Source organism: Picosynechococcus sp. PCC 7003, from assembly GCF_001693255.1.
In the GTDB taxonomy this organism is placed as follows: domain Bacteria; phylum Cyanobacteriota; class Cyanobacteriia; order Cyanobacteriales; family MRBY01; genus MRBY01.
This window is the reverse complement of sequence record NZ_CP016476.1, coordinates 115344-173014: the sequence shown is the minus strand read 5'-3', so window position 1 is coordinate 173014 and position 57671 is coordinate 115344. Positions and strand designations below refer to the sequence as shown.

The window sequence follows — 57671 nt, the reverse complement described above, 5'->3', positions numbered from 1 at the left end:
TTCTCTCGTACCCGTCCCGTAGATGCCCTTTTGCCACGGCGGATTATTGGCATCAGGGTAATCTCGGAAAGGATCATCCGGTGTTCCACTACCATAGATACCTGGGGTTTGCGGTGGATTATTCACATCAGGGTAATCCCGCAATGGATCTTCTCTTGTACCCGTGCCGTAGATACCCTTTTGCCACGGTGGATTATTGGCATCGGGATAATCTCGGAAAGGATCATCCGGTGTTCCACTGCCATAGATGATTGTAGGAATTGCAGGCAAAGTTCCTAAAATCCAGCCTGTCCAGAAACCGCCTGCAGCGGGAAAACCAAGGCTGGTCGTTGTGATGACGCAAGGGCCACTGGCCAACCAACGGTCTAGGCTACCACCTGCTTCTTGCCAACCACAGTCATCGGCGAGCACGGGAATACCATGGGCTAGGTAAAATCCAACTAAGCTGAGCGAGAGAAGTAATAAAGTTTGGGCTGATGGCGGTTGATTGCCCCTAAAAATAAGGACTAGGGCAATGGCGATCGCCCCGAGGAAAAGTAACTGAGGAACACCACCAAAAAACCAAAAGGAAATGGCCGCGATCAAACAGCCCAGAGTCAGCCCAGAGAGTAAAACCGTTAGATCCTGGGGCGCGAGGGATTGGGGGGACTGCCCACGGCGAAATAAGCGTTGCACATCATGCCAACCCAATTGGCCAGCCAATCGGAGGATGTGTTGAGGTTCACAAACGGCGGCCAGGGCAAACAGGGCGATTTGGATACTAACCAGAAGATTCCCCAAAAAGGTACTAAAGGCGATCGCCACCGCCAAACCCACCCAAGGGAAAGGACTTTGAAATTGACTAGCCCGTTGGGTAACATCAACGCAGATTTGAGGCAGTTGACCGATCCCCTTGAGATATTTTCCGAGGGTGCCCCGAAATAAGTGACCCGCCAAAACGCCACTGAAGAGCCAAAATAATGTGCCCGGTACAAGCTGATTAGAGATCACCAAGACGGAACCGAGCCACGGATTTGTCGTCGGATTAAACCCTTCATTGACACGGACTAGCAAGAAAGTATGCACTAGCCACATCACACCGCAGATAATTGTCCCTGTTACGATTTGGCGGGGTAATGTTTGCAAAAAAGCTTTCAAAAGCCAGCCCAGCAATTGCGCCAGGCTTTGGGGTGCCTGTTGGGTCTGTCCATTAGGAGAAGCTGCCATGGTTATTGTTCCCCTAAATTGCGTAGATATTGGGCATCGAATCGCGTAATGCCGTTACGGGTTCCGAGCCAGAGATTACCAAACTGATCCTGTACCATTGCCTTTACCTCCTGATCCGCCAGGCCATCGGCTTCCGTGAGAATGAGCCATCGTCCCTGGGGATCTAAACGCGCTAAACCGTCATATTCAGAGCCAAACCACAGCGCCCCAGTTTGATCTTGGTAGATGGAGCGGACTTTTTCCCCCGCCAGGCCATCTGCTTTTGTGAACACTTGGGCGATCGCCCAGCCAGTTGTCCTTTGTTCTAGGCGAGCGAGGCCACCATGATCAAAAAGACCCATGCCCACCCAGAGATGCCCCGTATCGTCGTTAAATAGGCTTGTAATGTTATTATGAGCCAGCCCATTGGCCGTCGAAAAAAGTTGGCAGGATTTCTTAATACAGTGGCTTAATCCACCCTTGGGAGCCACCGCCGAGCCGAACCACATTCCCCCATGGGCATCTTGATGGATAACGTTCACCATCTGATCCGGCAGCCCATCAGCTGGGGTTAAAAAACGCCAATTGTTTTTTTCTTTGACCGCTGCCCCCTCCCAAGTGCCGACCCAGAGTTGTCCCGCCCGATCCACGTAGAGCGCATTCACCTGATCCTGAAAAAAAGCCTCGTCGGATTGATAGGTGTGGCACCCTTGGGCATCAACATAATTTAAACCGTTCCCATGACCAATCCAGAGGATTCCTTTCCCATCCACCACCAGGGCCCGCACAAACTGCAAAGGGCGATCGCATTGGAGGGGTTCAACGGTGTGGGGAGTAGTAAGAGAAATTTGAAAGACCCCTTCCTGACCTCCAGCCCAAAGATAATCACCTTGGATGATGAGGGCGGAAACTTCCTGGGGGGGACGAATAATTTCCCAGCCCGGTTGTTTGGGCTGTCCCTGCCAGCTTTGGAATAGCGACAAAACCTCCCAGACAAATAGGCCCAAGGTGCTCACAATTGCGCCGAAAAGGAGGAATTTCCACAGTTTTAAGCCGTAGGGTTCAGGATATTGCATCGGGTTGTAGCTTTCCTCCCTTTAGCCAAAAAATTTGTCCGCTGAGATATTGGGCTTCGGTCAGATCATGGGTGACATAAATGGCACAGGCGGCGGTCAAGTCGAGGTAGTCGCGGATGTAATGGAGCAGAGTCTGTTTGAGACTGAGATCTAGATTTGTCAGGGGTTCGTCAAAGAGTAAATAGGGGGGATGGGGGGCTAAAACCCGCGCTAGGGAAGCCCGTTTCGCCTCCCCCCCGGAAAGTTGGTAGGGATAACGGTGGGCTAAGGGGGCGATCGCCAATCGTTCGAGGAGCTGTTGAATGCGTTGTTTTTTTACTGGGGCCGTGAGGTGGCCCAGGCCAAAGGCAATATTTTGGGAGATGGTCATGTGGGGCCAGAGGATCGGCGTTTGAAAGACAAAGCCAATGTGCCGTTGGTGGGGGGCAAGGGTTTGGGTTGGAGAACTGACCACCTGACCCGCGAGGGCAATGGTGCCCCCATCAGGTTGATCGAGGCCAGCGATTAAGCGTAACAGAGTCGTTTTACCGCTCCCGGATGGCCCTAAAATCGCCACGGTTTGCCCTGGTTGTACCGTTAGAGCCAAATTATCCAGGATATTATTTCCTTGATAGGTTTTACTGAGATTTTCGACTTGGATCATGGTCTATCTCCCCCTCGGTAAATGGTGCCCCAACCCTGCAACCCCCAAGCCATCAGTCCACCAACTCCAAAGGCGATCGCCACCAACACCAGACATAACACCGCCACCGATGCCGAGGCCCCGTAATGCAGATAGTTATAAATCCGGAGGGTGAGGGTGGAATAACCGGGGGGAATCACGATTAAAGTGGCACCCAATTCACCAACGCTGAGGGCAAAGGCCAGACCCGCCGCCGCCAACAACCCTGGTAGGAGCAGTGGTAAACGCAACCAGAGCCAAATCCGCCACCGGGGGCCAGGTTCCAAACGGGTAGCCTCCCAGAGGGGTTGGTTTAACTGTTGCAATTGGGCCAGGAGCACCAAACTTGCAAAGGGCGTAAAGCGGGCGAGATGGGCAAATAGCGGCATCAGCGGTGTGCCGTAAATTTCTAAAGGAAGCGGGCGATTCCACAGATCGATCAGACCAATGCCCACTAGGGGTGAGGGTAAAGCCAAGGCCCAAATCACCAGCCCCCAAGTCACTCTCCCCCAACGGTCAGGGCGCTTAAGCAATGGGGCGATCGCCAAGGCTAGGGGTAAAACGGCGATCGCCACCATCAGACCCAAGCCAAAGGTAAAGGTCATTTCTCCGACCGCAGCTTGGATCGGATTCAACCACTGGGGTTCCTGGGCCGCCACAACCATCAAATTGACGAGGGGCACGAAAATTTGCAGCACGAAAAAACCTAAAGCAAGGTGCTGGAGCCAAACAAACCACCAAGGCCAACGGGGGGGAATTTCCCAGAGATTCGTTTGGGGTGAAAGTTGCATGGTTTGCTGGAGGGGCAGTTGCAGGATGAAGATTACCCCCCAGGCGATCGCCAAGAGAGGCACCGCCAACAGAAACGCCCGGGCCGGTTCATTGCTGGTACTGTATTCCGCGAAAATTTCCAGGGCGTAGGTGCCAATCCCAAACAACGACGGGAGGCTGTAGTCCATTAAACTCAACAGAAAAATCAAGCCAAAACTCGCCACAAAACTCGGTAATGCTAGGGGAATGATAATTTGTCCCAGCACCCGCAGATCCGGTACCAACAGTCGCGCCGCCTCAATCGCTTCCCGACTTACCGATGCCAAGCCCAACCAGCCTAGCCCCACCGCCAAGGGTAAAAAGGTCATCACCTCCACCCAACCGCAACTCCACCATCCCTGGAGGGGCACTGTCCCGAAGCCAAATCCCCGCAATCCTTCATTCAGCCACCGTCCCAACGCTGACCAACCGAAGGAGTGGACATAGCTCGGAAAAAATAGGAGCGGCAACAGCCCCCAGCGCCACTGCCACGCCCAAGCCGTTTGCCACAGATAACAGGCAATTAACCCCCCCAAAACCGTGCTCACCGTCCCCACGGCGATCGCCAATTGCAGACTATGGCCCAACAATTGCCAGCGGCGTCCCGTCGGTACCAGCAAGGATAACCAGGTGCCATTCCCTCGACTTATTTCAACGATTGCACTGGCCATTAAGCTCAGTAGCGGCCCAAAGACCACCACCACAAATAAACCCAACCCTAGGGTTGTCCATGGATTTAATCTGTGGCGATCGCCTGTCATCAGCGAATAAAAATTTCACTTAGGTCTTGTTTTGACGGTGCTAACTGCTCATAAATGGCGTCTAGCCCCACCGTCATTCCTTGGATATTTTCTCCTGCCAAGCAACCGGACACCGCCGCCCCTGGATATAACGGTAACTGGCTTCCCCCGGCGGCCATTAACCGCTGTTCCGTTTCTGGACTGACGAGGAAATCAACCAGCGCTTTCCCCGGTTCCGGATTTGGCCCCCCTGCCACCAGAGCCACAGTTCCCGTCAAGACAAAAGTGCCCATTTCCCCAGGCCCTTGATCCGGAAACACCAGCGCCACCGGTTCCCCCTTTTCCACGGCGCTACAGGCATCATCGGTATCTGTCAGGCCAATACTCACCTGACCATCGACCACCAGATCCCGCACCACCGAATTTCCATCGACCACCTGCACATTTTTACGTTGCAGATCGCTAAAAAATGCCCGGGCTGGCTCCGGCCCCCAAGCCGCATAAAGGGCCGCCGCATGGGTCGCTGTCGTGCCAAAAAAAGGATAGGCGATCGCCATTTCTGTCCCGGGCCACTGATCGCTGGTGAGATCGGTTAAAGATTTGGGTGCCTCATCCAGGGCTAAACGATCCGTATTGATCAGCAAGACCCTTGCCCGTCCCCCCATCCCCGTCCAATAACCCTCCGGATCACGGTATTGGGAAGGCAGATCCGCAGCAATAGGCGACTCGTAGGCCGCTAAAACCCCTTCCCTTTGTAACAGCAACGTTTGGGCGAATTCCCCACTCCAAAATACATCCGCCTGGGGCCGCTCTTTTTCCCGTAAGAGACGCTGGGCTAAGCCTGTCGTTTTGGTCGCCTCCACGTCATAGACTGGCAACACATCAATGCCCATTGCTGCTGTAAATTCCGTCAGAATGGGTTCTGCATAGGTGCGATCGACAGAAACATAAACGACAACTTTTTGCTGCTGATTTTTGGGTTGACAAGCAATAATTGCCACAGCAGAAAATAGAGAAAGAGCGAGTATTTTGTAATGCTTTTTAATGGATATCAACACTTCATTAACACCACCAAAAGAAATAAAATCTTTTAATGTTTTTAGGCTAGCACCCTGTCCAGTTTTCTCAATTAACCTAGAAACAAATCTCAACTCGAACCCTGAGACATATTCAATGCCTTTACAGCAGAGGCAATCTGTCCAGGTACAATTTCCTATATGACTTTCTTAAAAGTAATAGAAATTCCTGGACAGACGTTATTTTGTATCACTTTGAACTAGAAGGCAGTGATATTTAAATTGTCATGATCCACTTGAATATTGTACCCTGAAGTTGTTCCAGCATGGGAAGTAAAAGTAAAATCAGGGGATTCAATACTGAGATCTTCAAACCACACAGTCCAATCTTTTTTTGCCCCCAAATAGGCTACACCAATATCCACTCCTAACCAAGCGTTGACTTTCATCCCAGGGAGGATATTCCAGTTGGCTTGGTAGGTTGGTTCATAAATCCTAAAAAATGAATTGTTGTTAAAAACAAGGGGTTGATAGGTTGCCGGAAATTGTTCAACGATGTGGGTGCCATTATTGGGGCCAACCACGGGTGGAAACTGGGCTAACATTTCAAGATCCTGGCCAACCATATTCAGCTGAGAACCAAGGTGGAAGGTCGCGCCGACAATGCCATAGTTTAGGGTTCCTCCGGCCACATCAGGAGACCACACTTCGCCGATGGAGAAACTTTGCCCTGGGGCTGGAGGGGTTATGTTGCCGCCGGAACTCATATAGTCCGTTAGATCTACTCCAAAACCCAGTTTTTTATTGTTGCCACAGCTCCACACTTCTAGGTCGCATCTGACGCCGACGGTACCTTCAACTTCCGCAACAATTTCTTGCCCGCCAAATATCTGATCACTGGAGATGCCCGCCGCTTGGTAGGTGTTGGCATTGCCATCGATGGGCTTTAGGTTGACGGTAGGGGAAAAAACCGTTAATTGATTACTTGCCATCTGAATTGTCCGGTCAACGGTGAGGTCTAGTTGGAGGGGAATCCTTAACCCTAAGCCGTAACCAAGACTGGCATAGGGTTCTGCATAGACACAAACATCCCCAAATAGTAAATCGATACAGTCCCCAATGCGGTGCCGCCATTCCCGCCCACTGCCCCAGGTAAAACCATTCACCAGGTAATGGGTTTCTGTATGGCGATCGCCACGGACCAGTTGCGATAAATCCAATTGAGGACGGACGAGGGAAAAATTTGGCCGTTGATTATTGTCGCGAATTTCAAGGGGTAAATTCCGGTTTAAAGTGATTGACCCTTGGGGAAGGGGTTGATAGAGATTGCTTGTTTCCAGGAAGTTGAAGTTAGGTCTTGTAAAGTCGGTATTGCCTTGAACAAAGGGCACATCCAACAAGGTCTTGTATTGAACCTTGGGCACCATGAGATAGGTTTCTTCAGTAATCCGGCCATTGTTGAGGGCCACCTGCAGCAGTTCATCGTCTGGGAGCGCCCGGAGTTGACCTAGGGTATAGCCATTGATGGGGCTAACGTCGAGTTGATTGAGCTTGCCTCGAATTTCTGTAATTTTGCTGCTGATGTTGTTATTGCTTGGTGTAAGTTGCTGTAGGTTTCTGGGTTTGGTTTGTCGATTGAAACAAAGAATCCCAAGATCGGCTAATGCTTCGCTCCGTTGCTCACAGGCAAGGGCGCTACCTTGATATTCCAGCCGCTGCAAAACAATCAACCGATCCGCAAAATCGTAGGCGGCGACAGTGAGTTGGGGATTGGGGTCAATGCCTTGGGTTCTGATGATATTGGCTAACTGGGGCAGAGCACCGGGGGACTGGAGATAGGGCAAAAAGTCGAGGGTCACCCCATTACTGGCCTGGAACTGCAGTTCATGGTGGCGGGCCTGGATATCCTGGAGATTTTGGAATTGGATCGTTCTCAGGGGGGGACGCTCCAGCAGATAGTTATTGAGGAGAGTCCGGGGTGATTCGCTCAGATTTTGGGCGATCGCCGAATTATGGATAAATAGCATTGGGCAAGTAAGGGCCAATAACTGTAACCCAATACTGGCTGCTCGATGTTGCCTTTTCATGGGGCTGGTCTCCTTCTCAGGAAAGTCTCTCCCTGCGGGCGAGGGAAACGGCTTTTAGTAGGGCTGATCTGAAGTCGTTGTTGAGAAACGCAGCAAACTGAATCTGAGTAAGTCTCTAAGGAATTGACAGTGCCTGAAAATTTTCCTGGCTTCACATCAATTATAGATATTGATTATTGCTAAGTGAATTGAGTGTTGAATCCGCTTTACATTTTGCTACTATTCTCAACGTTGAGAACAATGAAATTAAGTTAATTTTTATTGCTTTGTAAATTAAATTATTGGGCCAAAATAAATAGTTGTTCATTTCCCTATAAATCCTTTGATACAATACAAATAAAGGGATTTTAAAAGAAAAAGAAACCATTTTGTTGTCAAACCTAAACAAGCAAATCCCTATTTAAACTTCAAAAAAACTTTCTCTCAACTTTTGACCATTAATTTGGTCATTCTCCTAATTGCCACGGGAGGAGAAGAAAAATGAAACTTCAACAAGCTGTAAACACGGAACATTTTACAATAGCCATCCCTTTACGGAGCAAGCTGGGGAGACCGTGAAAATTCCCCTAGAAACCTAAGACTTTGATGGCTCATTAATTTTGGTTGATCCTGCAGGGGAGTGGATTGATTTTGTCGATGAATATTGGCAGAGCGACCCGGAAACTTTAATCATGAATCATGCAGCTCCCAGAAACTGGCCAGTACAACATCATTGTCAACAGCCACGAAACGGGAGAGACGGGCAACTATCCCCTCCCTCTATCTTAATAAATCCGTTGGTTGATGGGGATGCGGATGCCTCACTTGTTGGAGAGCACTTCTCCGCGGCTGGTTGGACGATTGTGTTAGATCGATTGACGACTTGAGGTTTTTGCTACGTTTGGTTTTATTTTTTAGGGTTGTCTCCAACTACACAGCACTTATAGGAATAAAAGCATAGCAGTTAGCATTGGGTGCGCTAATTTTTTCATTCTCATTCTTTGAGGCAAAAAGCAACAATGAATATTCAGCAAGTGATAAATTTTAGCCTTAAAACTCTTGTGATCAGTATGGTACTGATTCTTCAGGAAATTGTGCCAATGACGGCCAGCCCTTTCGACGAAAATCAGAATATTTGTGTTGAATGGGAATGCGATCAGGCTGGCAATTGCCAGAGAATTTCAGTCCCCTGTGGTCAATCCACTGGTCAATCGACTATTAATAGTCCGCCTCAATCTTCCACGTCAACTTATTCTGAATACCAACTTTTTAGCAACAACAATATCTATGGTGTTCTCAATAGTCCGAGGAATACCACACAGTTTTATCTTCCCCAGGCGACACAGCTGACCTATTTTATGAACTACCACTGGAATAGTGGGCGAGGTCAGGCCCCAGGGACAATGTGGTTGACCCACCAGGATGGTACTACCTACGGCCCTTGGCAAGCGACGACAGAACCAGGTCAAGGGGGAGTCCCCAATGCCTACTGGATTGTTCGGCCCAATGTAATCCTCAAGGCCGGTAACTACACTATTGGTGATAGTCATCCCAGTAGCTGGGCGCATAACCAACAGTCAGAATTCCGGGGAATGTCTGTGGTCAAAGGGAGAGCACCGAGTCATTAAAGTGCCTTTGGTAGTTATATTTTTTGCCGCATTTGATCTAACTGCCATGACTACTCTCCTATCGATGTGGCAAGTTCCGGGACGGCAATGAAATTCACTTATTTGCAAACTATCAGGAGAAGAAAAAATGAACAGTCAACAATTTATATCTCTGGGCTGGCGTCCTTTCTTATTCGGTCTCTGTATCGCCGTGCAAGGGGTAGTCTTAAGCACTGCCAGTCCTGCCTTTTCTAACTGCAATGATAGAATGCCCTGCATGGAATCTCTCAAGGATGAGATGCAAAATCTTGGGTCAATCTATGTCATTGCTCAGAATCAACAAGAGAGTACACTTTTTAACAACAACAATATCTATGGTGTTCTCAATAGTCCGAGTAATCCAACGCAGTTTTCTCTTTCTAAGACGACGCGGCTGACCTATTTTATGAACTACCACTGGAATAGTGGGCGAGGTCAGGCCCCAGGGACAATGTGGTTGACCCACCAGGATGGTACTACCTACGGCCCTTGGCAAGCGACGACAGAACCAGGTCAAGGGGGAGTCCCCAATGCCTACTGGATTGTTCGGCCCAATGTAATCCTCAAGGCCGGTAACTACACTATTGGTGATAGTCATCCCAGTAGCTGGGCACATAACCAACAGTCAGGATCTCGGGGAATGTCCGTTCTCAAGGGGATTGCGACTAGTACTCCTGCTGGGAATGGGAATACTGGTGCGATCGATTGCAGTCAATACCAAGGAATGGAACGTATTCTCTGTGAGCACGAAGTCAATGGAGATAACTATCGGCCATAACTTTCGTCTGAGGTTGTCTATTTCATTAGATTTTAGGCTTGATAATCTCTAATCTCTTCTTCCCGGTGAAATTTGGTCTAGCTCATTATGACTACTCCCCATTTTTGTATGCAATGTGGTGCTGCCCTCAACCCAGGCGATCGCTTTTGTGAGGCATGTGGCAGTGCAACAACGCCAGCTTACCCAGCGGCCCCTCCACCAAGACCCCAGGCGGCCCCACCCAGTCGGTCAAATGGGAACTGGATTTTAGGTTTAGGGATTGTCGTACTTACTGGGCTAGGAATTTTTTTCCTGAAGGATCCGGCTCAATTACTGAAATTTTTAAGACAACCCGAAGGCAGCACACCCCAAACCCAGCCTGTTACGGAAAATCCAACGGCATCTCCCACGGCCCAGGCAGCAGTGACCCTCGATGATTTTGTGGGGGCTTGGATCCCGGCGGAAGGAGATCCCGGGGAAGACACGGATACCCTCGTGCTCTATCGAGAAGGCGACAAAGTTGTGGCGGACATCGAAGGCGATCGCCTTGAACTCTCTAATCTCAACGGTCGGACATTATCGGGTTATGTCTGGAGTCCCTATGAAGATGTGCCGACCCCCGTAACTGCCGAACTCAACGAAAATAAACAGCGTGTTATCTTTACAGCTAGTCCTCCCAATAGTGAACCGATGGTAGCCGTCGCCCAACGGGTGCAGCCTGGTGCCAGCAACCCACCAACGGCACCCATCACCACACCTCCCACCCAAGGGACGACGGGGACGGGTAGTGGGGCCGCTAATTATACAGCCTTTGTATTTGACCCTCCTTCTAATGTGCGCACCTATCCCAATGGGCCAATTTTATGCGCCGTGCGATCGCCCCAAACAATTAATTTATATGGCAACGAAGGTGATTGGTTCTATACCGATGTCTGTGGCGATATGGGGATGATCCACACTAGCCAAATTCGCCTCCAACCTGGCCCCAGCAACCCACCCACGGCGCCCATCGCCACCTCTCCAAGCCCAGCAATCACTGAGGCGATCGCCATTGAACAAGTGATAAATTTACCGGATGTGGCTGAATGGCAAGAACTTGTGCGTACCGCTGCGCCCCAAAATAGCACCCATATTGAAGTAGTCGAACAAACGCCAACCAATTATCTGGTACATGTCTACGAAATCGTCAATAATCCCGGTGAACCCAGTCACACTGCTACCTTTGGCTGGTACGAAGTGGATCGCCAAACGGGGATGGTCTTTGAGGTGGTACCCTAAAGCTTACGCTGGGGGAGAGTCCTGGATGGTGGTCTGGCTGAAATGCTCAAATAGATCATAGGCTACGGCCCGGTGGCGCCGGGGGATGGGAATACGCAGATTGTAAGTTTGCTCCCCCGCCTGGGAAGGATAACTCAGCTCAAAACAAAGACAAGGGGCTTGGTTTTCGCTAGCAGGGCGGAGGCTCACCTGTTCCAACCGCAAACCCAACTCTCCCCAATGGACGAAATTGCCGCGAAAATAAATGGCACTACTGGCGATCCAAACCTCACCAAGGCGATGGCGATCGCGTTTAAACCGTAACCAAGGCAAACCATAGGCCAGCAGACTCACCAAAATAATCAGCCCCACCATGACAAGAAAGACGATAAAACCCGCCTCCGGATCAAACAGCCAAAAGCCGCCACCAATAAGCAACGCCCAACACGCCACGATAAATACCAAGGGTAATTTTTCGTCGATTTGTTCTTGACGCTCACTATCAAGGTACTGGGCCCATTCCCCTGGTTCATAGGTCCAGTGCGCCAGGAGATGTGTCCCGGCAATCACTCGATCCAAGAGCACCGCATTGCGCCAAAATACCAAGAGCGTAACTAGAGCAGAAATGGCCAGAAATAAAGCCCCAAAAGTAATGGCAAAGCCCCCATCCATCCCATCAAGCTGAATCAAGGCGGGTAAAAACATTAAGGCGATCGCCCCAGCCAAAACAACACCAGCGCTGACCACCACTGGGTAGAGGGGATTAGGAATCGGTTGTGATATCATCAGAGAGAGTAATCTAAATTTTGTGTAGAGAGAGTTAAAAAATAAAACGTTCTGGAAAAAGAATGAAGAATTGACATCCTCACCGACCTCAAGGAAAGGTGACTCCCAAAAGACTCACGACTCAGGTTTCTGCTTTTTCCCATCGCTGGGGTTTTGCAATGGCCTCTACCCTCAAGGAGTTTTTATGATCTTATGTTTGCTCCACAAACTTTAGGCTTAAGCCTTCCCGCAAGTCTTGCAATATTCAAAAGTTGAATTTGGTCGCTGAAAACTTGGTTATTGCTCTCAACTTATTTTATTTTACAGCCTATAAAGCCGTCCTAGAAGGACGGGGTTTCTACCCAATTTTCTGATGATGCTTATGGGAGATCAGAAAATTCAAAATTAGTTATTTCTATTTTGGCGACGTAGGATAAATCGAGAGGCGCTGGGGAAACCAAAGAATCACACCACATAAACCTGCTAAACCGAGGGCAGCGGCGATCGCTACCAGGGGAATGATTCCCTGGGGCCAATTTTTGACGGCGATCGCCACCCAAGCCCAGACAAACACACCACCATAGACAACATCTCGATGTTTCATTGTCACGGCGATCGCCAAGAGAATCCCCACAATCAACAAACTGACTGTCCAAAAAACCGCCCCTAAGCCCCATCCCTGCCAACCCAGGTAATCCAATACGCAAGCCCCATTCACGATCGTCGCCACCGTAATCCAAGCACAATAAATTGAGACTGGCATTTGCATAAACCACTTCACCTTTTTGGGTAGTGGTTTTGGCCCACTCGCTAACCGTCGGTAAAGCAAGACCAAAGGCAACAACACGAGGACAATCAACCCCAGGGACAAGGTAAAGCGCTGGTATTGAAAGGCAATAACCCACAAAATCTGTGCCAAACTACTCCAGGCGAGGGCATAACCCAATTTGCGCGCGTGGGGTTTTTGTTTTTGGCTGGGTAGGGCCTGGTAAATGGCAAGGGAAATCAAACCCAGATAAATTAGGCCCCAAATGGAAAAAGCATAGCCTGCGGGCACAATGGGTACCGCTGCAAAATATTGATCAGAAATTTCGGCAATGGTTAAACCGTCCAGGGGCTTAATATTTGCCAAAACGTTGGTCACAAAGGCCGCGGCGATCGCCACAAGATTTAGGGACTGGCGGCGGGTATCACGGTCGAAATTCAACATGGGGTCTACAATCGTGAGTCTCAACAATTCAGCTTCCCTTTGATCGTAAACAATTTTTACGTCAGGTTGACTATTTCTTACTTAGATCTTGTGTACCGGTGGCAGAGAAACTGAACAAAATTTTATGTACTAATTTTATGTACTTTTGTTAGCTTGACTTGATCCATTGGCATGAGTGAGGAAACGGTAGCAAGGGAGGTTCTAAGGCAATGCTACCGGGGAGTGTCATAGTCAGGATATTGCTCGGGGGCTTTGCCATGTACTTCAAGGATTTCGCCCATGGGCGATCGCCTAGTTGACTTGCGGGCTTTTGCTGTTTGTTTTACCTTGGCACTTTCCTGAGGCGTTACCGGAGGCTCGATAGACTCCAGTTGAATTTGAAATTCCCAACAATCGCCAAAATCAAACAGATATTCCATGGTGCTGCCCTCATGCAGAAGTAGGCTGCCGATTTGCACTTCATCCGTAGTAACATCGCCATCGGCCCAGGGGTGGGTGACCTGAACTGTACGGCCATTGGGGGCTTGATAGGTAAACTGATCTAGGTGATCACTGTCAAACTCTACGGAGTCAAGAATGTAGCGACTAAATTCTGCGAGGGTGGCTTCTCCGCTCATGGCGATGCGCCGCCAGCATTTTCCGAGGGAAACTTTAAAAATATGCCTTTCCGGTCGAAAGGGATAGCTGAGGGCGGTTAGATTTTGCTGCCATTCCGGGAAATAAGGCTGCAGTGCCGGTTGAAGTTCTCCAAAAGGGTGGGTTGCATCATTCTGGGAGTTCCATTGCAAATTGGCATTTACATAAGCGTTGTAGATCACCTTCACCAGGGCATGACCCCAAGGATGGGGCTGTAACTGCTTCATCTGCCAGCCTTTGCCTGGTGCCGGTTTGCTGAGGGTGAGGTTCAGCAATCCAAACATTTCCATCAAAAATATATTCTCGAAGCCAGGGTAGTAACTGAACCAGTCATAGTCTTTGGCATCTTTAAAGGTAAGTGATTTTTCTTGAACCAACCTTGGCCAGCTATGGATAATGCGATCGCCCATGGTCATGGGGCCTGAACGCTCATTCCCCAACATTTCGGGATGACCCCGGACGATCCAAGCTTCTAGTAAGGTGAAATATTTTTCTGTGGGGTTGAGTTTTTGCCATGAAGCATAGACATCAGGATTCAAAACCATCTGTAGCTTCTTGCCCTTAGCGGAGATCTCGGCAATGCCGGTAGCCCGCAGCAGCAGGTAAAGCCCGTGAATACTGGGATAAGACTTCTGCATAGGGCGCTTGAGATCGGTCTCAATCGGATTGCTCAAACGGCTATTCAGGTCAGCCAGCAATTTTGCCGATAGCTGTTTGAGTTTGTTACTCACTGGAACCCCATCGCCGATGAAATCTAGCGTGGTCTGAAAGTCCTTCAAAATCGTGCCGGGTGCTGTTTCGCTAATAACTTGATTGTGCAAAATAGTTTCTTCCTCTTCTGAGAGGGGGGGAAATCCATTCTCTAAGCTTTCGCGCATCAAGCTAAGCCGTATATCCTCTAGGGCTTCGCCTGGGGATGGTAGGGTAATCGGGTCTGCTTCAAAATCATCTTCTAGGGTAGAGATCATTGCCTCAAGGGCTTCGGGTTCTAATTCTGCCAGGGCTCCCAGAAACTGGGAAATCAGTGCATTTGGATTAATCGGTTCTTCTGCTTGCGGTAGTTCCAGGCCCAGTTGCTCGAAAGCAGCCTGCATATCTGCTGGGATAGCGGGAGATTGTTGCGATAGGTTCCGATTGTACTCTGCTTGAAATGCCTGTAAACCTTCTTGGGTGGTCATGTCATAGCCAGCTTCCAGACCCTGCAGCGTGAAGCTTTTGGCCATACCGCTCCGTTCTGGATCAAACATCCATTTTGGGAATTGGTCTTTAATCGAGCGCAGATATTTGACAATGGCATTAGCGCTGCGCAACTTATACTCTCTGTGGAGGTAAGTCCAAAATGCCACCAGTTCGTCGATGGCATCATCTGTGTCGCTGGGATCTAGCAGGGTGAGTTTACGGGGCAAGATATACTCCATGACTTCCTGAACATTGCCCTTGGTCATTTTTGAGAGGGTATAGCCACCATAGATATAAGCCATCTCGATAAATGTGCCAATCCAGGAACCTCCTTCAGGATGGGTTTTGATGTACTCTTGTCCGGTTTCAGAGTCGACAAAACTCTGGATTGCAGCGCTGATGTAGTCTTCCAGCAGCAGCTCGGCTTTGTCGTAGTCCAGATTATCGAGTTGGCGAATCGGGAAAGTCATGGCGATTACCTAGCGGTGCATTAGGAAGTAAGTTGGTTACAGACTATCGTAAGGCTTAAGGCTTGGGTTGTAGATTGCATTGAATTTTCAGGCATGACCCCACGAAGAAACCTCAGATCTGGAAATGGATTTGCTTGAAAGTACCGGCCGGTAAGCTTAAAGAACAAACAAAGCCCATGGGACTGTCCGGCAATTTACAACCCCAAGGCAATAGGCAATTTGTTGCCTTACCTAGTGGCTTGATACACAATACCTAGGCGATCGCCCATGATTACAATGACCTCAACCCATTGGCGATCGCCTTAAGTCTTCCAATTCTAAGGTTCGACTTTTACACCCCGCCAAAACGCCACATAGCCTTTAATATTCGCCGCTTTTTCCTTGGGTTCTGGGTAATACCAGGCTGCATCCTTATTTTCTTTTCCTGCCACTGCAAGGGTGTAATAGCTGGCCTGCCCCTTCCATGAACAGGTGGTGTGGGTAGTACTCGGCTTAAAATATTCTGTTTTAATGGCATCAGGGGGAAAATAATAGTTTCCTTCTACCACTTCACAGCGATCGCTTTCTGCAACCACTGCACCATTCCAAATAGCCTGGGGCATCGATGTTATCTCCTGAGCTTTAGCGTAAAATTATTACGTTTAGAGTGTAACGCACCCGCCTATCTGCTGTAGTGAAAACTGAGTTAATCAAGTCTTGTAAGATGCGTTCCATATTAAGTATTATCCCTAGACTTTATCAAGATTGATTTGGTCAGAAATTGTTTTATAGATAATCAGTTTGGCGAAGAATTCTAAAAATCAAATCAGCGGTGACAATACCAGTAAGATTAATACAGTATTAATGAAGTCCAGCGCCATACCCTAGGCAATAAAATAAATCTTTTACTATTTTGTTCCTTTTAACTCTTTGTGAACTACCCCGCCGCAAGCAGTGGGGATTTCAACCCTTTGCCGTTAAAAAGTAAAAAAAAATCGCCCCGATTGCCTAGATCGAGACGAATATAGCTTGATGGAGGAAACTTGTAAAAAACTATGACTACATCCAATTGTTATGGACCAGGCAACTGTAGCGAAAATTGAGGGCGTAGTTGGGCATTCAATTAATGGCTGCAATAACCTAAAAAATAGAATGCTTGTATTGGCACATAGTCTTTTTTTTGAAATGTTGTATCCCACTGAAGTATCAGAGAGGGCATTTTGAGGAAAAAGGCAAAACCCCATAGAACTTTGCTTTTAAGGCTGGTGATTTGAGCCTAAATAGTATTTAGACTATGGAATTAAGTTTTAGTATAGCCATTATTCAATGAAATGTAAACAGGCTAAGCCTTGGCATTCCAAAGACTAAAGATAAGTAAAACTTATGCAAACACCGTTTTTTAGGAGGCGATCGCCCCCAGAGTCACGCCAGTGAAGCATCGCTCAATTCCCCAAACTGCCGGAGGTTGAGGGGAGTTTTGGCTTGAATTTCTAGAAAAAATTTTCTAATGCTTGGAGCAAAGCAGTCTTTTTAGACAAGAGACAATAGGTGATTATTCAAGATTTATATAAATAGGCGAAAAACTTCTGCACGTAAAACCTTCGCCAGAAATAGCCTCAATGGACAAGCGACGAGAATCGACTGAATAAAGCATCGTCGGATTTTGCAATTCAGCTAAAATTCCATCCATGGCACTGGGGGCTTGGGCTTCAACAATTGCCTGCTCTTCAGTATTTAAAAATGCGATGGTTTCTGATGTTTCGCTCGCACTTTCTAAACAACGTAGCAGGACGACATCAGCGGGAATTTCTATGACATCCAAGATGCGACTATAGGCTCTGCCATCGTCAAAATTAGCGATGGAGTCAAAGAATAAAAAATATTGCTGATCAAATTGAAAAATATTGACACCCAAAGAACTTGGTGCAAACACATCATTATTCGGAATATCCAACAACCAACCCCCTTGACTGCTCGCTTCCCTAGGCAGACCGATGAAAATACCAGGAAGATTAATGGGCATTCCCCTCGTATTTGGGTCTTGGTAATATACCAATCCCTGAAAATCTTCAGCCTGTAACAAAGGAGTTGTGCTGGTTTGGGAAGTTGCCCCAGGAGCAAATGTGATAGAACCCAAAAGTACAAAGGCGATCGCCGCACTATTTTTGGTTAAAGTTTGAAACATGAGTCATGGAGGTAAAAAATATTAAGGTGACAGCTTGAGACGGGACTTGGGATTTGGTCTTTCTGGATTTAATTCAAATATCTTGTAAAATACTTCCTTAATTTTAGCTAATCTTTTACATTGGCTGAATTTATCATGCTTAAAAGTTAAGAAAAAGTTATCAAACAAAATTTATATCCATATAACCCGTCAGAAGCAATCTTTTATTTTTATGTTTATTCTAGAAGGAGATTACATAGGTTAATCAATTTGTTTAACTGTTCATCGAGTTAAGGTCATGAAACATCATCCCCTGCAATCTGTATGTCAGCATCTCAGTCAAATTGAAATTAGTAATCCAATCACAGCATGTCTAATTTGCCGGGTTATTCCTACTCGCTGTCCTTTTGAACGAAAGATAAATCTTTTTGGTGTAGTAATAATTGAGATCCCCCCCTTGTGTAAGCTGAATTCCTTTTATGAAGAGTTAATTGGTTTACAGTTTCGGGCGCTTTCTTATTTAGCCGATGTTTGCCATGAGGATGGCCACCGTTATTGTTAATTAACAGTTCAAGAATTCTTCCATCATGCATAAGCTTCCACAGTCACTACAAGATAAAAATAATTTCGGTTGGTCTCTTCAAGTTTATAGTGGCGATCGCCGCTTGATTTGTATTATTAATGCATCCCATGCTTGGCTCCTCTGTTTAGGGATTACTTTCGGACTCCTATCGGGATTAATGTTTAAAGAAATCATGCCAGAGGTTACTACTGCACCAACGGATTCTGAAATCAATTCAGCACTCACAATGCCTATCGGAATCGATTAGATTAGTCATTGTTAGTTCGATTTACTCATTCAAAAAATCCACGAGATGCGATAGATTAATCGTCTATCGTTTTTTTATGGCTTGATAGTTTTAAAAAGAAAAAAATCTGTCCTAATTGTCTAGATTAGAACAGATATAGCTCGATGGAGGAAACTTTTGAAAAACGAATGACTACGCAGCTTCGTCATGGGCAAAACGATTGTAGAGAAAGTCGAGGGCGTAGTTCCGCAATTCATAATATTCTGGATCTTCCATAATCCGGTCGCGATCGCGGGGACGAGAAAAAGGAATTTCAAGGATTTCACCAATTTTGGCGTGGGGGCCGTTGGTCATCATCACGAGGCGATCGCACAAAAAGAGGGCTTCGTCGATGTCGTGGGTGATCATCAGAACGGTGCAACGGTGGTCGTTCCAAATTTGCAGCAATTCTTCCTGAAGTTCTTCCTTGGTGATCGCATCGAGTGCGCCAAAGGGTTCATCAAGAATCAACACTTCAGGACGGATAGCTAACGCTCGGGCAATGGAAACCCGCTGTTTCATCCCCCCGGAAATTTGGGTGGGTTTTTTGTCCATCGCCTCACTCAGTCCCACCATCGCTAAATGGTCTTTGGCGATCACCCGTTTTTCCTGTTCCCGTTTGTTGGGGAAGGCGGCATCAACAGCAAGGTAGACATTTTCAAAAGCAGTGAGCCAAGGCAAAAGGGCATAGTTTTGAAAGACCACCATGCGATCGGGGCCTGGTTTTTCGATTTCTTTGCCATTAACGCGGACAGATCCCGCCGTTGGGTAAGCGAAGCCAGACACCATATTTAATAAAGTTGATTTACCGCAACCGGAGTGACCGATGACACAGATAAATTCTCCTTCATTCACAGTGAGATTCACGCCATCGAGAACGGTGTAGGGGCCATGGGCAGTAGGATAAACCTTAGAAAGGTTTTCAATGACGAGAAAAGGTTCAGGCGAGCTAGAATGCATGGATGCAGTGGTTTGGGGTAGGGTTTGCATAATTCAGTGATCAACTATTCAGTAATGGAAGGGTGAGTGGCGTCAATCAAGATTTCAACGGTTCGTTCATTGATGTCTCTGGGGGGCACTCACCTTTTTGTCAGCATTTTCAGGTAGTAACAAGAATCTTAGGGGCAGATAAATGCACTTCGGCAATGGTGAAATTGTTGTGCATGGTGACTTCATTGAGATAGTGAATGGGATCTTCGGCATCAAAGGTTTGTCCATCAAAAAGTACAATGGGTTCCCTTTGGTAATTCACCTCGTACCCTAGTTCACGGGCGGCGGTGCTAAAGACTCCCACTCGACAGACCCGCTCTAAAATTTCGACCCAGTTACGGGGGAAGGGAATTTCGCCCCAGCGTGCCATTTGGGTCATCATCCAGAGGTGTTCGGTACGGCTCGGACGGTTTAGGCGATCGCCGAAAAAGAGGTGGTGGGAATATTCCACGGGATTACCGAGGCTACAGGTTTTGCCTTCTGGATCGCCCAAGTGAATGTAATCAATATCGGTGCTCAGGTATTTGCGATCGGCTAATAATTCGCGGATTTCCTGTTCATGGTTCGGGTCGGCACAGTAGGCACAGGCTTCCAGTAACGCTTTCACCAGAGCCACATGGGTATTCGGGTAGGCGATCGCCCAATCTTCCCGCACCCCCAACACCTTACCGGGGTGACCATCCCAAATTTCGAGGTCGGTGGCAATACTAAACCCCGCCCCTTCCATCGAGGCGCGCAGGTTCCAAGGTTCGCTCACACAGTAGCCGTCAATGGTTCCCGCCTTGAGATCCGCCACCATTTGCGCTGGGGGAATGGTTTTGAGTTCCACATCTTGGTCGGGGTTGATCTTGTTTGCCGCGAGCCAGTACCGCAACAGCAGATTATGCATGGACGAAGGATGCACCATCCCCAATGTGTGGCGATCGCCGTCGGACTCCAACAAAATCCGTTTAAAATCAGCCGCCGTGTAAACCCCCTTCTCATACAGTTTTTGGCTGAGGGTAATCGCATTGCCATTGCGGGTCATGGTCAGGGCACTCACCACGGGCAACGGTTGATTTTGGTGACCCCCTGCCGTTAACCAAGTGGGCATCCCCGCAGGCATTTGTGCCCCATCGAGGTAACCCCCCGCAATGCCATCCACGATGCCGCGCCAACTGGTTTCCCGAATCAGATTAACCTCATCTAAACCATGCTTTTCAAAGAAACCTTTTTCCTTTGCCACAACAAGGGGAGCACAGGCGACTAACGGCACATAACCGATATCCAAATTCACCTTTTCTAGACCATGACGGGCGATGGTTTGGACTGGTTTAGCCCGCAATTTTTTGATCCGTTTCTGTTGGTTCAAAAAATAAATAATCTCACTTCTTAAACTGTAGTAACTGGGATGGTTAACCACTTCCATCCGTTTGCGGGGGCGGGGAATATCCACCTCCAAAATGCCGCCAATGTTGGAGCCGGGGCCATTGGTTAACATCACAATCCGGTCAGACAGTAACACCGCCTCATCCACATCGTGGGTCACCATCACCGAAGTCATTTCATACCGCTCACAAATGCGCATTAACTGCTCTTGCAAGTTACCGCGTGTGAGAGCATCCAACGCCCCAAAGGGTTCATCCAGTAACAACAACTTCGGACGGATCGAGAGGGCGCGGGCGATCGCCACCCGCTGTTTCATTCCCCCAGACAATTCTTTTGGTAATTTATCCACAGCATGGCGCAGGCCGACCAGATCAATGTGTTCCTCGACGAGGGCGCGTCGTTCCTGGGCCGAAACTCCCTTCATCACCTCATCGACAGCCAGAGCAATATTCTGATATACCGTCAACCAAGGCAGCAGTGAATAGTTCTGAAAGATCACCATTTTATCTGGGCCTGGTTGCTTCACCCGCTGTCCTTCTAATGTGACAATTCCTTCCGTCGGTAAATCTAAACCCGCAATCATATTCAAGAGCGTTGATTTCCCACAACCAGAGTGACCAATTAACGAGATAAATTCGCCTTTTTTGATCTCTAGATCAATCCCCTTGAGGGCAATATATTCACCACCCCCCGACAACGGGAATACTTTATCAATACTATCAGCCGCAACAAAAACACTCATAAGTTTCTACCAAGCAAAATGGTGATCAGTTAGTTCTAGAAGGTATAAGTCGTACGCAACGCAAAAACGCTGGTTGTTTCATTTTCGGCATCTCCTTCCGGATTGAAAATCACAAATGCCCCCGGCGTAATGCTGATATGATCATTGATTTGATGGCGATAAAAGGCTTCCAGTTGGTAGGGGGTTTGGCGATCGCCAATGTTTGCCGGACTTAAACTCGCCCCATTACCCGCATCCACCCGATAAAGTGGTTGACCAAACAAAATCCCTGCCGCATTGCCCTTCGCGAATGCATCTGGAAAATACAGACCCGCCATCCAACTGCTTAGATTTGTATAGGCAGAGCCACTCCCCGCCTGATCCGTCATAATGTACGCCCCATAACCCGTGAGATTTACCTTCGGACTAACACGCCAATTCACCGTTGCCCCAAAAGAGTTAAACTGCACCGGGGTGGTCAGCGGTAGATCTCCTAAAATACGTGTCTCAGCTCCTGTTAAACCCGTACCCGCAATGTTGATCTGGTGGTAGCTGTAGGCATAGTTCAGACCTAGATCAAGCTTGTCGTTGGGATAAAGCGTCAATTGCGTTGCAGCAATAAAACTGCCATTAAACAAGCCAGCCCCCAACGGCGTCCCCGGAAAGCCCTCATTACCAGGGATTGCCGCATTCACTGACCCATAGAGTGCTCGCCAATCGATGACATCATTGGGTTTATAGATAAAGCCAGCTGCGGAAGCGAGTCCTGTACCACTGGTTCCCCCAGACATCCGCAATACTGGATTCAAAGTTGCAAAGCGAGAAAGTGCCCCCTGGCCTTCACTGGCAAAAGGAAGAATCGCCGGAAAGGCATCGGTAACTTCCGCCTTCGGGCCAATAAATGCCGTTAATTTATCTGTGATCGGCGCAACATAGAGGAGTTTATACAGACAAAGGCTATTGTTACCGCAACTGGGTTGTAGATTTTGTGGATTCAAACCAGCAAATTGTGGTTCCCAGGCGAGGTTCGTCATGCCATCCCCAAGGATAGAGGCATCATTGGGAAAGAGAGTTTCGGCAAAATTACCTGTACCTGTAATAGATTTACCCGCCGAGAAATTGTAGGCTTGTAAGCCAGTAATCAGGGCATCTTTTCCGGTAAAACTGGTGGTCAAATTCAGCCGCAGACGATTATTGAAGGTAATCTGAGCATCGTTGCCCTCTGGTTCGCCACCCGTTGCCCCACTGATAGAGAAAATAGCTTCCCCATTCAGTTTTGTGGTCGTTGAAAATTGTTGGTTTTCGAGTTCACTGGTGCGGGCTTCGAGATCATCAACCCTTGCGCCGAGGGGAGCTAATTCCGCCTGAAACTCGTTGGTCAATCGCCGGAGGGTCGCGAGATCGCTGGAGGATACATCGGCATTATTGCCTTGGATCTGCCGTTCTAGGGCATTGAGGCAAGCATTTAGTCCGGCGGCAAATTCATAACGGCTCAGGGGGCGATCGCCACGGAATGTTTGATCCGGATAACCAACAATGCAACCATACCGTTCCACTAGACTTTGTAGGGCTTCATAGGCCCAATCCGTCGGCTTCACGTCCCGTAATCTCGATACTGAGGCCATTTGTCCCATGGAGGCCGAGGCTAGATAACGAGCCTCCTGTAGTGTTGGTGAACTCAGCGATGTTTCCGAATTAATTTCCTGGGCCTGTAGTGGCGTAGCAGCCTGAAAAATATTGCCCCCAACGATCAAAGTAGTCAGCCAAAAAAGTTTCTGTTGTCTCATAACAGTAGATTCCTCCTCGATAAATATAAAACTGCTTAAAATGCCCAAGAAAGTTCCAATTGTTTCTGTGCTAAAACTCTAATTACTACAAAGAAAATATGGGTAAGCTGCCATGCCAGTGATGATCAAAAATTTACGACGACTGTATTGATTCATATATTTGTGTTTACTTTGACTAGGTGCTGTACTCGATTGATCGAAGGATCAGTGACGGGAAACCGTGAGAGAGAAAGGGCAGAATCCCCAAGGACATTGCCCTTAAACTTGGCCTATTGATAGTCTTTCGACTATGAATGTGAGATTTAATATAGTCCTAAGACCATGACATGTAAATAAGCTGGGCTTGAGTCTTTCTGGGCAAAAAAATAACTAAAACTTATCTAAAATTGGTTCAAAAAATGCTTTCGGGTACTGCATCGTGAATTTTTTCTGGGATTGTGGCTATGGCAACTGCAATGTTTATGCTGTGATGTGAGCAAGTCATTCCAGTAGATGATGATGTAAAGAATCGTTGATCCTTACGGGGGAAGATGTTTGTTTTGGCGTGGGTTGTGACAGCATCGAATTAATTGTGTTTTCTGGTGGGTCGCAGTGATGGAACCAAATCATATTTGGACATTTGTTCCGGAAGATGTTTATGCTGTCCTAGAATCTCAACCTGACGGCTTATCGGCCCAGGCAGCGCAGCAACGTTTAGAAAAATTTGGGCCGAATGCTCTACCACAGCCACCTCAACGGCCGTTGTGGCTCAAGTTTTTGGATCAAGTGACCCACTTTATGGCTTTGCTATTGTGGGTGGCAGGAATTTTAGCGTTTGTGTCGGGAACGCCGGAGTTGGGTTGGGCGATCTGGACTGTGATCTGGGTTAATGGGATCTTTAGTTTTTGGCAGGAGTTCCAGGCAGAAAAATCCCTAGCGGCCTTAAAAAAGGTGTTGCCAGCCCAGGTTAAGGTTTATCGAGATGGTGCACTCCAATCGATTCCGGCGGTGGAACTGGTACCGGGAGATGTGATGCAACTTGAAGAAGGCGATCGCCTTTCTGCCGATGCCCGGTTGGTGTCTTCAGAAAGTTTATATCTTGATCTTTCGGTGATGACGGGGGAGTCTTTACCTGTGGCGCGGAATGCCTATCCGGTACGTGTGCGAGAAACAGCATCTGTGCGCGGCGGCCAGCCCCTCCGGCAAGGGGAACAACCCACCCAAGAAAAAACAAATCCTGCGGAAATTGCTAATTTACTCTTAGCGGGTTCAACAGTTTCTTCGGGGCGGGGGGTGGCGGTCGTCTATGGCACTGGTGCCCAAACAGAATTTGGCCATGTGGCGCACCTGACGACCAATGTTAAACGAGAACCCAGTAGCCTCGAAGTTCAGGTAGGCAAGATTGTTCGGATTATTACGGCGATCGCCCTGACGATGGGGGTGATTGTTTTTCTGCTGACAGAATTTTTAGTGGGGATGAAACTGCGGGAAAGTTTCGTCTTCGCCATCGGCATTATCGTTGCCCTCGTGCCAGAAGGGTTGCTGCCCACCGTTACCCTGGCCTTGGCGATGGGCGTCCGGCGGATGGTGCGCAAAAATGCCCTGGTGCGCCGTCTGTCTGCGGTGGAAACCCTCAGTGCCACCACGGTGATCTGTACTGATAAAACGGGCACCCTCACCAAAAATGAAATGACCGTCCATTACCTCTGGTTGCCCTGGTTAACTGAAGCAGAACTGCCCGTTCAACCGCCTTTGCAAACCCCTAATCATGGCCAACCTGGAGAAATTCAACCCTTTTTAATCGAAGTCACTGGTGCCGGTTACGACCCTGGATCTGGCACCGTGAATTTAGCCGCAGATTTCACTGCCCGCTGGAAAATAGATCTTTTACTGACGGGGGCCGCCCTTTGTTCCAATGCCCAGCTTGTCCACCTCGACACACCGAGTCGCTGGCAGGAAATTGGGGATCCTACCGAAGCCGCTTTGATCGTTGTTGCAACGAAGGCCGGCTTAAATCTTCAACATCTACAACAACAATATCCCCGATTACGGGAAATTCCCTTTGATTCTCGCCGGCGCCTGATGACGGTGGTTTTAGATTGGCAAGAATCAGATATTTGGCAAAGCGAACTGCCCTGTATGGCCTTTACAAAAGGGGCACCATTGGAAGTGTTGCGCCATTGTCAGGCGGTGTTGCGCAATGGGTCGATCCAAACTTTGGGCCATGAACAGTGGGAAGAGGTAGTCCAAGCCAATGATCGCCTTGCGGCCCAGGGGTTCCGGGTGCTGGGGGTGGCGGCGCGACGGGGACAACGGGATTTGGTCGATCTGCGCGCCCAAGAGCTAGAGCAGGATTTAATTTTTATTGGTTTAATTGCGATGTTTGATCCGCCTCGCCCGGAGGTGAAGCAGGCGATCGCCCAATGTCATACCGCTGGCATTAAGGTGACGATGGTGACGGGGGACTATGGTCTCACAGCCCAGGCGATCGCCCAACAAATTGGCATTGTTAATCAGCAGGTGCGGGTCGTCACCGGGGAAGGCATGGGCCACCTATCCGATGCTCAACTGCGGCAAATCCTGAAATATCGGTCAGGTCTCGTATTTGCGCGCATGTCCCCCGAACAAAAGTTACGCCTGGTACAAGCCTATAAAGACATTGGAGAAGTGGTTGCGGTAACTGGGGATGGCGTGAACGATGCCCCGGCCTTGCGGGCGGCCCACATTGGCATCGCCATGGGATTAAATGGTACCGACGTCGCCAGGGAAGCGGCGGATATCGTGCTCACCGATGACAACTTTGCGACGATTATCAGTGCCGTAGAACAGGGCCGCACCGTTTACCAAAATATCCGCAAATTTATCACCTATATCTTGGCTTCTAATGTGGCAGAGGTAGTCCCCTTTTTGTTGATGGTCGCCCTTAAAATTCCCCCAGCTTTGGTTATTATGCAAATTTTAGCGGTGGATTTGGGCACGGATATGATCCCGGCTTTGGCATTGGGCACCGAAGCAGCAGAAGTGGGAATCATGACCCAAGCTCCCCGTAAAAAATCCCAAAATCTCCTGGGGCGATCGCTGTTGATTCGCGCCTACTGTTTCTTGGGCTTAATTGAAGCCACCCTCGGTATGGTGGGCTTTTTTATTGTTTGGTGGAGTTATGGCTATGGTCTGGCTGATCTCCAGGCCATTACCCCCGACCTCCTGCACCATGGCGCTGATGCGGCCACCACCGCGATCTATGCCCAGGCCACCACCATGACCCTCGCCGTGATTGTCGCCTGCCAAGATGGAAATGTGTTTGCCTGTCGTTCTGAAAATGTCTCGATTTTTCGTCTGGGATTTTTTTCCAATCCACTGATTTGGGTGGGCATTGCCACTGAGTGGATGTTGGTGATTGCCATTACCAAAAGTGCGTTCTTCCAAAATATTTTCCAGACCGCTCCCCTAGCACCTTGGCAATGGCTTTTATTAATTATTTGCCCACCGTTAATCTTGGGGATCGATGAACTACGAAAAGGATTCTTTGCCCCAAAAGATAAACATTTCCCTTCTTAATAAGAAGTTTTGACTGGGCTGGTATTCACGAAGAAAAAGTTTAAAAATATTGATGAATAAATTGGAATACATTACTGCCCGTCCAAATGAGGCTAATGAGGATGCCGATAAAAACCAAGGCGATCGCCACCCCTAATAAGCTCAAGACTCCATCGTTTTCCTGGAGCCCAAGGGCCGAAAAAAAGATGGCGATCGCCGGCACCGTATTCGCACCAGGAATCGGTAAAATCACCAATAGAGCCATAGCTGATAAAATAATCCCCAGAATAATTCGTCCCGGTAGACTGTGACAAATGGGTGTGAGACGGGGTTTTGTGATTTTTTCTATCCTTTTTAACCAGGGAATGAGATAACCCATAAATCGCTGAATTTGCGGTAGAGGAAAAGAAGTTTTTAGGACTTTCTGGGGCACCCAAGGTTTAGATTGCCCTAGACACAGTTGCAGAGTGATCGACAACATCGCTATCCCAAAAATAAAGGAGGTGCCAGGAATTGCAAAAATACTCAGAAAAGCAATTAAAGCAAGAGGAAAACCAAATAACCTTTCCTCGGTGAGAGCAAAAACATTAGCCAGACTAACTCTCTCAGGACGCTCCTCCTCAAAAAAATAGTGGTGTAGTTTTTCAGAAAGTTTTTTCATGCTGACTAGGCGAACCAAAAAACGGTTCATTTACTGATAGCGTTCGAGAAAATTCAAGGCCTCAGAGCCTGTTTATAAATGACCTCTCATTGCGCAGATCATAGTATTTTTGGGTTTCCCGTAGTTCATGAATGTGACGGAGTCGGGGGAGATATACCGTTAAAACTTGCCCAATTGTAGCCTAGGGACCGTTGGTCAGCATCACGACTTTGTCAGACATCAACAGAGCTTAGCAATTTTTTCACAGATGTCGAGCCTACATACAGAGGCTACCACTGTTAGATGACTCTCTTGCAATAATTTGAGCATTGTCGATTCCGGTTCGCTACATCGACGAGTTATCTTTCCTCGCTCTAAGGGGGATGGGGACTGTCGCCCATTGGTTCAAGCAACTTTTTTCACATTTATTGTGAATTCCTCGCGATAAATTAGACAATTTAGAGATTATTAGAGATAATGTCAAGCTTTTTCATCACCAATATTTTTTATTGGAGATTGCCGTAGAGCTGCATTGAGAAGCTAGAATCCGCCAAAATTAGGCATTAAAAGTATGTTTAGAGATTGTAGCCCTAAATTAAACACTTTATTTTTGCTAGATATTTTGATATACCAGAGTAAAGTTGTTGAGAATAATTTGAGTTAATGTCTAGTCATCTGGGCAGAGGTGGCAGATAATAATTCTTAAATGCCCTCGCACATTTCAACCCATACCACTATGAACATCACAAATTTCTTTGCCGCCGGTGGCATCGTCGCCTACCCGTTGCTTATTTTTTCTCTGGCTGGCGTAGCTTGTATTATCGAACGATCTGTATTTTGGTGGCGGATTAATCGTCGGCAGCGTCAAGTCGTCCGGGACGCCCTCGGTTTGTATCGTCAAGATCCGTTCAATGCCATGAAATTCTTGAAGCGCAATGCGGATCTGCCCATTGCCCGGATTTTCTTAGAAGCCCTCGATTTAGAAAATCCCAACAGTGAAGAGTTTCGCCTCGCCCTCGAAAGTGCTACCCAGGCCGAAATTCCGACCTTAAAACGCTTTAATACTGTGTTTGACACAATTATTGCCGTTTCGCCACTCCTGGGACTGTTGGGAACAATCTTAGGATTGATGCAATCTTTTTCGGCGCTCAACATTGGTGATGTGGGCAATACCAACGCTGCCGGGGTGACGGGTGGGATTAGTGAAGCATTGGTTTCTACGGTAATGGGTTTGGTTGTGGCGATCTTTACCTTACTCTTTGCCAATCTCTTTAATGGGTTATATCAACGCAACTTAGCTTTTATCCAAGAATATGGTGGCCAGTTAGAATTGCTATATCGTCGCTTTTACGAAAAGAGTGAAGCAGCAATTATGAACCGCTAATTTCTACCCATGAACCGACGCACAGCTATTTTTTATATCAATTTCTTGGTTTGATCCCTAAATCTCCCCACTAAAACTCCGGCAGAATGGAGACTTTAATTCTATTGATTGACCGAAAATCTCCCCCAGATTGGGGGCCGGGGGCTTTATAAATCGGCTCTAAGTTTAATTCTTTTATTTTTAACTTTTATTTTTAATTTACTACCATGCGTATTCCCCAGGAAGAACAAAGATCCGCAGGCATTAATATTGTGCCAATGATTGATATTATCTTTTCAATTTTGGCCTATTTTATTATTTCAACCCTTTATCTCACAAAGTCCAAAGGCCTACCGGTTAATCTACCTGGGGCAAATACAGCGCAACAGCAGCCTAGTACTGAAATTACGGTGACCATCGATGCGGCGGGAGATATTTTTCTGAACGAGGCATTGATTGAGATCGCTACACTCCGGGCTAGCATCCGAAATCTAATGGCCGAAACTCCAGAAACCTTGATTATTATCAATGCCGACAAAGCAGTGAGTCACGGTGCGGTGGTTGAGGTGATGGACGAAGTTCGACAAATTGAGGGGGCAAGATTGGCGATCGCCGCCCAAAAGGAAACAACCCCCGTCAGCACTGATTAATATCGCAATTCCTCAAATAAACACAGATACAACTTTAGGCAAAAGCGACACTGCCCTCCCGTCGGGGATCGGCGATCGCCTGTAATTGCTGCTCTTCTTCAGACCACAATGCAGCCTGTACGCCACCAAAATACATTGATAGCGGCGGAAACCCCCGGAGCGGCATCGACAGATTCGACAAAGTCTCAGCCCTTAAATTTTCTTCGTAGGCAATCATCAATTGGTCGTCAAACTCTTCCACATGGAGGCGCGGTCGTCGGATGGCCTCCCTGAGGGAATCGCCATGCACTATAAAGTTGGTCAGTGACTGGGCGATCGCCGTGGTGATCCGCGAGGCACCAGGAGAACCAATTGACAATACAGATCCATTCCGGTGGCGAGCAATGGTGGGGGCCATATTCGAAATTAATCTGGTGCCTGGCGCAATGGGTTCACTCTGTTCTCGATGCAGCTCTAGCTCACCCAGGGAATTGTTTAACCAAAAATTACGACCGGGAATCACTGCCCCAGAGCCATAACCAGCCGATGCCGTCAGCGAACAGGCACAACCTTGATCATCGACCGTAGAAACATGGATCGTAGAAGGTGAACTGCGGTAATGATCGAGCTGATTCATCCGGGCAAAATATAGCAAATCCGTGACCGCCTGCCATCGATCTTGGTCAACATTGAGATGTTCAAAACGATAGTTGAGGACGGCCTCTTGAATCGCGGCAATGGTGTCATGATCTAAATTTTGGCGAGTCTGCTGAAGAAGAAGTAAAGCAGCTAAACAAGCACCACCCACTGCGGGGGCCGGGTTGGTAACAATTTCCCAATCACCATAACTAATCCGAATCGGTTCTCTGATGATTGCTGCGTAGCTTGCCAAGTCAGCTTGGGTAATTGCCCCGTGCGATCGCCCCATTTCAGCGACTAATTCCTGGGCTAAAGTCCCTTGATACAAACATTCGGGGCCTTCATCAGCTATGAGATATAGGGTTTTAGCGAGGTCTGGTAAGCGAACAATGTCGCCAGCCTTGAGGTAATCTTTGCCATTGGGATGAACGAGTTGATAACTTTCTGGATGCCAACCAAAAATCGCTGCGTGGGCATGTTCTAAATACATTCCTGAGACACGGGACAGGGGGCAGCCCTGCTCTACCACTTTAGCCACAGGCGTGATTAATTCTGCCCAAGACAATTGGCCATATTCTGCTGAGGCTTTGGCAATCCCAGCGAACATCCCTGGCACGGCCACCGCACCATAACCGATCCCGGTATAAATGCCGCCGCCATAGTTCAGCAAGGTCTTTTGTAACTCTGGGTAGGGGCGATCGCCAGGAAAATCTTTACCAGGCATCGCCGCATAGGCATCAATAACAACGGGTTCTCGATCCTGGGGCCAAATTGTGATGAAACCACTCCCGCCCGGTGCCATGACCCCCAATTCACAACACATAGAAGTTAATGTGGCGGCGAGGGCAGCATCGATGGCGTTACCTCCCTGGGCGATAATCTCTGCGCCGATGTTGGCAGCAAGTTTAGAATCAGCGGCGATCGCGACTTTGGTCATCGTTTTTGATTAGCTATTTTTGATCAAAGGGCACTTTAATTTTTTTCCGTACATCAATTTTCAGCTGAAAATCTAGATCTGTCTTCAAAGCGAGTTCTAAAGCCAAATCACCTGATGTTAAAAGGGTTAGCCCCGTAGTCGTTTCTGCAAATACTCACAGGTCCAGCCCCGTTCCACTAGTACCTGCCAGGACACCAGATGAATACCATCCCGCACCAGATAATCCCCATCCACCTCTTCGTAATAGCCCAAACGCCCCAATTTCTTCATCGCCTCAAACCAATAGAAGAAGTTGGCCTTTTCACTGGTGTGATTATTCGCCACCGCATTTCTCACCGCATAGACAAAAAAGCCCGCTGGATTTTTCACATAGTGGTCACGCCGATACCGCTGATAGGCGGCGATCGCCCCTTCGATGATTTCTGCTGCCGTTGTCTTCACTAACCGCACCAGAGCAGGATTCAGCACAATCCCTAGCTCATCAAGCCGTTCCAAATGAGCCTTGGCTTGGGAATTCACCACAACATCCACTTGCTCCGCTTTTTCCGTTTGCTGTTTTTCTTCAATGGCCTCAGTTGTATCGTTCCCAACTTCCCGAACCGGCGATCGCTTATCTTTTTCTTTCTCTTTTTGCCTCAATTCCGTTGATTCCGTTGAAAACTCAACCCTTTCCCCAGAATTAGAAGTTGATTGACGCCCTTCTTGCTCCCTAGGCCCGATAACCAGCGGTTTCTCAGCCACCAGCCCACTATCATCCCCATCAATCTTTCTTGTTAATTCTACACTTTGGCCCGCCGCTTTTTTTTTCTCTTGGTCTAATTTGTGAGTTTCACCAGTGACTGCATTTTCAGCTTTATGGTTTTTAACATTTTCTCCTTGGCTAGATTGATTTTCCTGTTCCAGTACCTCAGTCACTTGAGAATCCAAAAAAGAAAATTTTAATTGAACAGCAGAACAGGCTTGATCTGTTGAATCTTTAGTATCTATATAAGAAGGTACGGCAGCATCAGGGTTTGAGGCGCGTTTTTGGGAAGTTTTATTCCCAAACTGGGAAGTTTTGTTCTCGGTTTGGGAAGTTTTATTCCCGGGACGATAGGCGGCGAGTTTGTAGATTTTGCTGTTGTACTGGCGCTGAATATCGACGAGACCAATGTCTGCGAGTTCGGTAATGGCCTGGCGGATCCACTTAAAGCAATAGGGTTGACTGCGGAAGGTACCTGTCCAGTGACGGAAAATATCGAGGTCTGCTTCAAAGGTTGTACCGGCGGGGCGTTTGCGTAGAAGCCAGTTGTAGAGGGTGGCGGCGCAGCGACTGACTTGGTTGAGGAGGTAGTCACTATCGGCGGTAATCATGGCAAAAGCAGTCATTTTTTTTATTCTCCAGATGGGGGGGTTGGAGAATCAGCAAAAAAGCTGCTAGAATATACCCATCAAGAACCCCTGCAAAAAAGTTCTTTGGTGGGTTGGTGGAATTCTAGCTTTTGGGCTTTTCCGCTGACCCTCATCTTTTTTAAATTTCTCTAATTCTACAGGATCTTCTCCAGGAAAGGGAAAGCCCCTTAGGGGAGATCTATATCAGCTAACCTAGCGTTGCCGCTTGACTGTGACGAAAAGCCGCGTATTCTGGCAGCATTTGGTTCAAGGCATTGAAGCGGCAGTAATTTAATAAAACTATACAAAACTCCTGACAAAGCAGAGCCAATGGCTAGGAAGTATAGCGTTGGAGGAGCTGCTGGGCGATTTGCTGGTGTTGTTTGATTAAAAAATCAGGTGCTAAGATTTGGGCATTCTCACCGTATCTCATCAACCAACGCATGAATTCAGGCAGCGATCGCCGGGGTAATGTCACTGAGTAGTCAATATATTTAGGTTGATAACCCCTAGATGCTTTTGGGCCTTTGCGGATCTGTTGGCTGGGGTGTCGCTGTTCTGCTTCGAGGGCGATCATGGCAGCGCCATCAAAAAAGCGTACTTTAATGGGAATCAACTCAGTGGTGCCTCGCAGTTCAGCCTGTTGCTCTTCTGCTGTCCCTAATCGGAGACCCCATCCCTGTTCTAGGAGTTGATGGGCGATCGCCAATCGTTCCCGCTGTTTGTCTAAGCCCCGCCCCTGGGGATCAATAATTCTGAAATGTTCCGCAAACCGATTGAGGCGACCAACCACCAGACATCCGGTTTGACAGTCTTCGTAGAGGAGATACCAAGCGACATGATAAAAAATCAGTTGCAGGGGCCAGACCTGCTGTAATCCCAGATATTTTTCTGTGTAGGGGGAGCTATGGCGACTAATTTCAATTTTTTGTCCTTTCCAGATTGCGGCTTCAAGGTCTGGTAGATGATGAAAGAGCGTGTGTCGATATTCACCCTGGGCCATCATCAGTTCTGGGTCGGTCTGATTAACGGGATGATTGCGGTTTTGGCGGATGGGGTAGGTGGGGTCTAGGTCTTTAAAATCAAAGCCCCGCAGATAACGTTGGATCTTTTCTAAGGCTTGACGGTAGCGAAAATCTCCCAAATCGTGGGCGATCGCCGCCATACCATTGAGAGCCAGTTGCAGATCCGCAGCGCTAAAGACCCCCGTCCCTAGGTAGTAGCCCCAGCGATACATCCGATTTTCGAGAATGCCATAGGTGCGTAAAAAGCTAAAGTCCTTACGGATAGTCGCTAGGGAAGGATAATTTGGTTTAAAGTCAATGTTTAATTCGCGGGCGATCGCCTGCCATTTTTCTTGCACAGCAGCTAAGGCATTGTGGTGCCCTGCCCGATGACCCATGCCATCAACATCCGGACACCCCACCCCCGGAAAACGGACTAAGGCCGTGATTAAAACGAGTAGGCGCTCGAAACTTTTTTGGTCAGAGTAAGGATGGGTTGTGGACACTTTTGGCATGATCTTGACCCAGGGCTAACCCACTATCTCTTTTATTGTCTACCAAAAGAAACTATTGCAGCATTGCTTCTATTGATTTTTAATCAAGTAAAAAGTTCTGTTCAACGATATTGTCTTTTTCGTGATTATGCTTGGTGACATTTGATTCAATAGGGTTTGTCTGTAGTAAGAGGCCATTTATAAAGCAAATGATTTTCTTAATTTGCCCCCTCAATCTCCTTACTAAACCTCCGGAAAATGGGGGGCTTTGATGACCGAAAATCTCCCCCAGTCTAGGGGCCGGGGGGCTTGACCAATCAGCTCTTAGTTTGGAGTTTGAAGCGATGTATCTTTCTTCACGCGGTATTGTTGTTCGGAATTTGGCGGCGGCCCTCATTAATGGTGCCATTACCCTGGTGATCCTTTTGATTGCGCCTCTGGGTTTAGCGGCAGTGATCATGAATACGATCCTCGTGGGACTTTCGACATTTTTTGTTTGTAGTGCGATGGATCTTGTCAGTGCTTGGCTATTGGGGGGCGCGACACCACCGCAATCTTTGGGGGCCACTCGTCGCGGTGATCTGACCCAAACTTCCCGCCAAAAGGATATTTATCCCTACGGCGATCGCCAAGACCGATGAGAACCCTCTATGTGTCGGAGCAGGGTTGTTATCTGCGGTTACGACAGGAATATTTAGGGGTTTGGCGTCAGCAGGCTTGTCTCACGGAAATACAGTTGCCCCACCTGGAGCAGGTGCTCATTTTTGGGCAGTCACAACTCTCCACCCAGGCGATTCGGGCTTGTCTTTGGCGGGATATTCCGATTATTTTTCTCTCGCGGATGGGTTTTTGTTATGGGCGCATTATGGCTCTGGAGCGGGGTTATCGCCATTTATCTCGGTATCAGCAAGCGTTATCGACAGTGGATAAGTTAACGGTGGCCCGGGCGATCGCCGGGGCGAAGCTTCAGAATAGTCGGGTGCTCCTCCAGCGGCAGCAGCGTAAACGGCCCCTAGAACCGGTCGCCTTTGCCATCGAAAGTTTGGGGTATCTGCGTCAACAGATTTCCGTCGCTGATTCTGTGGAACGAATTATGGGGCTAGAAGGGGCCGCCGCCGCCAGTTATTTTAATGGCCTGAGTTATTGTCTACGCAATGATCAGTTTCCTTTTATGGGGCGATCGCGACGGCCACCGTTGAATCCGGTAAATGCGCTGCTCAGTTTTGGTTATCAGGTGTTGTGGAACCATCTGTTTAGTCTGATCGAAATTCGGGGTCTTGATCCCTATCAGGGTTGTTTGCACCAGGGTTCAGAGCGTCACGGGGCTTTAGTTTCGGATCTAATCGAAGAGTTTCGCGCCCCTATTGTGGATAGTTTGGTTTTGTATCTCGTGAATAAAAACATCATCAAGCCAGATCATTTTATCTATCGGGATGGGGGCTGTTTTCTAAATCAAGGGGGACGCAAGGTTTATCTGTCGGCTTTTGTGCAGCAGATGGAAACGACTATTTCCATCGAGGATCGTCAGGAACCGCGCTGGCATCTGTTGACGCGACAAGTCCGTGCGTTCCAAAATTTTGTTTATCGTCCGGTGTTGGGCTATGCACCCTACGAAATTCGTTGATGTTTTATCTGGTGGCCTATGACATTTGTGATAACAAACGGCGCAAAAAGATCGCGGATCTGCTGGAGGGCTACGGGGTGCGGGTGCAATATTCTGTTTTTGAATGTCATCTCTCTCCCAAAAAGTACAAGGAGTTGAAAAAGCGGCTTTTGCGTCACTACAAGGAGGATAAGGGGGACAGTTTACGGTTTTATCCGGTTTCCGGTCATACTTTGTCTCAGGTAGAAGTTTGGGGATCTCCTCCTCTAACTTGTCCGCCTTCTTCAACGATTATTTAGCGACCAATGTGGGAAATGGCTGAAAGGGTACCAACTGTGTTCTATTGCTCGACTGCTTGTCTAGAAAGGTTTTCAGGGATTTTTGATTGGGTTTTTTCCTTAGAGTCTGGTAAGATTTTGCTATCGGTCGCAAATGCTTGCTGGAGTTCTCTCCGAACAAGCTTTTGAAAGACCAGCGTTTCTCTTTACCTGAGAAGCAAATAGATTGGAAACCTGACGGACTCCATATCCTCAGTCTGTTCCATGAGGTGTTTCTCTTTACCTGAGAAGCAAATAGATTGGAAACTTAAAGTATACAAATTAGCGATGCTCCTAAAAAAAGGGGTTTCTCTTTACCTGAGAAGCAAATAGATTGGAAACTAAAACCGAACATATTATTAAACCCACTATAAACAAGTTTCTCTTTACCTGAGAAGCAAATAGATTGGAAACCATCCTCCTCGATAGGGTCTTCCGGGTCATCGTAGACAAGTTTCTCTTTACCTGAGAAGCAAATAGATTGGAAACACCATGAAGAAACGCCGTCGTAAATAACCTGATTCCCCCGTTTCTCTTTACCTGAGAAGCAAATAGATTGGAAACTTGTGGGACTTAGCCCACTTGGTTGCCAGAGCAAGCAGCTTAGGTTTCTCTTTACCTGAGAAGCAAATAGATTGGAAACATTGCATCTTGGTAAACAGTCATGACAAAATACCCAGGCGTTTCTCTTTACCTGAGAAGCAAATAGATTGGAAACGATATAGGCAATGACGTTGGGGTTGTCGCGCAACTTGTTTCTCTTTACCTGAGAAGCAAATAGATTGGAAACTTTTCCAAGGTTTTAAGCTCAGATGCGTTCTTAGCGGCCGTTTCTCTTTACCTGAGAAGCAAATAGATTGGAAACATCCCCACACTGAATCTTTTGAACGCTACACTCACCGAGTTTCTCTTTACCTGAGAAGCAAATAGATTGGAAACCAGACTCCATGTCCTCGGTTGCTGCTTCTAACATCTCGTTTCTCTTTACCTGAGAAGCAAATAGATTGGAAACGCTGACACAGCCTTCTTCAATTATCGCTTAAAGATCTCATGTTTCTCTTTACCTGAGAAGCAAATAGATTGGAAACCATAGCATCCTGCACCCGTTTCCGGGAAACGGCTAACTCCTTGAGTTTCTCTTTACCTGAGAAGCAAATAGATTGGAAACAACCCTTCATCAGTACGAAGGGTTTTGTCAAAGTCCTTCGTTTCTCTTTACCTGAGAAGCAAATAGATTGGAAACCATACTCTTCTTCGGCAAGTCGCCCTATATTGTGAAGGCGTTTCTCTTTACCTGAGAAGCAAATAGATTGGAAACCTGGAGGAAGCACAGGCTCTCAAATCTCAATCTGGCAAGTTGGTTTCTCTTTACCTGAGAAGCAAATAGATTGGAAACGCCCTTGCGCCATTGCTTGCGAGCTTTGGCGTTGACGGTTTCTCTTTACCTGAGAAGCAAATAGATTGGAAACACAGCCCTTTTTGTAGGAGTACCGCTAATCTTGTTTACAGTTTCTCTTTACCTGAGAAGCAAATAGATTGGAAACATTGGAAGAGATCCCGTACTCGAGGTTTCCCCTCCAAAGTTTCTCTTTACCTGAGAAGCAAATAGATTGGAAACTGGTCTAAGCTGTATGACATCTTTAAAGGTCGATTAGTTTCTCTTTACCTGAGAAGCAAATAGATTGGAAACTGTTACGCAACCACTTCCAGCACTCCAAGGTGTCTTGCGTTTCTCTTTACCTGAGAAGCAAATAGATTGGAAACCAGGGTGTCCATGGCAATATTGAGCATTCCCATGGCCCAGTCATAGCGAGTTTCTCTTTACCTGAGAAGCAAATAGATTGGAAACTGGTGTTCAACCCAGTTTGTTAGTGAAGCTACAGAAAGAGGGTTTCTCTTTACCTGAGAAGCAAATAGATTGGAAACCACTCTATTGTGCTGAAGAAGTTGGATCAGTTCGACGTTTCTCTTTACCTGAGAAGCAAATAGATTGGAAACAGTGCGTAAGACCAGCAGTAACTGCAGGAAAGCATCAGGTTTCTCTTTACCTGAGAAGCAAATAGATTGGAAACTGAAGAGAAGGGAGGGTACATATACTCCGGTCACGTTTCTCTTTACCTGAGAAGCAAATAGATTGGAAACAAATTGCACCGTGACATCAAACATCCCCTCTGGTTTGAGTTTCTCTTTACCTGAGAAGCAAATAGATTGGAAACGCTTTTGCCGCTTCGGAGCGGATGGTACGACCCTGCTTCTGTTTCTCTTTACCTGAGAAGCAAATAGATTGGAAACTGTTCAGCCGCTTTAGTCATGATGTCCTCCATCATCTGTTTCTCTTTACCTGAGAAGCAAATAGATTGGAAACTCGCTCTCTTCTTCTTTCCAACTGGCTTCATAAGACACCTCGTTTCTCTTTACCTGAGAAGCAAATAGATTGGAAACCCTCCTTGACCTTGTCCGTCAGGAGCAGCAGCTTCGTGGTTTCTCTTTACCTGAGAAGCAAATAGATTGGAAACTCCACAAGTGTTTGTGGAATGAAGCCTTGTGAACCTTGTTTCTCTTTACCTGAGAAGCAAATAGATTGGAAACTGATGTACCTCTTCGAGACGGTTAATTAATAAGCCCTCCAAGTTTCTCTTTACCTGAGAAGCAAATAGATTGGAAACCTGATTCTCCCCATAGAGAGAGATTTTATGACCAGAGTTTCTCTTTACCTGAGAAGCAAATAGATTGGAAACGCTGTTGACAATGATAGTCTTAAAGGTTAACCCCTCTGTTTCTCTTTACCTGAGAAGCAAATAGATTGGAAACTCGGTACGCTTGCCGTCGTAAATAGCAGCGATAATCAGTTTCTCTTTACCTGAGAAGCAAATAGATTGGAAACGCTAACGACAACATAAACTCCAACTGTCTTGACGCTAATGTTTCTCTTTACCTGAGAAGCAAATAGATTGGAAACTTTGATGAGCAGCATTTGGAACATTTGATCACTTTCTAAATGTTTCTCTTTACCTGAGAAGCAAATAGATTGGAAACCTAATGTCTGGTAAAGTTCCGCAGCGACTCCAAAAGGTTTCTCTTTACCTGAGAAGCAAATAGATTGGAAACGTGGTGGTCGAAATGGGCAGAGTTCACATCCTCATGGTTGTTTCTCTTTACCTGAGAAGCAAATAGATTGGAAACATTGTTTTAATTCCTTGTTTGTTTGTAGTGTGTTACGTTTCTCTTTACCTGAGAAGCAAATAGATTGGAAACTACGCCCTTGCAGCCCTTTCTCCATTTCCATTTCTTTTTCTGTTTCTCTTTACCTGAGAAGCAAATAGATTGGAAACACCATCCCAGTCAGTAGGCGGGAAATATAGCAATGTCGATGTTTCTCTTTACCTGAGAAGCAAATAGATTGGAAACCCCTCAATGATGATCTCATCAACTTCGTTATTGAAGGTTTCTCTTTACCTGAGAAGCAAATAGATTGGAAACTTTGAACCTCCAAGTTCAATTGGTTTGTAAACGGTCATGTTTCTCTTTACCTGAGAAGCAAATAGATTGGAAACCCAAAGATGAAAAATGTCACGGCGGACCATGTAAAGTGGTTTCTCTTTACCTGAGAAGCAAATAGATTGGAAACGCTGCACCGACAGATTGACGGACTAATCTAGGTTTGTTTCTCTTTACCTGAGAAGCAAATAGATTGGAAACGAAAAGAGATTTTTGAAGTTAAACATGGTTAAAATTGTTTCTCTTTACCTGAGAAGCAAATAGATTGGAAACCAGGAGGTTCCGGTTCTCGATCAGCGACACCCAGGAGGTTTCTCTTTACCTGAGAAGCAAATAGATTGGAAACCGCTTTTACGTCACATTGACGGTAGCAGCGAATGCCAACAGTTTCTCTTTACCTGAGAAGCAAATAGATTGGAAACAGGAAGCGGGAATCAGATTAGGTCTTACTTGGTTGCTTCAAGTTTCTCTTTACCTGAGAAGCAAATAGATTGGAAACATGGTGAACAATCCAATCTCGCCCTGGTGGGAGGGGTGTTTCTCTTTACTTGAGAAGCTAATAGATTGAAAGATCAAATTTTGTGTTATGTGCAGAGCACCAAATCAGAATTGTCATGACTGCATCAGCTTAGAAAGAAGCTGTACAATAAATCTGTACAATTCTTTTTTTTTGGCGTCCTAATGCTGATTCACGAAACCACCTATTCCCAAGCCCGCGCTAACCTGGCTAGCATCCTCGATCAAGTCCATGACCAATCCCAAATCATGGTGATCAAGCGACGAAATCAAAAAAATATCGCGCTCATTGCCGAGGAGGAACTGTCTAGCCTCCTCGAATCCGTTTATTTATTGCGATCGCCCGCCAATGCCCAACGGCTTTTTAATGCAATGGAATGGGCCGCAGAGGATCAAGGCGAACCCCAAAGCCTCACAGAACTCAAAGGAGAGTTAGGCATTGAGTCCTAGGAAAAAGAAACCTAAAGACGCGATAAAAAAAGTAGAAAAACGCTTATTTCAACCAGTTTTCAGCCCAGAATTTAAAGATGATCTCGCCTGGTGGTACCGCCAAGACCGCAAAAAAGGAGATAAAATCTTAGACTTGGTGATGGATATCCTCAATGACGATCCCTTTGTGGGTCTCGGCAAACCAGAACCGCTGAAATATATCGCTCCCGATACCTGGTCACGGCGCATCGATTTAGAACATCGCCTCGTTTACCAAATCAAGCAGAACAAAATTTACTTTCTGCAAGCTCGCTATCATTACTAAGAGCCTGTTGATAAAGCCCCCCGGCCCCCAGTTTGGGGGAGATTTTTAGGCAAATTCGTGGGTCAAAGTCCCCCAATTTGCCGGAGCTTTAGTGAGGAGATTTAGGGGGCCGCTCTAGGGATTTATTAACTTCATAAATGACCTCTAAGCCGCCGCCGCGACATACGTTAGATCCAAGTTAGTGGATAGGCGATCGCCCCTTAGATTGTTTTGCACCATAAATCAACAAAAAGAAAATAATTTTACTTACCCCAGAATTCGGCTTTATTGCTGATTAGCTAGAGTTTTGGGGTTTTGCATTAGATATTGGCTTTTGATAGTTTTCCCCGGAGCCTTTCCCTAGGATAAAGACACAGTCAGCAATTCGTCAGCATTCCAGTTGCCCTTGCCGCCGACCACATCAAATATCCCTAGAGAATCCCCAGAGAACAGTCCCCATGGTTGAAACCCAGAAAAAACCCATCTATCTCCCCGGTTATGCCGCCGTGGAACAACCCTTTGGCATCGATCCCCCTAATGTTCACTGTCCCATCTGTGGCCAAGCCACCTTTACGATCACAGCAGATAGCCACAACATGACGCCCTGTGACCATTTGGCCCTGATTTACGTCGGTTCCGTGGGTGAATATGTTTATCAATCCCCTACTTTCCAGGAACGAACTGCTTCCCTGGGGGTGCCAGACCAACCCTTTAAAGAATTTCCGCAGTACCTCAACCAAGCAGGTTATGACAATCAGCTATTGCTGTTAGAAATTACCTATGGCGGGATGGCCTGTGGCCCCATTTGGTACACCGATGTCTATGGCTATGACTACAGCATGATTGGCAAGGAAACTGCTGAGACAGCCTGACTCCCCTGGGCGGCTTGGATACCCAAATTTTAAATTGTTGTCCCTTTTGTGGTGAGAGAGTATCAACCGACTATGTACGAAATTGAACCCGTTGCCCGCGTATTATCAGAAACGACCCTCTATGACACTCCCCCTGTCTTTTCACGGGCCCAGGGCTTGCTGACCCATCAGCTGAATTTTCCAACGCTCAATGAAGAGTTAGTGATTCAACGCATTATCAACAATTACCAGGAGAAAAAGGCCCAGGAACAATCCCTCTGGCGTTGGGGTGGAGCCCTTGTAGGACTCTGTTTAGGACTTGGGGATGGCCTTCAGATTGGCGACATGGTTGGGTCTGCCATTGGTGCCAGTATGGGCAACCTGGTGAGTAACGAATTGAATTTGGCCGACGAAGCAAAACTGCGGGAATTAAATCTGGAATGGGTGAATACTCCCGAATCCTACGTTTACCATCGGCGGCGACATCGGGGTGATGCCCTACGGCGATTATTGATGATTTTGCCCCATCCCAATACTGGCCGACCCTGCGCAAGCTTTGGGGTGCAATTTCCCGATGGTTATGTTGCCCATTTGGGGATCTTACCGAACTTTGATCAGCCCCTGTTCTCAATGGCAGGGAGTGGCTTCGATACAGACTGGGTAAATGAAAAACAAACCTTAGGCATTATCCCCACGGACATTGGCATGAGCTTGCCGGTCGAGCTATGGCGTAGTCAACGCCAAGACAGTGTAATCGCAATTCCCTACCGAGTCCCTCACCATTGCCTGTACTAAACATGGAACATAGTAATCCTCTAACCCATAAACCGACCCTCAACACCATCGAGGATGACCGGTGGCAAGTATTTCAAGCTGATGCTCGCCGCCGTCGCCTCATTGCCCTGGGTGGGACAACGGCGGCGATCGCCACTGGCATATATTTCCAGAGCATCTGGATTTTCCTTACTGGGGAAGCCGGTCTCTGGTTAGCCCTCAGAACTTGGAGAATGTTGAAAAAATGACCTGGCACTATGATGATCTCCCCCCAGAAGAACAAACCTACCTTGATCAAAGGTTTACAGCCCATGGCCTCGATCCAGAACTAGCCTATGACTATTTGATCCCCGATGTGGTTAAAGCCCAAGGGCCCGATGCCATTGAAGCCTTTATGCGCCAAAAGGACATCTCCCATATCTATCCCCAAAGTGATTATCCAGAATTGGCTGATCAACTAAATAATGTCTTTTTAGAAGACCCGGATCTCAATGCTGCCCGGGGCGATCGCCTGGCTACACCCGATGAAGTATGGGCTGCCCATCAAGATAATTTAGCCGACGCCTGGGAGCTGTTCGGTTAACCATATAGGGGATTTTTAGCAGTATCGCGTCTAGCCTTTGGTAAAGCTTGGTCAAATTATGTAACCAAAAAGCCAATATTTTTAATAAAGCTTCATTACGGGCTTGAATATATTGAAAATCAACACTTTGACCCCTGCAATGCCCGCAATATTAAGAATTAATAATGAATAAATGACTTGTTTTTAAAATAACAATTAGCTAAAACAATAATATTGTCTTTTTAAAACTTTCCAAAATTTTTTTCCGAAAATCACACCACAACGCCCCCTAGACCTATACGAGGAGATTTAAACGAGTGGCAGGTAAAGCATATTGGCAGGCAAAAATTTGGGGTCTACTTCATGATCCCGCCCTCAAAGCACTCTATGGGAATCCGGGGCGTGGCAAAGAAGGGTTATGGGAAAAGCTTGCTTGTATGGAAGGCTGGGCTTCTCCGAAATCGAGCGAGGAAAAACAAGCATCTGAGCTTAGTGGCACATGGTTAGATCATGTCGGCTTATGTGATCTCATTTCTTCCGCCAGCGATCGCGGCATTATCCACTACATCCGCACAGCCGTAGACTACGGTGCAGAAGGTCTAGAGTTATCGCACCTATTGTCTGGGGAGAAATTGCCCCTCCGACTCCAAAACCACGCTGAAATCCTTGGGCAGAGCAGCAGAAAAACTTACCTAGAACAGACCGAAGCCGATCTCATTGACCAAATGCCCGCTGAAATTCGTGACGATCCTGAAGCTGCCCAGGCTTGTTTCTGGTGGCTATGGCGTTGTTTACCCCAAGCTGTCGCTGATAAATTTGGCGCAGCAAGTTTTCTAATGCCCGCCGAAACTCGCTTACCCGACGGTTCGATCTGGAGTCATGCCAGTATGACCGCTGCCTTAGCCGGAGCCTTAGCGGGATACGATACCGAGTTAGACGATATCCCAAAAGGTGCTCAAAATACCCCGAAATCTCACCCTTATCTGGCGGTGTTTACCTTTAGTCCCGTCCAAGAACTAATTAAAGCCAGTCGTAAAATGAAGGACTTTTGGGCGGGGTCATGGATTTTGCATTATCTTTCTGCGAAAGTCTGCTGGCGATTGGCTCACAAATACGGCGCAGATTGTTTTCTCTATCCCAGTCTTTATGGCCAACCGCTAATTGATCATTGGCTATTGCAAAAACATTCAGAATTTGGGGACTGGATCCAGCCACCCGATGACCGTCAACTGCTCACTGCCGGATTTCCCAACGTCATCATGTTGGTGTTACCGGAAGCCCAAGTAGCTGCAGCAATGCAATCAGCAAAGAATTTTTTACTTGATGCATGGCGCGAAATTGCGAAGGAAGTCCTGGCAGAATTGCAAGGCGATCGCCGTTGGCAAAGAGATCTCCAGGAGAGTGATCCCAGTTGGCAAGGTTGGCTGGATGCCCAGTGGCAAACCTATTGGAGTGCGGTGGCGATCGGTGCTAAAAATAGCAGCTTTAAGAGTGTTGGTATTCCCGCACCAAAAGAAAAAGAACAAAAATTAGAAGATTGGATTAAGGCGCAAAATGATGCCTTCAATGGCAACCTTTTCACGGATGCTGAACGGGACTTTTTTGAGAAAGCAACTGCGCAATTTATCGAACAACGCAATCGTAATTATGCAGGCAGCTTAAATGCCGGATCATGGTGGGCCGATATTTTTGGCCAGACCCGCCTTGCTCTCAATACCGTTAAAAATGCCCGTAACTGGAAACTTCCGACCGCTTTTGGCACCCGCTCTACGATCTCTGGCTTGGGGCCCGTCGTCCATCCCCAAGGCAATGGCCAACATCGTGATTGGCTCACTGAGGGGGAAGCGCAACATTATTGGCAACGGGATGCAGGCTTGTTTGATGGGATCGAGCAACTCAACGCCACTGAAACTGTTAAGCGCGGTTTAGAAAAAGTTTTACCCAAACTATTGGATCGAGATCCGACCGAATTAAAGGCTTATTATCCTGATTTAACCGTCGGCGTTGCGGGTTACCTCAAAACCCAAAGTGAGAAAAATGGAGAAGCTTTAAATCAATATCAAGATGCTTGTCGTGCGATTAGGACAAAAATTACGGCAGACCACCATGAAATCGCGAATTTTGTCCGGCAAGAGTGGGGCATTCCATGGATTGATGAGACTCATGATCCGTTATTTGAGAATTTGCCCCATCCAAGACTATTAAATGCAGGCTGGCTCGTAGAGGAGTTAGAAAACCTCGATAAGGAAGCTCAAAAAGTTTATCGTCAGGATCTACAGAACGAAATTCAGAAATTCTATCCCCAAAATAATCCCGCCAGTTGGTATGCGATCGCCGCTGGAGATGGCGACGGGATGAGTGATTGGTTGAAGGGAACCAAAATGGAGGCTTATGAGAAATATTTTGCTTCAGAATTATTGAACAAATTAGAAGATAAGAAGGGAGAAGATAAGACGTTTTATCAATTATTTGAAAAGTTTAGCCAGGTCACAAAACGGATGGGGCCAGCAACTCACAATGCGTTGAGCCGTGCCCTCCTCGACTTTTCCAATAAACTTGCCCCCTACCTCACCGAAGAACGCTATGCCGGACGGTTAATTTACAGCGGCGGTGATGATGTCCTGGCTTATACAAATCTGTGGGAATGGGATAAATGGCTCTGGGATATCCGCCAAGCCTTTCGGGGAGCTGAGGATGATCAAGCAGAGTTTGAGCGTACAGGTGATTATTGGCAGTATCAAGGCAACCACGACAACCTTGATCGCCCCCTCTTTACGATGGGTAAAAATGCAACTATTAGTTTTGGTTTAGTCATTGCCCACCATTCTGTCCCTTTGGCGATCGCCCTCGAAAATCTCTGGGAAGCAGAAGAAGGAGCCAAAGATCATGAGTATGAAGATTTCACCCTAGAAGGTAAGGAGAGCAGGAAAAAGAAAGATGCGGTGCAGTTGCGGGTGATCTATGGCAATGGCAATATCCTCAAAGCCACCTGTAAATTCGAGACTTTCCGAGCTTGGCAACAACTCTTAGAAATCACAGGTCTGGAAGCTTCAACCTTTGAAACGGCGGCAACCCTTTTAGAACAGCATCCTATTCCGACTTCAGTGGCGATCGCCCCATGGGTCAGTGCTTTTGTGGAGCGGCGTAGCAACCTGAATGAAGATCAAAAAACTTTTTTACGATCACGCCTAACCGAATTCCTAATTTGCCTCTGGAATACAACCAACTCCAAAGAGAGGGAAAAAGAAGCCAAAAACTGGCTCAAAGCGGCAGCATTTAATTTACGGAATAGAAGAATTTGAGGAGATAAGAATTTGAGGAGATAAGGAGATAGGTAATGGCAAGTCAATCTTTTGAAGATTTAGTGGTTTGGCAAAAATTCCATCAGTTTGTTTTAGGTGTTTATCAATTAAGTCAACAATTCCCAAAACAAGAAAATTATGGTTTAACCTCCCAACTTAGAAGAGCAGCCGTATCTATTCCCGCCAATATTGCTGAAGGATATAAACGACGAACAAAACCAGACAAAGCTCGATTTTTTAATATCGCCCAAGCCTCGCTAGAAGAATGTCGCTATTACCTAATTCTTGCCCATGATCTTCACTATGCAGATACCACTAATCTCAAAAAACAACTCGAAGAAGCCAGCAAACTTCTAAATTCTTATACCTATAAACTCACCCAATCCCCCTAACTTCTCTATCTCCTTACCTCCTAATCTCCTAATCCTATGTACTGGTACACCCTCACTCCCCTCGATATTCTGCTCCTCCGCGATGCTAAACCCTTTACCCCTGGTGAACGGGCCTGGGCTGGCAGCGTTTTTCCACCGAATGGTCATACCCTTGCCGGGGCAATCCGTAGCCTCCTACCCCAAGGTCAACAATTAAGTCTGATCGGGAGTTTATTCAGTTACAAGGAAACGCTGTATTTCCCCCGACCCCTCGGTTTTGTGGGCAGTAAACCTCTCTATCCTCTCAGTTGGCATTTGGAAAGGAGTTCCCTAAAAACTCAAATGCTCTGGGATAAATCCCAACCCGCTCCCCTGTCTACTCTGGAGCCGCCTCCATCAGAAAACGAACAGAAGGAAACAGAAAAACAATATCGTTCTTGGCTGCCTGCTACTGTCATCGACACTTATTTAAAAACGGGAAACATTACCGATGATGCTTGGTTACGAGATGAAACTATCGAGGGGGAAAAACAACCCTGGGAAGTAGAGAGTCGCCCCCATAATTCTATTGAATCTGGCACGCGTCAGGTCAAGGATGCAGATGGTTATTTCGTGGAAAATGGCATTCGCTTGAAAAAGGGCTGGAGTTTGGCGATCGCCCTCGATGCTGCTACCCATAATCACCTGCAATCCCTGACTGCTCCTTTAACAGTTCGATTAGGCGGGGAAGGACATCGAGTCATTCTCGAACATTCCCCTAAACTCGATCAACAATGGCAAACCATACACAATACTTCTGAGCAGAATTTACAGAAACAGGGAAAGGCGATCGCCTACTTGATCACCCCCGGCATTTTTGAGCGACCCCACAAAGGACAAGCCACCTGTCGCCCCTACCCCTGGGAATGGAAACTCAGCCATAACGATGGCGGTCACTTTGTCAGCCTCGCCACCGAAAAGGCCATTCCGATTAGCCCTCGCATTCAACTCGATAAAGATGGCAAAAAAAGTAGTATTCCTGCCCCCCAAGTTTTTGCCTCTCCCCCCGGAACTCTCTATTACCTAGACCAACCCCAAACACCTAATCATCCCCGTACCCAAAGGAACCGAGACCTTGGTTATTCCCATCTTCTCTGGGTGAACTACTCAGAAAGTAAAAATTGAAGAAATAAAGGCCAAGCACAACCTTCTGGTTCCTAAATTTTTTCTTATACCTTCCCTGCTCCTCACCGAGCCACCACTAGATTGACTACTAACCTTACCGTCACTAAAAATGTTTGATTTTCGACTCGGTTATCTTTATAGTCTCGCTCCCATTCACTGCGGTGGAGAGGGCGATCTCGGTAATATTCTTGATATTGTTCGAGAAGCTCATACTGATTTTCCCTATATTCCCGGCTCATCTCTGCGAGGCAGTATTCGTAATGAGCTAGCAGTTTTAGATTTTAGTGCTGCCGATACTCTTTTTGGCAAAGAGTTAAGCGGAGAAGGTCAAATGGGTGTTCACCAAGTATGGTTTGGTGATGCTCGTCTTCTCTGGGTTCCTATGCGCACAATGTCTCTCAATGGTCAGCAAGATGTTTTTACATGGGTTAGTTGTCATTCCTTAATCCGAGATCATGCTATTTGTGCTCAAACAACCTATCCTAGTTTCCCTAACCATGCTGTGGGAACAAGAAGTGGCACATTTATTGTTGCTGATGCGCAGATCAATGTTTCATCAATGAATGACGACCAAAAAAAGATTTGTAACTTAGCGACTAAGTTTCCAGAACGACTAGGTAAGGCTGTTCAGCAAACATGGCAAGACAATCGTGTTGTGTTGTCTGACAGTGACTTTTACACATTGATGGAACATTCCTTGTGGACGCAAATTCGTAACAAAATTCAAGACTCTGATGATGGTGCTAACCGAGAAGGTTCTGCTGAAGTCTTTTGGACAGATATCTGTATTCCAAGAGATACGGTTTTTTATTTTTCTTGGGGCTATAATCCGCTGCAAAATAATTCTTTGACCCAGCAACATCATCAACAGTTACTCGACATTATTCAAGGTCTGATACAGGTTGGCGGTCAAGCAAATGTTGGTCGTGGTTGGTTGCAAGCATGGGTAGCTAAAGATGCTTCTCCTGTGCAATAGCCGACATTTTAAACATTTGAATACTACAAGGAGATCAACAAATGTCTGCAATGAGTCTTAAAGCCTATGATCACATTCAAGGCTATTTAGCAGATCGTCACCAAACCACTATTAACCAAGAAGATTTAAACGCTATTTTGCGCCTATCTCAACACTTGCGTATCTTTGGTTTATTGTCTGCCGTAGGTTATATCAATCAACAAAATGCTCAAGGAGGTCAAGTTAGAGAACGTACTGTGCCCGCTTGGAAGAGTCTCTTAATTCAGCAACTTGGGCTGAATCCTGATTTTACTCAGCGAGCTTTAATGGATCATGTCATTGAGTTACAAAGAAATCAACCAGCGCAATATTTAGCACAGTGGCGACAAGCAATGGTGATGAGTAAACACTGGAATTTTTGGGCAAGAGCTTGTGCGAATGACTAACTAAAGAGACGAGATTTTCTACTATGTATACACAAACTTTGTTGACAGATTTGTTAGCGGAACAACACCAACAGCGAGGACAAACTGGCTTGTTTAAAAAGGGAATTTTTACCCTGTCTGAACGGGCAAAAGTTGGATCGTTCCCCCACCCAGATGTGGAAACCCTTGTCTCGGCAGGAGAACCCTGTGGAAACTGGAAACCTACTCAAGGTCGTCCAGAGGACAAGCGTAATGTGAATGAAAATTTACAGCGTTTGGCAACGTTACCCCTCAATGGCTATATTCCCGGCTCTTCCATTCGGGGTTTAGTCCGGTCATGGGCGAAACAACATCCTGATATTTATCCTCAGATGATGGCATTGTTAGGCGAACAAACAGGCAATGAAATCAGATCTGGCAAAATCGAGTTTTTAGACGCTTGGCCACTACAACCCACACGTTTAACTCTGGATATTGTTAACCCCCAAGAAGATTTTCAGGTTTTACATCAAGGGCAAGGTACCCCTCTTTCCCATTACACTCTTGGTGATGGTGAACTGATTCAGTTTGAGGTTGCGATCCGAGGGATTCCGCATCGGGCAACACTGGAGGATGTCGCAACAGTTTGGGGTTGGGTTGAGCAAGCTCTCACCCTATCTGGTATCGGTAGTCGGACTGCTTCGGGTTATGGGGTGGTAGAGCGGGACGATGTTACACCCAAATCTCTACCAAACTATTCTAAGAAAGTCCTCAGTTTTGATCTGTTTAGTCAGGGTTGTTATGGTGCCTCAACCCAAATAGGAACAGAGGAGTTACGACCATCCCACTGGCGAGGCTGGCTGCGCTCTTGGACACTAAGATTTCTATTGGGTGTGATGCCCCAAGAAAATGCTCAAAAGACTTTAGCAGAGTTGTTTGGTGCGATTGAGCCACAAACTTATAAAGGTTGTGTTTCCATTAAGATGAAACCGGGTAATATCTGGGGCGATCGTAGTTCTAATCAGCCTCGATTTTTCCGCTGGTCAGGCAAACTAGAAATCCACGCACCAAGAGATATTCTGCCAATTATCTTGCCTATTGTGCGAGTTGCAGCCAGTGTTGGTGGTGTTGGTCGAGGTTGGCGCAGACCCCTCCATATTTTCCTGATGAACAACAATCGTCCTGCGGCTCGAGGTTCTTTTTTGAAACTAACTCACCGTCGCCAAGATCAAGCTTCTGGTCAATGGAAAACACAGAAATATTTATTACCCCCCCATCAACCTCAGACTTGGCAGAATATTTATCAAAGTTGGTTGGATAAAGTACGCGACAAATGGGGTGAGCGCCTGCAAATTGGCGTGAATGATCACCTTGAGGCAGAAGTTTTCTCGCCTACCACTTGTTCTGTATATTTGCTGCCGGGTCCCGATGCTGAACCTGTAGATTTTCAAGATTTAAAATGGCAGGAGCAGCGGGCAGTTGAAACCCGTGGTGATGCTATGTATCTGATGTATCAAGAAAATCGTCCACGTAACTATAAACGTAATCCCGCTTTGGGTGGTAGTGCTGGAGGGGGTGGCGCACATTGTTCGTGGGTCTCTATTCGTCGCTATGGCTTTCCACATCCTAATCAGGAGATACGAACAGCTTGTACAGAAGTTGCTTGTCTTTTTCTAGGGGGAGCGCAAAATCAACAAAATCATGTCAGATCTAGATTTTTGCGTGATTTGCAAAGGGCTGAAGGCAGTATTCATTTATTTGGCAGATAAATTATCAGCAGATATTGGTAAACAATGGATATTTTAATTATTACGGTTGGAACACGTCAGATTGGCTGGCAATGTAAAGATGGCATAATTCGTTGTTTTGGAGTTGATGGTAATCAAAACTATCCACCTCATATTGACGAACTATATGCTGAATTAAATATTGAGCGTGGTAGCCATGAAGCTGGCGTAAATTGGGGCGTGCGCCATCTTGGCGAAGCCTATTATCAGCATTGTCAACAGAATCTTGGAAGAGATTTTAGTGCAGTTCAACTACTCATGGATGGAAAAATTATCCGTGATTTAGCTGAACAAGGACTACAAACAATTATCCTCTGGGCAACCAATCAGCCGGAAAGTATACCGTGGAGATATCGCTCATCAGATACGCTTTGGCTAGCTCGTTTGATGCAACAAAAAATTAAAGCAGATTTTCCTAATCTTCAGGTTGATGTCATTGATACTGAACTCAATATTTCTGATACGCAAAAGGTCTATGAAGAGCTGCAGGAGATCGTCTTGCCGTTAGCCCTTGAACAAATTAATGATTCTCGTCACAATCCGAATCTGAAAGTTGCTATACAAACGAAGGGCTGTGCTCCGGCGATCGCCAATGCTGTGGACATTTTTTCAGGCACATTAGTGAGGCAGTTTCAACTTTTTAAAGTTACACCAGAAGAACCTGCTAACAACTACAGAAATGGGAGCGCAAAGTTTGCTCAAAAAGTAGAAATAATTACAGTTAGTGAGTACTTCTGGCTACTGGAGAAAAAGCGTATTGAAGGAGCATGGGATCGGGGAGATTTTGCTGAGGCACAAACTTGGTTGACAGCTCACCAAAGTAAGCTTTTAAGCTTGCATGAGCTAGCTGAATTGCTAAACCTGGCACGAAATCGAGAGGTTGCTCAAATTTTTAATAATAGACATTTAGGCCGGTGGCTAGCAGATGAGTCTACTGTGGCGATCGCTGGTAGCGTTAAATGTGATATCTGGAAAAAAAAGAGACAAGAAATTAACCAAGATCTGTTTAAAAAACTATGGGAAAATACTTTTCTTATCAAGATTGATTTACGGCTTAACTATCTAACATCAGCTTTCTTTAGCTTTGCTCAGCTCATCGAGCAACTGTTATTTCTTCGAGCTCAACAAGACAACTGGATTGAGCGTTATATTGAAGTGCCAAACGATTGGAATTCTCAACAGAGAATGTATGATCCCAACTTAAAACAATTAATTGATGCTCTAGAGAAAACATTACCAAATAACAATGAATCAAGGTACAAGATTAATATCCTCCATGAAATTAGGAAGTCAAGAAATGATTTAGTCCATCAAAATATGCCGATTGTAATCAATAGCTATGCACAAATTATTGATTTGGATCGAAATAAAGCCAATCAAGCTTCTGTATATAATCAATGTATTGAAGTCTTAAGCTGGATTTTGAAAGATAGAGAACAAAAAAAAGAATCAACATTACTTGAATCCTTACACCTATGGGGTCTTGAAATGATTAAAAAAGTTAAATGATATCTAAAGTTTTTATAATCTAAGACTTACATTTTTTTTAGGCTTACATCGTGTTTATTTTAATAGGGGCACCGGCATCAGGAAAAACTTGCATTGGTGGATATTGTATTTCTAAAAACAAAAACTATAATTTAATATCTACAGACAATCTACGAAATCAACTATTCGGCAACGAAAATACCCAAGGAGATTGGAATTTAATTGAAAAAGAAATATTTAATCAAATCACAGAAGGATTAAAACAAAAACAGAATATTATTTATGATGCCACCAATGCCAAACGAGCGTGGCGAATTTCCTTGATCCAAAAACTTAGAGAATCCATAGACCCAAATATAGAGATTGTGGGTTGGCATCTGAAGACTCCTTTAGCAGTCTGTAAAACTTGGAATAGTGAGCGTTCCCGACAAGTCCCAGAGGAAGTGATCGAAGAATATTACCAAGCCCTCAAACAATTCCCACCCATTGCTGCAGAAGGATTTACCGCCGTCTACGATGTGCCCTACAAAGACGGAGCATTAGATCTGAGCGTTTTTGATAAAAAATTAGGCCAACTCAGCAAAACCCAAATCAATCGTCGTAATCGCACCAAGCACCGAAAAATTGAATACCATCAATATTCCCGCTTACTAGATTTTGAGCGGTTAATGTACCTGATTAGCCTACTCATTCAATATCCTGGCCTCGGTAACCTTCAGCAGACTGACCCAGAACTATTAACCAAAATCCTAGGAGAAACCCAAGCCTTTACCCAATCCACCGCAGAGATCGCCGCCGTCCTTAGTCAGACCCAACACCCAATTTATGCAGACCCTAAAGCGATCCAAAAAGATCTAGAGTGGTTGACCAATAATCACATCATTGGTCAGGCTGAAATTCACGGTGACTTACAACTAGAAACCATTGAACTAGCAGACAACGAGCCTACCCATCCCTACTCAGACCGTGAACCCTTCACCCGTCTCATTAATACCATTCGCTTCATCGTCAAAAACCCCTTTCTCTACGATTCGACATTGGGTAGCCTAGGAACCCTAATCGAAGCAATGGAGAGTCAAAACATAGTTCAATTCGGGTCTTCCAACAGTATCCGCAAAGATATCGAAAAGATCCTTAAACCCTATGGCATCTTACCCAACCGACCGATGAAAAAAGGCTATTGCATTGGCACAGGAATCCTATCAGAGAATGACCTATTACAGGTCTACCAGTTGCTCCAATCCCAAGTACAAAACCTAGAAGATCCCCTCGCCCTAGAACTTTATCAACGATTTCAAGAACGCCTAGGCAACTTGGGGCAGTCACCCCGAAGTCCCTACCCAGTGCTAGCAATCCATAACCGTAACATCGTGGACTTAAGCCAACTATCCACCACAGCCCTCCCTGCAAGAATCCAAGACGTAGAACGAGCCATTAGTACAGGCAGAGCCCTGGAACTAAGCCGAATGCTCAATAGCGGACGCTTTGCAAATACCCCAAACCCAGAAGGTGTATTTATGGCCTATCCCATCCAAATCGTCTTCTATGACATTGCTTGGTATTTAGGATTTGAAATCCTCGAAGGAGAACAAGCCGGTCTTCTGTCTTTTGAGCGCATTGATCGCCTGCGACTAGTGCGAGAACTGCCCCAACAACGTCCTAAAGGAGAACGAGACTTAGCCCTGAAAAAACTAACACAGCTCATCCAGAGTAGTGGCAGCATTTTTATTGGGAATAAAGTTGATGATCAGAAAAAGTACCTGAGCAAAGAAAAAGGCAGCAAGAAAACCGTTGAAATTAAAGTTGAACTGCTGTGCACAGAGCCAATCTTCCGTTTTATCAGCGAAGGGAACCAGCGTTTTCCAAAGAGTCAGATGAAGATGTCTACCCGGATCAGTGGTTCCCCAGCTCACAGAAAGCAAGCACCCTATACCTTGCCACCATCATCCGATCAAACACATCCCCACCGTTTTCAGGTGACCTTACCCAAGTGGGCCTTGAATGACATCAACCTACTGCGTTGGATTGTGGGCTTTGGCGAGCAAGTGAAGGTCGTAAATCCCCGAGAATTAGTCGAGATCGTTAAAAAGCACGGAGAAGGAATCGTCAAAACCTATGACATAACAGCATAAATTCGTCATTCGCATCAAACTACCTGACATCCCATTTTTCCGCCCCTAAACTGCAAACAGTCGATGGAAGGGAGACGGAAAGATGAAACTGAATCAGGCAATGAAGACGGTAATTGACGCGACCATTGCGAAGCAATACGAGCAACAAAGCACCTGTGACGTGTGGCAAAAAACAGTGATGTGTAGAGGTGATTATGCTCAGCGTAAACTGATCCTACGTCAGGGTAAAGCAGACTTTATGGCTGGAGAAGCAGGGTTGAGTCCATTACAGACGGTCATCCTATATTGTCGCCACTATATGCAGATGCACCTAGCCAGTAGCCGCTACCTGTTTAAGCTATTCAGCATGGCAAAATCAACCGTTGACTACCCTTTACATACCGACGGGGTAACAATGATTGACTTTGGTTGTGGCCCCATGACCTCTGGTCTGGCCTTAGCTACTCATATCCAGGAGCTCCATCAGAAAAAAGCCACCATCAACTACATCGGCATCGACCACTCAGCCGCCATGCTAGAAATGGCAGCAGTCTTTAGCGATCGCCGAGAACTCTTTACCACTGCCTCTAATTTTCAGTTCCAGCAAAAGTGCCATCATGCAGAAGAGCTCATTGAAATGATCAATCACCTGGAAAAGGACGGCCCAAAATCCACCATCATCCTCAACTTTTCCTACCTATTTGCGAGTGAGACCTTAGACCACAAGCAGTTAGCCCATACCATTAATGGAATACTGAAATATTTCGGAGAAAGAAAGATTGTTTTTTTCTTTCAAAATCCCCCAGGAGATTACTTAAATAAAAAATGGATTCTCTTCAAAGAAGAGTTAGCTTTTAATCTGGAAAGTACCACAAACCAGATTTTGGTACCTTACTATGAATATCAATTTTTCAAAATAAATAAAGTAGATGTGCCAAAACGAGCGATAAATCTATACTACGAAATCCTAAGAAATTACTAAATCTAACAAATTTAAAATGGGGGATAACAATATGAATTCTAACTTTAATAATCAGCAATTAGAGTTGTTTGCATCGGTCACAATCAACGAGCCTCAAATACCAGGATTACAATATATCGAAGAATTTATTGATAAACAGACAGAACAAGAACTTTTAAACCTAATCGATCGACAAAGATGGTTGATGGATTTAAAGCGTCGCGTCCAGCACTATGGATATAAATATGATTATAGAACTAAGAAAATTGATTATTCGATGTACCTGGGCATTCTACCTGATTGGTTATTTCCCATCATTGAGCAAATGGTTTCTTTAAACTTAATCTCTGAGCTTCCAGATCAGGCAATTGTGAATGAATATCTCCCTGGTCAAGGAATTACATCTCATGTTGACTGTAAGCCCTGTTTTACAGATACGATTATCTCTCTGAGTTTAAACTCACCCTGCGTGATGAATTTTGACTGTATTGTTAATAGTGAGCGGCAATCAAAATTACTCAAACCTAGAAGTTTAGTCATATTACAAGGAGAATCTCGATATCTCTGGAAACATGGCATTCCACCCCGTAAAAGTGACCAGTGGAAAAATCAGAAGATCATGCGCGAGCGCCGCATATCCATCACCTTTAGGAAAGTGATTATTTAGAGCATATTTTCACTTAATATATCATTGATTTTTTCTGACTTTACGTTTCAAGTAATCCTTAATTATTTTTTTAGTCATGCAAACACCAATTCCACCACTTCCTGAATATTATCCAGCGAAACTTGAGTTTCCTAATCCTGTGACTCATAAATCTATCCTCTCACAGCAGCAGATTGCTGATAAAGTTTTTTTTCTCCTTAAATGTGCCTTGATTTGTGATGCAAAAGATCTCCATGGCACAGCAATTGTGACTCAGGATTTGCAGCAACGAGCCCACTTAAATGCAAGCCTTATCACGATTTCTAGTTTTGTGAATACCCTTGGCATTGCGCCATTTATTTTTCTTGCCCTGGGAGGTTTTGGGCTTTTTTTATCCCCAGTAGCAGCCATGGTTGTCTTGGGAGGAATTAATGCAGCATCCAATCACTGTGGAGCGATCGCCGCGAGACATGCCCCTGGTTATCGGGTGCATGCGTGGCATGGTCTAGGAGGATTTTTGATGATTAATGCTCTTTTGACCGTGTTTACGGGGCCGGGTATTGTGATGTTCACGAATCAACCTGCTGTGAGGCAAACATTAGCTGAAGCGGTCATTCACGAACAACGGGAACGATTAGACGTTCTCAAGCAACCTGCTGAACTGGATGAACTTAAGGCTGAGATTAATGAATCTAAAGCACTCCTGCAGCAAATTGTCGCGAAGGAAGGGGAAGTTGCTTCCCGGAATAATCCTGAATGGCAACGGCTCCAGCTCAGCCTTTATGGCTCCTATGAAGAACGAAATACTGATTGGACGACGGTAAAAACCCCTAATTTGCCCCTGACCCAAAAGCTTGAACGCCTTGAAACAGAAAATGTGGCTGCTTATGAGGCCGCCAGTACCACATTAGATGAAGCCCTAAGCCGACGCATTGAATACGGGGATGATGTGCAGTTTCTCCAGGCAGAAATGCCCCGACACTTTGAAAGCAAGTTTCAGCCTGATCACAACCTGAAATCTCCCACTGACGGAGTGGCGATCGCCACTCAATTATTTATCAACGATTTCAAAATGGGTCGTTTTGAACAACTGGCTTTTCCGATGTTGATGGCGGGAATTTCCGTTGTTTTGAGTGCTACGGCCTGCCTGTTGACCTATAGTTTTGCCCGGAGCCCCGCTGTCCAGGATAGCTTTGACCCTAAGAAAAAGGCTTTAGTCCAAAAAGCCGTGCATATCCTTCGCCAGCGTTATTACCAGGCTCAAGGAGCTGAGGAGGACATCCATGATCAATAACTATCTGACTCAATCTTGGTATGGGCCAGACCTTGCGACCCTCGATCACATTGAAGCCACTGGTGAAGTCTATCATTCCTGGGAAGTGATGGAATTGATTCAAGCGCTTGAACAACAAGCTCAAGAGGAACTTGAGGCCCGCGATCGCCAAAAACGAGAACAGCAAGCCCAAGAGGAACTTGAAGCGCTGGAACAGCAAAAACATCTCCAGCAAAAATTAGCTGAACTAGAAGAACTTCAATCCCAAAAACAAGACCAGCAAGTCCCAGAAGAGTTTGAGCTACAAAGCTTAGATACACATAGCGATGATGCTGTCCCTGGGGCTGTCGATTCGGTGATGGTTGCGGCCTATGAAGAAGAGCTGATGTCTTTAGGAATACAACTCAAGCGGCATTGCCAAGATCTATCCC

At 46.5% G+C, this 57671-nt stretch carries 47 protein-coding genes, 1 pseudogene and 1 CRISPR repeat array (2 of these 49 cut by a window edge); of the genes and pseudogenes, 29 read left to right on the top strand and 19 right to left on the bottom strand.

Annotated features, from left to right (window positions below):
- The 6 genes from AWQ21_RS15390 to AWQ21_RS15365 form a co-directional block, all read right to left on the bottom strand.
- Positions 1-1206, bottom strand: the start of a protein-coding gene (locus AWQ21_RS15390) for a hypothetical protein (RefSeq protein ID WP_065715573.1). Its footprint begins 1380 nt before the window's first position; 1206 of the gene's 2586 nt are visible here — the first part of the coding sequence; it begins with the start codon at positions 1204-1206; its stop codon lies beyond the left edge, outside the window.
- A gap of 2 nt (positions 1207-1208) precedes the next feature.
- The gene (locus AWQ21_RS15385; RefSeq protein ID WP_065715572.1) at positions 1209-2261 is read right to left on the bottom strand and encodes a two-component regulator propeller domain-containing protein; all 1053 of its coding nucleotides are present in this window, start codon (positions 2259-2261) and stop codon (positions 1209-1211) included.
- Positions 2248-2904, bottom strand: coding sequence for an ABC transporter ATP-binding protein (locus AWQ21_RS15380; protein WP_065715571.1), 657 nt, complete (start codon positions 2902-2904; stop codon positions 2248-2250). The genes AWQ21_RS15385 and AWQ21_RS15380 overlap by 14 nt, the downstream gene beginning before the upstream one ends.
- Positions 2901-4493 carry an iron ABC transporter permease gene (locus AWQ21_RS15375; RefSeq protein ID WP_065715570.1) on the bottom strand — a complete coding sequence of 531 codons (1593 nt, stop codon included), beginning with the start codon at positions 4491-4493 and terminating at the stop codon, positions 2901-2903. Before AWQ21_RS15375 ends, AWQ21_RS15380 begins: the two co-directional genes overlap by 4 nt.
- On the bottom strand, positions 4493-5473 hold the full coding sequence (locus tag AWQ21_RS15370) for an extracellular solute-binding protein (protein WP_232315162.1): 981 nt from the start codon (positions 5471-5473) through the stop codon (positions 4493-4495). Before AWQ21_RS15370 ends, AWQ21_RS15375 begins: the two co-directional genes overlap by 1 nt.
- 275 nt (positions 5474-5748) lie before the next feature.
- Positions 5749-7575 carry a hypothetical protein gene (locus AWQ21_RS15365; protein WP_065715569.1) on the bottom strand — a complete coding sequence of 609 codons (1827 nt, stop codon included), beginning with the start codon at positions 7573-7575 and terminating at the stop codon, positions 5749-5751.
- A 998-nt stretch (positions 7576-8573) separates the two neighbouring features.
- Between AWQ21_RS15365 and AWQ21_RS15360 the strand changes: the two genes are divergently transcribed.
- The 3 genes from AWQ21_RS15360 to AWQ21_RS16440 all read left to right on the top strand — a co-directional run bounded on the left by AWQ21_RS15360 (position 8574) and on the right by AWQ21_RS16440 (position 11235).
- The gene (locus AWQ21_RS15360; protein ID WP_065715568.1) at positions 8574-9182 is read left to right on the top strand and encodes a hypothetical protein; all 609 of its coding nucleotides are present in this window, start codon (positions 8574-8576) and stop codon (positions 9180-9182) included.
- 127 nt (positions 9183-9309) lie between these two features.
- The gene (locus AWQ21_RS15355) at positions 9310-9978 is read left to right on the top strand and encodes a hypothetical protein (RefSeq protein ID WP_157094813.1); all 669 of its coding nucleotides are present in this window, start codon (positions 9310-9312) and stop codon (positions 9976-9978) included.
- A gap of 87 nt (positions 9979-10065) precedes the next feature.
- Complete coding sequence (locus AWQ21_RS16440; protein ID WP_198159738.1) at positions 10066-11235, top strand: zinc ribbon domain-containing protein; 1170 nt, start codon at positions 10066-10068, stop codon at positions 11233-11235.
- Positions 11236-11238: 3 nt separating this feature from the next.
- On the opposite strand, the gene AWQ21_RS15345 is transcribed toward AWQ21_RS16440, so the two are convergent.
- The 5 genes from AWQ21_RS15345 to AWQ21_RS15325 form a co-directional block, all read right to left on the bottom strand.
- Positions 11239-12000 (bottom strand): hypothetical protein, encoded by a 762-nt coding sequence (locus AWQ21_RS15345; protein ID WP_065715566.1) that lies wholly within the window; start codon positions 11998-12000, stop codon positions 11239-11241.
- A 394-nt stretch (positions 12001-12394) separates the two neighbouring features.
- A complete protein-coding gene (locus tag AWQ21_RS15340; RefSeq protein ID WP_397428192.1) occupies positions 12395-13186 on the bottom strand; it encodes a tryptophan-rich sensory protein in 792 nt (263 codons plus the stop codon).
- Between the two features lie 215 nt (positions 13187-13401).
- Positions 13402-15474, bottom strand: a complete 2073-nt coding sequence (locus tag AWQ21_RS15335) for an IS1096 element passenger TnpR family protein (protein WP_065715564.1) — start codon at positions 15472-15474, stop codon at positions 13402-13404.
- Between the two features lie 317 nt (positions 15475-15791).
- Positions 15792-16076 (bottom strand): DUF427 domain-containing protein, encoded by a 285-nt coding sequence (locus AWQ21_RS15330; protein ID WP_065715563.1) that lies wholly within the window; start codon positions 16074-16076, stop codon positions 15792-15794.
- A 929-nt stretch (positions 16077-17005) separates the two neighbouring features.
- Positions 17006-17638, bottom strand: coding sequence for a hypothetical protein (locus tag AWQ21_RS15325; RefSeq protein WP_065715562.1), 633 nt, complete (start codon positions 17636-17638; stop codon positions 17006-17008).
- Between the two features lie 277 nt (positions 17639-17915).
- Between AWQ21_RS15325 and AWQ21_RS16780 the strand changes: the two genes are divergently transcribed.
- Entirely contained in the window at positions 17916-18179 is a 264-nt protein-coding gene (locus AWQ21_RS16780) for a Mo-dependent nitrogenase C-terminal domain-containing protein (RefSeq protein ID WP_071932307.1), read from the top strand.
- 25 nt (positions 18180-18204) lie between these two features.
- The gene (locus AWQ21_RS16330) at positions 18205-18447 is read left to right on the top strand and encodes a hypothetical protein (RefSeq protein WP_157094812.1); all 243 of its coding nucleotides are present in this window, start codon (positions 18205-18207) and stop codon (positions 18445-18447) included.
- A gap of 171 nt (positions 18448-18618) precedes the next feature.
- On the opposite strand, the gene AWQ21_RS15320 is transcribed toward AWQ21_RS16330, so the two are convergent.
- From AWQ21_RS15320 to AWQ21_RS15310, 3 genes are all read right to left on the bottom strand, one after another.
- Entirely contained in the window at positions 18619-19455 is an 837-nt protein-coding gene (locus AWQ21_RS15320) for a nitrate ABC transporter ATP-binding protein (protein ID WP_065715561.1), read from the bottom strand.
- Positions 19456-19564: 109 nt separating this feature from the next.
- Positions 19565-21565 (bottom strand): nitrate ABC transporter ATP-binding protein, encoded by a 2001-nt coding sequence (locus tag AWQ21_RS15315; RefSeq protein ID WP_065715560.1) that lies wholly within the window; start codon positions 21563-21565, stop codon positions 19565-19567.
- 35 nt (positions 21566-21600) lie between these two features.
- Positions 21601-23331, bottom strand: coding sequence for an iron uptake porin (locus AWQ21_RS15310; RefSeq protein WP_157094811.1), 1731 nt, complete (start codon positions 23329-23331; stop codon positions 21601-21603).
- A gap of 594 nt (positions 23332-23925) precedes the next feature.
- Between AWQ21_RS15310 and AWQ21_RS15305 the strand changes: the two genes are divergently transcribed.
- Positions 23926-26868: a cation-transporting P-type ATPase gene (locus AWQ21_RS15305; protein ID WP_065715559.1), complete on the top strand. Its 2943-nt coding sequence runs from the start codon at positions 23926-23928 to the stop codon at positions 26866-26868.
- A gap of 40 nt (positions 26869-26908) precedes the next feature.
- Here the strand turns inward: AWQ21_RS15305 and AWQ21_RS15300 are convergent, their stop codons facing one another.
- Positions 26909-27508: an exopolysaccharide biosynthesis protein gene (locus AWQ21_RS15300; RefSeq protein WP_065715558.1), complete on the bottom strand. Its 600-nt coding sequence runs from the start codon at positions 27506-27508 to the stop codon at positions 26909-26911.
- A gap of 85 nt (positions 27509-27593) precedes the next feature.
- A pseudogene (locus tag AWQ21_RS16775) lies at positions 27594-27737 on the bottom strand (ABC transporter ATP-binding protein); the annotation flags it as partial.
- Positions 27738-28223: 486 nt separating this feature from the next.
- Here AWQ21_RS16775 and AWQ21_RS15295 point away from each other — a divergent pair.
- Together AWQ21_RS15295 and AWQ21_RS15290 are read left to right on the top strand one after the other, a co-directional pair.
- Positions 28224-28871 carry a MotA/TolQ/ExbB proton channel family protein gene (locus tag AWQ21_RS15295; RefSeq protein ID WP_065715557.1) on the top strand — a complete coding sequence of 216 codons (648 nt, stop codon included), beginning with the start codon at positions 28224-28226 and terminating at the stop codon, positions 28869-28871.
- A gap of 206 nt (positions 28872-29077) precedes the next feature.
- Positions 29078-29500 carry a biopolymer transporter ExbD gene (locus tag AWQ21_RS15290; RefSeq protein ID WP_065715556.1) on the top strand — a complete coding sequence of 141 codons (423 nt, stop codon included), beginning with the start codon at positions 29078-29080 and terminating at the stop codon, positions 29498-29500.
- 34 nt (positions 29501-29534) lie between these two features.
- Here AWQ21_RS15290 and AWQ21_RS15285 read toward each other — a convergent pair whose 3' ends face one another.
- The 3 genes from AWQ21_RS15285 to AWQ21_RS15270 form a co-directional block, all read right to left on the bottom strand.
- Positions 29535-31055 carry a gamma-glutamyltransferase gene (locus AWQ21_RS15285; RefSeq protein ID WP_065715555.1) on the bottom strand — a complete coding sequence of 507 codons (1521 nt, stop codon included), beginning with the start codon at positions 31053-31055 and terminating at the stop codon, positions 29535-29537.
- Between the two features lie 126 nt (positions 31056-31181).
- Positions 31182-32423, bottom strand: coding sequence for a hypothetical protein (locus tag AWQ21_RS15280; protein ID WP_083998095.1), 1242 nt, complete (start codon positions 32421-32423; stop codon positions 31182-31184).
- A 337-nt stretch (positions 32424-32760) separates the two neighbouring features.
- Positions 32761-33945, bottom strand: coding sequence for a YafY family protein (locus AWQ21_RS15270; protein ID WP_065715552.1), 1185 nt, complete (start codon positions 33943-33945; stop codon positions 32761-32763).
- Between the two features lie 323 nt (positions 33946-34268).
- Between AWQ21_RS15270 and csx18 the strand changes: the two genes are divergently transcribed.
- The 21 genes from csx18 to AWQ21_RS15165 form a co-directional block, all read left to right on the top strand.
- Positions 34269-34565, top strand: a complete 297-nt coding sequence (gene csx18, locus AWQ21_RS15265; protein WP_065715551.1) for a CRISPR-associated protein Csx18 — start codon at positions 34269-34271, stop codon at positions 34563-34565.
- Complete coding sequence (cas1, locus tag AWQ21_RS15260) at positions 34562-35548, top strand: CRISPR-associated endonuclease Cas1 (RefSeq protein WP_065715550.1); 987 nt, start codon at positions 34562-34564, stop codon at positions 35546-35548. The genes csx18 and cas1 overlap by 4 nt, the downstream gene beginning before the upstream one ends.
- Positions 35545-35826, top strand: a complete 282-nt coding sequence (cas2, locus tag AWQ21_RS15255) for a CRISPR-associated endonuclease Cas2 (RefSeq protein WP_065715549.1) — start codon at positions 35545-35547, stop codon at positions 35824-35826. Before cas1 ends, cas2 begins: the two co-directional genes overlap by 4 nt.
- A gap of 177 nt (positions 35827-36003) precedes the next feature.
- A CRISPR array of direct repeats spans positions 36004-39914; the repeat unit is 36 nt; unit sequence GTTTCTCTTTACCTGAGAAGCAAATAGATTGGAAAC.
- A 109-nt stretch (positions 39915-40023) separates the two neighbouring features.
- A complete protein-coding gene (locus tag AWQ21_RS15250; protein ID WP_065715548.1) occupies positions 40024-40308 on the top strand; it encodes a type II toxin-antitoxin system Phd/YefM family antitoxin in 285 nt (94 codons plus the stop codon).
- On the top strand, positions 40298-40612 hold the full coding sequence (locus AWQ21_RS15245) for a Txe/YoeB family addiction module toxin (RefSeq protein ID WP_065715547.1): 315 nt from the start codon (positions 40298-40300) through the stop codon (positions 40610-40612). The genes AWQ21_RS15250 and AWQ21_RS15245 overlap by 11 nt, the downstream gene beginning before the upstream one ends.
- 437 nt (positions 40613-41049) lie before the next feature.
- Entirely contained in the window at positions 41050-41463 is a 414-nt protein-coding gene (locus AWQ21_RS15240; protein WP_065715546.1) for a hypothetical protein, read from the top strand.
- A gap of 72 nt (positions 41464-41535) precedes the next feature.
- On the top strand, positions 41536-42237 hold the full coding sequence (locus AWQ21_RS15235; protein WP_065715545.1) for a hypothetical protein: 702 nt from the start codon (positions 41536-41538) through the stop codon (positions 42235-42237).
- 2 nt (positions 42238-42239) lie between these two features.
- Positions 42240-42464, top strand: a complete 225-nt coding sequence (locus AWQ21_RS15230; protein ID WP_065715544.1) for a hypothetical protein — start codon at positions 42240-42242, stop codon at positions 42462-42464.
- Positions 42461-42799, top strand: coding sequence for a hypothetical protein (locus AWQ21_RS15225; protein WP_065715543.1), 339 nt, complete (start codon positions 42461-42463; stop codon positions 42797-42799). The genes AWQ21_RS15230 and AWQ21_RS15225 overlap by 4 nt, the downstream gene beginning before the upstream one ends.
- Positions 42800-43095: 296 nt before the next feature.
- The gene (gene cas10 / locus AWQ21_RS15220; protein WP_065715542.1) at positions 43096-46080 is read left to right on the top strand and encodes a type III-B CRISPR-associated protein Cas10/Cmr2; all 2985 of its coding nucleotides are present in this window, start codon (positions 43096-43098) and stop codon (positions 46078-46080) included.
- Positions 46081-46115: 35 nt separating this feature from the next.
- Complete coding sequence (locus AWQ21_RS15215; protein ID WP_065715541.1) at positions 46116-46472, top strand: four helix bundle protein; 357 nt, start codon at positions 46116-46118, stop codon at positions 46470-46472.
- A gap of 36 nt (positions 46473-46508) precedes the next feature.
- Positions 46509-47615, top strand: coding sequence for a type III-B CRISPR module-associated Cmr3 family protein (locus AWQ21_RS15210; RefSeq protein WP_065715540.1), 1107 nt, complete (start codon positions 46509-46511; stop codon positions 47613-47615).
- Positions 47616-47724: 109 nt separating this feature from the next.
- The gene (gene cmr4 / locus AWQ21_RS15205) at positions 47725-48591 is read left to right on the top strand and encodes a type III-B CRISPR module RAMP protein Cmr4 (RefSeq protein ID WP_065715539.1); all 867 of its coding nucleotides are present in this window, start codon (positions 47725-47727) and stop codon (positions 48589-48591) included.
- A 41-nt stretch (positions 48592-48632) separates the two neighbouring features.
- A complete protein-coding gene (locus tag AWQ21_RS15200; protein WP_065715538.1) occupies positions 48633-49016 on the top strand; it encodes a hypothetical protein in 384 nt (127 codons plus the stop codon).
- A 23-nt stretch (positions 49017-49039) separates the two neighbouring features.
- Complete coding sequence (locus AWQ21_RS15195; RefSeq protein ID WP_065715537.1) at positions 49040-50743, top strand: RAMP superfamily CRISPR-associated protein; 1704 nt, start codon at positions 49040-49042, stop codon at positions 50741-50743.
- 24 nt (positions 50744-50767) lie between these two features.
- The gene (locus AWQ21_RS15190) at positions 50768-52270 is read left to right on the top strand and encodes a hypothetical protein (protein WP_065715536.1); all 1503 of its coding nucleotides are present in this window, start codon (positions 50768-50770) and stop codon (positions 52268-52270) included.
- A 50-nt stretch (positions 52271-52320) separates the two neighbouring features.
- Positions 52321-54381, top strand: a complete 2061-nt coding sequence (locus AWQ21_RS15185; RefSeq protein WP_083998094.1) for a WYL domain-containing protein — start codon at positions 52321-52323, stop codon at positions 54379-54381.
- Positions 54382-54463: 82 nt separating this feature from the next.
- A complete protein-coding gene (locus AWQ21_RS15180; RefSeq protein ID WP_065715534.1) occupies positions 54464-55342 on the top strand; it encodes a class I SAM-dependent methyltransferase in 879 nt (292 codons plus the stop codon).
- A gap of 31 nt (positions 55343-55373) precedes the next feature.
- Positions 55374-55988, top strand: a complete 615-nt coding sequence (locus AWQ21_RS15175) for an alpha-ketoglutarate-dependent dioxygenase AlkB (RefSeq protein ID WP_065715637.1) — start codon at positions 55374-55376, stop codon at positions 55986-55988.
- A 139-nt stretch (positions 55989-56127) separates the two neighbouring features.
- Complete coding sequence (locus AWQ21_RS15170) at positions 56128-57261, top strand: hypothetical protein (RefSeq protein ID WP_065715533.1); 1134 nt, start codon at positions 56128-56130, stop codon at positions 57259-57261.
- Positions 57251-57671, top strand: partial view of a hypothetical protein gene (locus AWQ21_RS15165; RefSeq protein WP_065715532.1) — the 5' end (the start) only. The gene runs 455 nt beyond the window's last position; the window shows 421 of its 876 coding nt (coding positions 1-421); it begins with the start codon at positions 57251-57253; its stop codon lies off the right edge, out of view. The genes AWQ21_RS15170 and AWQ21_RS15165 overlap by 11 nt, the downstream gene beginning before the upstream one ends.

What these genes read in the sequence shown, in the direction of transcription:
- AWQ21_RS15385 (WP_065715572.1), bottom strand. Translation starts at nt 2,261, where the DNA reads ATGCAATATCCTGAACCCTACGGCTTAAAACTGTGGAAATTCCTCCTT.
- AWQ21_RS15380 (WP_065715571.1), bottom strand. Translation starts at nt 2,904, where the DNA reads ATGATCCAAGTCGAAAATCTCAGTAAAACCTATCAAGGAAATAATATC.
- AWQ21_RS15375 (WP_065715570.1), bottom strand. Translation starts at nt 4,493, where the DNA reads ATGACAGGCGATCGCCACAGATTAAATCCATGGACAACCCTAGGGTTG.
- AWQ21_RS15365 (WP_065715569.1), bottom strand. Translation starts at nt 7,575, where the DNA reads ATGAAAAGGCAACATCGAGCAGCCAGTATTGGGTTACAGTTATTGGCC.
- AWQ21_RS15360 (WP_065715568.1), top strand. Translation starts at nt 8,574, where the DNA reads ATGAATATTCAGCAAGTGATAAATTTTAGCCTTAAAACTCTTGTGATC.
- AWQ21_RS15355 (WP_157094813.1), top strand. Translation starts at nt 9,310, where the DNA reads ATGAACAGTCAACAATTTATATCTCTGGGCTGGCGTCCTTTCTTATTC.
- AWQ21_RS16440 (WP_198159738.1), top strand. Translation starts at nt 10,066, where the DNA reads ATGACTACTCCCCATTTTTGTATGCAATGTGGTGCTGCCCTCAACCCA.
- AWQ21_RS15345 (WP_065715566.1), bottom strand. Translation starts at nt 12,000, where the DNA reads ATGATATCACAACCGATTCCTAATCCCCTCTACCCAGTGGTGGTCAGC.
- AWQ21_RS15335 (WP_065715564.1), bottom strand. Translation starts at nt 15,474, where the DNA reads ATGACTTTCCCGATTCGCCAACTCGATAATCTGGACTACGACAAAGCC.
- AWQ21_RS15330 (WP_065715563.1), bottom strand. Translation starts at nt 16,076, where the DNA reads ATGCCCCAGGCTATTTGGAATGGTGCAGTGGTTGCAGAAAGCGATCGC.
- AWQ21_RS15325 (WP_065715562.1), bottom strand. Translation starts at nt 17,638, where the DNA reads ATGTTTCAAACTTTAACCAAAAATAGTGCGGCGATCGCCTTTGTACTT.
- AWQ21_RS16780 (WP_071932307.1), top strand. Translation starts at nt 17,916, where the DNA reads ATGAAACATCATCCCCTGCAATCTGTATGTCAGCATCTCAGTCAAATT.
- AWQ21_RS16330 (WP_157094812.1), top strand. Translation starts at nt 18,205, where the DNA reads ATGCATAAGCTTCCACAGTCACTACAAGATAAAAATAATTTCGGTTGG.
- AWQ21_RS15320 (WP_065715561.1), bottom strand. Translation starts at nt 19,455, where the DNA reads ATGCAAACCCTACCCCAAACCACTGCATCCATGCATTCTAGCTCGCCT.
- AWQ21_RS15315 (WP_065715560.1), bottom strand. Translation starts at nt 21,565, where the DNA reads ATGAGTGTTTTTGTTGCGGCTGATAGTATTGATAAAGTATTCCCGTTG.
- AWQ21_RS15310 (WP_157094811.1), bottom strand. Translation starts at nt 23,331, where the DNA reads ATGAGACAACAGAAACTTTTTTGGCTGACTACTTTGATCGTTGGGGGC.
- AWQ21_RS15305 (WP_065715559.1), top strand. Translation starts at nt 23,926, where the DNA reads ATGGAACCAAATCATATTTGGACATTTGTTCCGGAAGATGTTTATGCT.
- AWQ21_RS15300 (WP_065715558.1), bottom strand. Translation starts at nt 27,508, where the DNA reads ATGAAAAAACTTTCTGAAAAACTACACCACTATTTTTTTGAGGAGGAG.
- AWQ21_RS15295 (WP_065715557.1), top strand. Translation starts at nt 28,224, where the DNA reads ATGAACATCACAAATTTCTTTGCCGCCGGTGGCATCGTCGCCTACCCG.
- AWQ21_RS15290 (WP_065715556.1), top strand. Translation starts at nt 29,078, where the DNA reads ATGCGTATTCCCCAGGAAGAACAAAGATCCGCAGGCATTAATATTGTG.
- AWQ21_RS15285 (WP_065715555.1), bottom strand. Translation starts at nt 31,055, where the DNA reads ATGACCAAAGTCGCGATCGCCGCTGATTCTAAACTTGCTGCCAACATC.
- AWQ21_RS15280 (WP_083998095.1), bottom strand. Translation starts at nt 32,423, where the DNA reads ATGACTGCTTTTGCCATGATTACCGCCGATAGTGACTACCTCCTCAAC.
- AWQ21_RS15270 (WP_065715552.1), bottom strand. Translation starts at nt 33,945, where the DNA reads ATGCCAAAAGTGTCCACAACCCATCCTTACTCTGACCAAAAAAGTTTC.
- csx18 (WP_065715551.1), top strand. Translation starts at nt 34,269, where the DNA reads ATGTATCTTTCTTCACGCGGTATTGTTGTTCGGAATTTGGCGGCGGCC.
- cas1 (WP_065715550.1), top strand. Translation starts at nt 34,562, where the DNA reads ATGAGAACCCTCTATGTGTCGGAGCAGGGTTGTTATCTGCGGTTACGA.
- AWQ21_RS15250 (WP_065715548.1), top strand. Translation starts at nt 40,024, where the DNA reads ATGCTGATTCACGAAACCACCTATTCCCAAGCCCGCGCTAACCTGGCT.
- AWQ21_RS15240 (WP_065715546.1), top strand. Translation starts at nt 41,050, where the DNA reads ATGGTTGAAACCCAGAAAAAACCCATCTATCTCCCCGGTTATGCCGCC.
- AWQ21_RS15235 (WP_065715545.1), top strand. Translation starts at nt 41,536, where the DNA reads ATGTACGAAATTGAACCCGTTGCCCGCGTATTATCAGAAACGACCCTC.
- AWQ21_RS15230 (WP_065715544.1), top strand. Translation starts at nt 42,240, where the DNA reads ATGGAACATAGTAATCCTCTAACCCATAAACCGACCCTCAACACCATC.
- AWQ21_RS15225 (WP_065715543.1), top strand. Translation starts at nt 42,461, where the DNA reads ATGACCTGGCACTATGATGATCTCCCCCCAGAAGAACAAACCTACCTT.
- AWQ21_RS15215 (WP_065715541.1), top strand. Translation starts at nt 46,116, where the DNA reads ATGGCAAGTCAATCTTTTGAAGATTTAGTGGTTTGGCAAAAATTCCAT.
- AWQ21_RS15210 (WP_065715540.1), top strand. Translation starts at nt 46,509, where the DNA reads ATGTACTGGTACACCCTCACTCCCCTCGATATTCTGCTCCTCCGCGAT.
- cmr4 (WP_065715539.1), top strand. Translation starts at nt 47,725, where the DNA reads ATGTTTGATTTTCGACTCGGTTATCTTTATAGTCTCGCTCCCATTCAC.
- AWQ21_RS15200 (WP_065715538.1), top strand. Translation starts at nt 48,633, where the DNA reads ATGTCTGCAATGAGTCTTAAAGCCTATGATCACATTCAAGGCTATTTA.
- AWQ21_RS15195 (WP_065715537.1), top strand. Translation starts at nt 49,040, where the DNA reads ATGTATACACAAACTTTGTTGACAGATTTGTTAGCGGAACAACACCAA.
- AWQ21_RS15190 (WP_065715536.1), top strand. Translation starts at nt 50,768, where the DNA reads ATGGATATTTTAATTATTACGGTTGGAACACGTCAGATTGGCTGGCAA.
- AWQ21_RS15180 (WP_065715534.1), top strand. Translation starts at nt 54,464, where the DNA reads ATGAAACTGAATCAGGCAATGAAGACGGTAATTGACGCGACCATTGCG.
- AWQ21_RS15175 (WP_065715637.1), top strand. Translation starts at nt 55,374, where the DNA reads ATGAATTCTAACTTTAATAATCAGCAATTAGAGTTGTTTGCATCGGTC.